Source organism: Halopenitus salinus, from assembly GCF_055397165.1.
In genome coordinates this window covers 1,621,075-1,677,287 of sequence record NZ_AP043853.1, presented here as the reverse complement: position 1 = coordinate 1,677,287, position 56,213 = coordinate 1,621,075, and the positions used below count along the sequence as shown (strand labels likewise).

Below are 56,213 nucleotides of genomic sequence, written 5' to 3'. Positions count from 1 at the left end.
GGAGAACAGCCGGAGGACCCGCTCCGTGTCCGGGGAGAGCCCGTCGCGGTCCTCGAGGTCGATCACGGGCTCGTCCTGGAGGACGGCGTCGGTGAGGAACTCGACGCGCTCCTCCTCGGAGAGTCCCCGGTAGTCGATCCCCTCCCGGTCGAGCGCCTCGGCGATCGCGTTCGTGTGTTTCTCCTGGTGGTCGCGGAGGTCGAGGCTGGCGAGCGAGAAGCCGAAGGTGTCGACCCGCCGTGCGATCGGGTCGACGTGGGCATCGGCGACGCTCTCGGCGTCGTTTCTCCGCAGGCTCTCGGCGAGCACGGAGAGGTCCTCGCGTAGCTCATCGGCGCTCCCGTATCCGCCGGGACGGACGTCCCCGACCCGGTCGAGCCGCTCGCGCATGAGTTCGAGCTTCTGGCGGTAGGGCTCGCCGGGGTAGCGTTGCTCGGCGGTGCGCGCGGTTCCGGGGAGCCGGTCGCGGTCGCGGTCCAGCGACTCGCGGAACGCGGAGCCGACCTCGATCCGGCTGCCGTCCTGGCTCAACACGCCCGTGAGCCGCTCGAGCTGTGAGCGATATCGGTCGAGGACCACGGAGCGCTGTCGCTCGAGCGTGGCGGCGGTCACCTCCGGGGTGACGTAGGGGTTGCCGTCGCGGTCGCTGCCGGCCCACGACCGGAACTCGAAGAGCGTCGGAACGTCGATCGACTTCTCGAGCGTCTCCGCGAGCGCGTCGTCAAGCTCGTCGTAGACCTCGCCGACGACGTCGAACAGCGTGTTCTCGAGGTACCACTGGACGTTTCGCGCCTCGTCCTCCGGCTCCGGCTGGCGGCTGCGGACCTGCGGCGTCTGCCAGAGGCTCGTCACCTCGGCGTCGACGTCGCGCCACACCTGGTCCGCCTCCTTGTCCGTGAGGAGCCGCTCGTCGAGCGTCTCGAGGTGGGTCGCGACCGTCCGGAGCTTCGATTTGACCGTCTTGCGTCTCGCCTCGGTCGGGTGGGCGGTGAACGTCGGCTCGACGAGGACGTCATCGAGCACGCGCCGGACGGTCTCGCGATCACGCTCGCCGAGCTCCTCGGCGACCGCCTCGAGGCCGTCCTCGAGCGTCTCCGCCTGGGAGTCCGATCGAAGCGTTCGGACCCGCTCCCGCTCCTCGGCGAGGTTGACGAGCTCGAAGTAGGTGGTGAACGCGCGGGCGACGACCCGCTGGTGGTGCGGCGAGAGCCCCTCGAGCTCGCTGACGAGCGGCTCACGGGTGTCGATCTCGCCGGAGCGATAGTCGATCGCGTTCGTCCGACAGGATTCGACCGTCTCGAAGGCGCTGTGTGAGGTCTGGTCCTCGAGGACGTCCCCGAGCAACGCGCCGAGCTCGCGGACGTCCTGCTGGACGTTTCTCGTGTGTCTATCCATACCACACCAAGGCGGCTCGGCACGTAAAAGCTCCTTGATGAACGACCGCATATCCATCCGAATCGCCGATGATCGATCGATAATGACCGTTGATGCGGAGTAAACTGGACGGTCATTCATCGATGTCGGATATCGATCCGGACATGAAGGATCGGTGTGCATCCGCGAGTCGGACGGTGCTTCGGGGGGACGTCGGGGGGTGTGGGACCGAGCACGGGGCCGTCCGGAGCGGACTCGAAGCGGCGGGAACGACCGATCGCGAAAAACGGCCAGTGAGGAAAAGCGACCGCTCAGGAGCGGTCGGCGACCGCGAGCGTGCGATCGACCTGTTCGCCGATCGGGGCGTCGTCGGGGGCGGGAACCAGGGGCGGTCGGACGTCGTCGGTCGGAATGACTCCGCGGTGGACGAGTCCGGACTTCGCGGCCGGGGCGAACCCGTAGTCGGTACACGCCTCGAAGAGGGGTGCGATCGCCTCGAGTTGCAGTTCGCGGCCGCGCTCGTCGTCGACGCGGTCGACCGCCTCGCGAAACACCTCGGGGACCGCGTTCGAGAGCGCGTTGACGCCGCCGTCGCCGCCCATCCGCATCGAGGCGACGAGGAGCGCGTCGTACCCCTGCAGACAGAGGAACTCCTCGGGCGTCTCGCGCAGGACCGCGGAGAAGTACTCCAGGTCGCCGCTCGAGTCCTTGAGCCCGAGCGCGCGGTCGTGGTCGGCGACGGCGGCCACCGTCTCCGGTTCGATCCGGCCGCCGGTACACTGCGGGATGTTGTAGAGGAGGACGGGAAGCGACGCGCGATCGAGGACCGACTCGAAGACCCGCCTGTTCCCCTCGGGCGCGTTCGCGGCGATGAAGTACGGCGGGACGATGGCGACGGCGTCGGCGCCCGCGTCCGCCGCCGCGTCGATCGCCTCGACGGTCTCCTCGACGCTGGTCCGGGCCGCGCCGGCGATCACCGGCACGTCGGCGGCCTCGACGGTGAACTCGGTCACCCGGCGCTGTTCGGCGGGCGTCATGCTCGGGAACTCGCCGGTCGTCCCGCACGGGAAGACCGCGTCCACCCCGCCGTCCTGTACGTGGTCGATCAGTCCCTCGAGGGCCGCCTCGTCGATCGCCTCGCCGTCGTAGGGCGTCACAAGCGGGGTGGTGACGCCTCGAAGTGTGGATCGCAGATCCATACCGGGGCCAGGGGGTCGGGTGAGTTAAATATCGGTGATGTCGTGGAACGGGGTCGTTTCCGGGTCGGCGTCCCGAACGATTCCTGTCCCGCGATCGACCACGACCGGCACAGCGGCCCGCCGCGATCGACCACGACCGGCATAGCGGTCGTGGTCGATTATCACGCGTGATGAGCGAACGCGTACATTTATCCGTCGGGTCGGCGAGTTCACGGACGAGTTACCACGAGGATGTCACGAAGGAGCCATCTCGCGGTCCTCGTGGTGGTGGCCGCGCTCGCGGGCGTCGCCGTCGGGGGGGCCGCCGCCACGTCCGCGTCCGCGGGTTCGATGGACGAAGCCACGGACGTCGAGCACGCCGTCGACGGCCCGTGGACGACGGGCGGGATCGCACAGACGACCGGATCGCCCGGCGCGACGATCGACGTGTCGCTCGACGGCACCGCGGTCGAGGACGGCGGCTCGATCACGACCGGGAACGACCCGACGCTCTCCGTTCGAGCCGAAAGCGAGGGGACGATCCGGATCGTCTCCGTCCGGATCGACGGCCGGACGGTCCGGTCGTACGCCCCGAACGACACCGCCCTCGAGACCTCGACGGACCTGGACCTCGAGTCGGGAGCACACGATCTCCGGGTCGTCGTCGAGACCGACGGGTCGACGACGATCTACGACGCGACGGTCACCGAGGACTCGACGCGCCCGCTCATGACCTTCGACTCGCCGTTCTCGACGGGATTCACCGGAGAGAACAACACCTACGAGGGCCCGAAGGACGAGTACACGCTCAACAAATCGAACATTCTGCTCGAGGGGAGCTTCCACGACGAGTCCCACGTCGAGAAGGCGATCATCGAGACGACCTACCACTACAACTACGCCGACAATACCCGGGGCGAACGCGAGCGCATCGTGCTCCGGGATCCGGGCGAGTCGATCTCCCAGCGGCTCCGGCTCGGGCCGAACCAGCCGGAGCTCGGAGCGGGGTTGAACACCCTCGAGATCACGCTCTTCGACGCGTTCGATCACGTGAAGAAGTACCGGATCGAGATACGCGTCGAGGACACCGACCCGCCCGAGATCGAGGTGCTCGACCGCGAGGCCGTCGAGACGCGCTCGGCCGTTCGCCTCCACGTCCGGGCCTCCGACCGCGTCGGGGTCGAGTCGGTCGGGACCCGCCTGGGACCGAAGGACGGCTCCGGACTGCAGTACCAGCTCAGCCCACAGCCGCCCGGCGCGCGGCCGATCGAGCACACGTTCACCCGAACGGTCGAGGTGCCGAGCGGCTCGGAGACGATAACCGTCGTCGCCGAGGACGGGACGAACCCGCCCGCAAAGCGGGAGGTGACGGTCAACTACACCGAGCTCGTCACCCCGCGAGTGCAGTTCGACCGCGAGGCGACCGAGGCGGTCGACGGCCGGCGGATCCGGGTCCGCGGACGGGTCTACGACGGACAGATCTCCCGCGTCCGCGTCGAGACCGTCTCGCCCGGCGGCGACGTCCTCGACCTCAACACGGCGTACACGGGCGGGATCACGGACTCGGTGACGATCGACGAGACGCTCCGGATGGACGTCTACCCCGCGACGATCCGGGTACGAACGATCGACGTCGACGGGACCGAACACGTCGAGACGATCCGGGTGTCACAGTCGGCGGACGCGGTCGGGGACGGCGACGCGGAGCCGATCGTCGTGGACCCATCGAACGGCTCCGCAGGAGACGGGACGGGCGGCGAGTCCGGCGACGGGGCGTCCGACGGCGGAGAGGGAGGCGGAACCGGAGGCGAGAGCGAAGCCGACGGCGACGGAACGGCCGACGAGGACGGCGGCTGGCTGCCGGGATTCGTCGCGGACCGGCTCCCGCTCGGAATGATCCCGACCGGGTGGTTCCCGCTTGCGACCATCCCGACCGGACCGCTCCCGATCGGGCCGATCCCGGTCGAGATCGGGCTCGGCGTCGGCCTCGCGGGCGGCTACCTCGGCGTGCGCTGGCTCACGTGGTGATCGTCAGTCGTCCGCGGACACGGTTCGGGGGAGTCAGTCGTCCGCGGGCGCGGTCGGAACGTGGCGGCGGGTGGTGGCGGGGACGTCGAAGCCCACGAGGACCATCGCGAACAGGACGAGCGGGGAGAGGAACCCGAACAGGTAGAACGGGGCGTACTCGAGGGTCGGGACGCCCGTGACCGTCGCCATGTAGACGCCGCCCGCATGCCAGGGGATCAACGCCCCGGTCGGGGTGCCCGCCGCCTCCACGGCCCGCGAGAGCTGGTCGCTCTCGAGGTCGAACTCCTCGTAGAGGTTCCGCAGCGTGACGCCCGGCAGGACGATGCTCATGTACTGCTGGGCGGTGAGGACGTTGATGACGATCGCCGAGAGGCCGGTGCCGGCCACGAGGCCGCCGGAGCTCCGGAGCGTGCTCACGAGGCCGTGGGCCAACACGGCGAGGACGCCGGTCCGCTCCAGGATCCCGCCGAGCGAGAGCGCCGCGACGACGACGGTGATCGTCCAGGCGGACCCGGTCAGTCCGCCGGCCGCGAGGAGGTCGTCCACCAGTTCGCTTCCGGTCTCGGGGCTGGTGCCGTACATGAAGACCTCCCAGGCGGCGAGGAAGCCGACGTCCTGGAGCAGGACCGTGGCGAACACGCCCGCGAAGACGCCGGCGACGAGCGCCGGGAGGGCGGGGTGGCCCCGCAACGCGAGTCCGAAGGTCACGAGGAGGGGGAGGAACACGAGCGGCGTCAGCTCGTAGGTGCCCGCGAGGGCGGTCTGTATCTCGAGGAGGCGGTCGACCGGGATGTCGCCGGCGGCGCGCACTCCGAGGGCGCCGAAGGCCGCCACGGCGATGCCGAACGCGAGGGCCGTGCCGGTACGCATCCGACGGATGTGCGCATAAAGCGGCGTGTTCGTCACGCCGGCGGCGAGGTTCGTGGTGTCCGAAAGCGGCGACTGCTTGTCGCCGGCGTAGGCGCCCGAGAGGACGGCGCCGACCGTCATGGGCGCCGCGATCCCGAGTCCGGATCCGATCCCGACGAACGCGACGCCGAGGGTGCCGACGGTCGTCCACGAGGAGCCGATCGAGAAGGCGACGACGGCCGAAAGCAGCGCCGCCGCGGGCAGGAAGGTCCGCGGCGAGAGGACCTCGAGACCGTAGTACATGAGCCCCGGGATGGTTCCGGCGCTGACCCAGGTCGCGATGAGCGCGTAGATGACGAAGAGGATCAAAAGCGCCTGAACGCCCATGAGGAGGCCGTTCGAGATGCCCGAAAAGAGGTCCTCCCAGTCGTATCCCAGGTACCGGCCGAGGCCGGCGACGAAGACGATGCTCCACAGGAGCGGCACGTGCGGATCGAGCCCCAGCGCGGCCGAGCCGACGCCGAGGAAGGTGACGACCGCGAGGACCGGTACGAGCGCGAGCCGGAGGGACGGCCGGCGGTCGACCGGGATCTCCTCGTAGGTCGTCGGGGTGAAGTCGGGAGCCATTACGAGCGAATATGTCCTTGGAGAATTAAACTTCGTTGGTTTATTCCCACAAAGCATACAACGTGCTACCAACGAACACGATATCGGCGGGTGGGCGGGCGCAGGGGGACGTCGAGAGGGCGCGGGGGAACGCCAGGAGGACGCAGGGGAACGTGGCGGGGTGCGGATGGGACGTGGAGGCCGCAGGTAGAACGTGTGGATCCGCGAGCGGACCGAGGCGGATCACGGGACGGGCGTGAGGCGGCCCGTCGGCACGGAAGAGTTATTCGGCCGGGGCGACGGATCGCGAACGAATGAGACGGGAACGGGGGGGCGAGAGGGGCCGTGAACCGCGCGTCGATCGACGGGCGGTCCTGAAAGGGGTGGCCGGAGCCGCGAGCGCGTCGCTTTCGGGGTGTGGCGCGCTCGAACGCGAGGACGACGCCGGAACGACGGAGGCGACGGACGACCGAGCGCGGGAGCTGGCCGAGCGGTTCGCGCCGCGGATCTACTTCGACGCGGCCGAGAAGTGGTTCCCGACGGATCCACGCCCCTACGAGAGCGAGCGCGACGGCGAGGCGATCGTCGACGGGTTCGACGCGCTCGACGGCTACCACGAGCGGTTCGACGAGGACGGGGAGCCGCCGAACCCGACGGTCTTCTACCACGTCGTCGAGTACGACGACTCGCCGCTCGCGGCGGTGCAGTTCTGGTACTACTCCGCGTTCGACCAGTTCACGACCAACTTCCACTGGCACGACTGGGAGGTGCTTTCCGTCTTCGTGGACACGGACGACGGGGAGCCGCGTCTCTACGTCGCGAGCTCGCACTCGCGGAGCGTTCCGAACAACGAGTTCCTCGATCCGGACCCGGAGACGACGCCGCGGATCCTCTCCGAGCTCGGCTCCCACTCGAGCGCCCTCTCGGTCAACGAGGTCCCGGACCGCTTCCAGCGAATCTCGACGGAGGGACTGCTCGCGGACATCACGAACACGGCGATAGACGGGATCGAGGACCTCGCGGAGATCCCGCTCGCCTACGGGCTCCCGCGCGACGAGGGGTCCCGACTCCCCTACGTGGTGCCGGAGTACGAGGGGGCGCCGATCTACGAACACGACCGGCTCCCCTCGGTCACCCGCGAGTCCCTGATCGACGAGGAGCTCACGGTTCGCTCGTTCGATGCGATCGAGTCCGTTCCCTCAAGTCTCCCCGAGCGGGAGACGGGACTCGTCTTCGGACACGAGGAGACGGCGGAGACGGAGGGGAGCGAGGCAGGCGGCACGGAAGCGGACGAGGCGGGCGGCACGGAGAACGGAGGGGACGGTGAGACGACGGACGTCGCCTACGAACTGGTTCCGATCGCGGAGATCGAACACATCACTGACTTCACCGGCCCGCAGTTGAGCTTCGAGTTCGCGATCCCGGAGGCGGTCGAGGACGCGATGGCCGGCCACATCACCACGACGGGAACCCCCTGGAGCCAGCCGCGGTTCTCGAACCCGGCGACGGACATCACGGCCGCGAACCATCGACAGTCGCTGGCCGGGGAGTACGCGGCGATCGGCGAGGCGGCCCCGGTCCACACCGTGCTCGCCCGGGTTACGGACGCGGTCGTCGACGAGGAGGCGCCGACGAACGAGGGGATCTCGACCACGGAGTCGTCCGTCGAATCGATCGCGCTCCTGGAGAGCGACCCGGAGGCCGTACCGACCTTCGGCGGCGTCGCCGCCGTGCGGGACGTGGCGGCCGGCGACCACCGGCTCACGGTGAACGGAGCCGGGAGGACGCCCCACAGCGAGCGGGTGAGCGTCACGGAGGACGGCCCGGCGACGACCGCCGGCGTCGACGGGGAGATCCCGCTCGTCGCACGCGAACACGCGAGAAAGCTCGAGGTCACGGACGCGGAGGCCGACGTCGACCTCTCGCGCGTGGCGGTCGAGGACGACTTCGGCGGCCGCATCTACGAGTCGGCGGTCGAGGGATCCGACGCGGTCTACGTCCACGAGGGGGGAGCGTACACGACGGAGGTCCGCGATTCCGACGACGCGGTCGGCGCGTATCGGGTGAATCCGGATCCCGGGAACGAGACGGGGATCCGCATCGATCGCCCCGAGACCGGCAAGGCGTCGCTCGCGAGCTTCGTCGCCGACATCGCCGAGGAGACACACGAGCAGGTGGCGGCACTCGAGGACGGGACGAGCGACGACGGAGGCAGCGAGGACGACGGCGACGACGCTGACGGCGACGGAGGGGACGGTTCCGGGCGAACCGGCACCACGACCGGCGGCGGAAACACGACGTCGGACGGGTCGTCGAACGCGATCACGGGGTTGCGCCGGGCCCTGGAGGCGGTCGCAGAGAGCGCTCGAGCGGCCGCGGAACGGGCGCGGGCCGGCGAGCGCGGGAACGCCGACCGTCGCCTCGAGACGGTCATCGAGCGGCTCGGTCGGGTGAGCGACCGGCTCGCGGCGGCCGAAGGCGACCTGCCGAATCCGATCGCGCGAGCGAGCGAAAACCGGCTCGATCAGGCGGGACGTCGGGCCGAGCAGGCCCGCGAGAGCGACGCGCTGTAGCGGATGCCCGGGGATCAACCGGACGTGGCACCGCCGCTCACGCGTGTTCGATCTCGACGTGCCACTCGTCGTCGGCCACCTGCGTCGTCTCGTAGGTGAACCCGCGGCGATCGAGCACGTCGTAGAGGGGTTCCGGCTCGAAGCCGTTGATCAGCGTCAGTCGCTCGTCGGGGTCGAGGTCCGAAAGGGCCTCCTGGATGCGGTCGAAGGGCGGGTCCTCCGGATCGCGAACGTCGAGTCTGCGTTCGTGAACGCTCATCGAGCGTCGATACGGACGGACCGCAGGTGACGATTCCCTCGAATATGTTCGATCGACGGTCAGGACACGCCGATCCCGTTTCGGCGTCACTCCCGCTTCGGGAACTCCGCGCGGAACTCGTCCGCGGCCTCGCGGGTGACGGCGTACCCCTCCTCGTCGAAAGCCTCGACCTCGGCCGCCATCTCGTAGAACAGCGGCTTCGGCTCGTGGTCGTTGACGATCGTCAGCGTCTCGCCGGGCTCCATCGCGGCGAACGCGTCGTGTATCCTGTCGTGTCGATCGACCGGCGGAACGTCACGGACGTCGAGCGTTGGCATACACTGGCGGATCGGGGGCGGGGACACCTGCGTCTTCAGGCGAACGTATTCGGGGGCGAGACGCGGGTCGGAGCCGGCGCGCTCGGGGGACCCACCGCTCGAGGAGCGGAGCGAACTCGAACCCGACTCAGGCCGGCGTCGAGACGCCCCATCGGACGCGGTCCCACAGGCGCTCGTAGGCGTAGTAGGTCCCGGTCTTCACGACGTTCGCGAGGAGGCCGATGTTCACGGCGTCGTCGAGATCGCCGACGACGAGCCACGCGATACAGACGGTGATCGCCACCATGAGGAGCCGGTAACAGAGGGTCTTGGCGAGCGCTCGACGACGCGAGTGAACGGCGGTTCGCGAGAGTCCCCCGGGCATCGACCGGACGTTTCGGGAGCGAGGACTTATAGATAACCGATAGTGCGAACCTTTCCAACCGTTAGTTACTGTTTTTAGTTACACCGCGGGTGCAGACGGTTTATCACGGCGCTCGACCGATCGGGGATCGATGACTGGACTCACCTGGAAGACGACCGGAGGCGGGATCGACTACACGTGTCCGGGCTTCGACGTCCGGCGCGACGAGGTCCGGTTTCCGGACGGGACGGAGGGCGAGTACCACTACCTTGAGGAGCCCCCGGCGGTGGTGATCCTGCCGTTCACGCCGGCGGGCGAGGTCGTCGTGATAGACGAGTGGCGCCAGGCGGTGGGGCGGGTCAACCGCGGGCTTCCCGCGGGCTCGATGGAGCCGGGCGACGACGGGGACCTCGAGGCGGCCGCGGCCCGCGAGCTGGCCGAGGAGACCGGCTACGCGGCCGACGGCTTCGAGCCGCTTCTCGACGTCGAGCCGTCGAACGGCGTCTCGAACTCGAGACACCAGCACGTCCTCGCGCGGGGGTGCGAGCCGACGGCGGAACGCGACCTCGATCACGACGAGTCGATCGCGGTCGAGGTCGTCGCGTACGACGACCTGCTCTCGGACGTCGTCGACGGCCGGATCGACGACGGGCGCACGGTCACGGCGGTGACGTACCACGAGTTGATCACCCGGTAGCAGCACGTCGACACTCGGCGTACCGGTGTGCCAACAGTTTTCCTCGTCCGCCGCCAACCCGCGTGCATGTCGAGCCACGTCGGTGGACGAACCGCGCTGATCGCCGCCGTCGCGATCGTCGTCGCGATCGGATTGGGTGCCGGCGGCCTCCTCCTCGGGTTCCTCCTCACGCTCGTCGGAGGGGTCGTCTTGACCCTGATCGGGATCGAAGTCACTCCCTCTTTGGGGATCGTCTTGAGCCTCGTGTTCGTCCAGGGGGTCGGCTGTGCGGGCGTGGCGCTCGCGTACGTCCAGGTGCAACCGGAGATTCGGCCGGTCCTCCGCGAGCGTCTCGGGGTCCCGATCGACGCGACCCGCTTTTCGATCGGCGCCTCCGTCCCGAACCTCCGCGAAGCCCTCGTCGTCGCGGGAGGGTACGTGCTGGCGTTCGCGGGGGCGCTCGCCGGCGCGTTCGCGATCACGGCCTACCAAGCGCTCTCCGGAACGAGCCTCGAGACCGGGACGAACCAGGCCGCCCAGATCGGCATGGAGAACCCCGAGGTCCTCCTGCTTCTCATCCCCGCGTCGATCCTCCTCATCGGCCCCGGCGAGGAACTGCTGTTTCGCGGCGTCGTCCAGGGCCGGCTCCGGGAGGTCTTCTCGCCGGTGACGGCCATCGTGGCCACGAGCGTCGTCTTCGCGGGCCTCCACTGGTTCGCGCTCACCGGCGGCTCCGCGACGGGCAACCTCGTGAGCATCGGCGTGTTGATCGTCCCGAGCCTCGTCTTCGGGGCCAGCTACGAGTACACCGGAAACGTCGTGGTCCCCGCGCTCATCCACGGCGTCTACAACGCGACCCTGTTCACGCTATTGTACGTCACGATCGCGTACGCGGACGCGATTCCGGGAGGGATCGCGATGGCCGCCGCGGCGTTTTGAGGCGGCGGCCGTCGACCTCCGCCACCCGCCGAACGGCACGGCGATCGGGGAGAAAACATCCTCGTCGGGCGTCACTCCCGCCGTTTGACCTCGTGTCGGCCGAATCCGTACCGCAGCCGGTTGGCGAGCCGCCGCGAGAACCGTCCCTCGTTTCGCGAGTCGAACCGCTCGGCGAGCGCGTCGTAGATGAGCGGGACCGGAACCTCCTGTTCGAGGGCCTCCTGAACCGTCCAGGTTCCCGTCGAGCCGCCGGCGACGTGGTCGGCGACGTCTCCGAGGTCCGAGCCCTCCTCGCGGAACGCCTCCTCACACAGCTCGAGGAGCCACGAGCGGACGACCGCGCCGTTGTTCCACGTGCGCGCGATGGACTCCATGTCGAGGTCGAAGCGGCCGTCGTGAAGCAGCTCGAAGCCCTCGCCGTAGGCCTGCATCAGCGCGTACTCGACGCCGTTGTGAACCATCTTGACGTAGTGGCCGGAGCCCGACTCGCCCATCCGATCGTGGCCGTCCGGGCCGGTGGCGACGGCGTCGAGGACGGGCGTCATCGCCTCGTAGGCCCACTCGGGGCCGCCGACCATGAGCGAGAAACCCGCCTCGGCGCTGGCGGGGCCGCCGGAGGTGCCACAGTCGAGGTAGGCGGCGTCGGTCGCTCCGGCCCGGCGCATCGACGCCTCGAAGTGTGAGTTGCCGCCGTCGACGACCACGTCGTCGCCGTCGAGGCGGGGCTCGAGGTCCTCGAGCGTGGCGTCAACGGGGTCGCCGGCCGGCACCATGAGCCAGATCCGCTTTCCGTCCTCGCGTCCCGAATCGAGGCGGTCACACAGGTCGTCGACGGAGTCGGCCGGCTCCGCGCCGGCCTCCGCGGCCGCGGCGGTCGCCTCCGCCGAGAGGTCGAAGGCGACCACGTCGTGGCCCGCATCGAGGCAGCGATCGACGACGATCCGTCCCATCCGGCCCAAGCCGATGACGCCAAGGTGCATACGCGTCGAATCACGAGGACGGGCCCTATTGGTTGCGATCGGCGACGAGAGGGGATTCGGCGACGAAAAACGAGCGGGGGCCGTCGGCGACGAGAACGATCGGCGACGAGAGGGGGTATCGCCGGAGAGTCGGGACGGACCGGCCGTCTAGACGTCCCGACGCTGGTACCGGTTGCGAAGCAGGATCGCGGTGGCGTTGAGAAGCAGCATCATCGCGAGCAGCACGACGACGCCGGCGGCGACCACGCCGTAGCGGAACTCGGGTTGGGGCCGCGCACGCCAGTTGTAGATCTGCATCGGCATCGCGCTGACGCTGTCGAAGAGCGTCGTGGGGACGCTGAAGACGCTCGTGGCGGCGCCGATCATGATGAGCGGCGCGGTCTCGCCGATCGCGCGCCCGAGCGCGAGGATCGTCCCGGTGAGAATGCCGGGCAGCGCCTGCGGGAGCGTGACGTTCTTGAGCGTCTGCCACTCGCTCGCGCCCATGCCGCGGCTGGCCTGTCTGTAGGAGTCGGGGACCGCCCGCAGCGCCTCCTGGGAGGAGACGATGACGATGGGCAACACGAGCAGTCCGACCGTGAGCCCGCCCACGAGAACGATCCCGCTCTCGAGGCCGATCCCGCGGACGAAGACGGCCAGTCCGAGCAGTCCGTAGACGACCGAGGGAACGCCGGCGAGGTTCGCGATGTTGATCCGGACGAGCCGGGTGACCCGGTTTTCGGGCGCGTACTCCTCCAAGTAGATCGCCGCGCCGATCCCGATGGGGAAGACGGCGAAGATCATCACGGAGAGGATGAGGAGCGAGCCGACGATGGGCGCGAGGAAGCCGGCCTCCGCGGGGGTCCGCGAGGGCAGGCTCGTGAGGAACTGCCAGTCGACCCACGACCCGTGTTCGGGATCGAGGATCGAGAAGGCGTCGACGGCGACGTACGCGAGGAGGATGGCCATCATCGCGATCCCGGAGATCGCCGCGATCAACAGGATCGCCGCGAACGACCGGTCGCGAAGCGACCGGTAGAGCGGCTCCCAGCCGCTCTCGCGGAAGGGGTTGTCGCCGGGCTCGGAGCCGGAGTCGGAGCCGGCAGCGGGCCCGTTCCCGGCGCCTCCCGCATCGACCTCGGCGCTCATCGGTACTCCTCCCGGAGCCGGTCGCGAATGACCTCGGCGCCGATGTTGAGGCTGAAGGTGAACACGAACAGGACGAGCCCGAGCGCGAACATCGAGTAGTAGGCGGGCGTCCCGCCGCCGCCCTCGGCGTGTGCGACGTTCACCATCGCGGCCGTGATCGTCTCGCTCGACTGCATCAGGTTCTGATCGATCTCGAGGATGCTCAACATCCGCGGCGTCTGGCCGGCCGCGACGGTGACGGCCATGGTCTCGCCGATCGCCCGCGAGAGCGCGAGCACGAACGACGAGAAGATTCCGGAGACGGCCGCGGGGACGACGACGCGAACGGAGGTGTCGAACTTGGTGGATCCGAGCCCGTAGGCGGCCTCTCGGAGGTCGTCGGGGACCGCCGACAGGGCGTCCTCGGAGATCGACGAAACCATCGGGATGATCATCACGCCGACGACGATCGACGCCGAGAGCGCGTTGAACGTGCTCACGGGCAGCCCGATCCGCTCGAGGAAGGGCGTGATGTAGACGAGTGCGAAGTAGCCGTAGACGATGGTCGGGATCCCCGCGAGGATCTCGAGTGCGGGTTTGAGCACCGAGCGCACGCGCTCGCTTGCGAACTCCGAGAGGTAAAGCGCCGCGGCGAGTCCGGTCGGCAGCGCGATGATCGCGGAGACCACGGTGATGAGGATCGTCCCGCTGAGAAGCGGGAGGACGCCGAACTTGTACTCGCCGCCGCCGGTCAACTGCGTCGGCTTCCACTCGGTGCCGGTCAGGAAGTCGACGACGGGAACCTGCGCGAAGAAGGTCGTCGCGTCCTTGAACAGCGTGAGGATGATGCCGAGGGTGATCAACACGGTGGCGACCGCACACACGAGGAAGACCCCCTTGACGGCCCGTCCGATCCGCCGCTCGCGGTCGGAGCGTTCGCCGATCGCGGGACTGGTCGTCATCGGATCACTCGCTTACCGCGTCGTCGATCTTCGCGAGGTTGTTCTCGATCTCGTCGTCGTTCATCGGGACGTAGCCGATGTCGTCGGCGACGATCGACTGGTCGCCGGTCAGTTCGATGGCGAACCGCATGAACGGCTCGAGTGCCGGGTTCTCCGTAAGCTTGTTGCCGTTGACGTACCAGAAGATCGGCCGCGAGAGCGGGTACTCGCCGGTCGAGGCGGCCTCCAAGCTCGGTGCCGTACAGCCGTTTCCGCCGTCGACGTCGAGCGCCTTCACCTGATCCTGATTGTTCGTGTAGTAGGAGAAGGGGAGGTACCCGTGGGCGTACTCGCTCCCCTCGACGCCGGAGGCGATGATGTCGTCCTGTTCGGTCCCCTCGAAGTCGTCGCGGATCCGGCGGAACTTCCCGATGACCTCCTCGGTCCAGTAGTCGAAGGTCCCGCTCGTGGTGGCGGGCCCGTACAGCTCGAAGGGTTCGTCGGGCCAGTCCGAATTGACGTCCGACCACAGCTCGTTTTCGGCCTCGGGGTCCCAGATCTGTCCGAGCTCGTCGATCGTCATGCAGTCGACCCAGTCGGCCTCGTTGTTGACGATGGCCGTCAAGGCGTCGCCGGCACACTGGATCTCGATCGGCTCGAAGCCGTTCTCGCGACACCGCTCGACCTCCTCCTCGAGGATGGGCCGCGAGGCGCCGTTGATGTCGCTGTCGCCGGGGATGAAGAACTGCTCGAAGCCGCCGGTCGATCCGTCCGAGGAGACGGAGATGTTCACGTCGTCGGTCTCGCGCTGGTACTCCTCGGCGACGGCCTCCGAAAGCGGGAACACGGTACTGCTGCCCGTGATCCGGATCTCGCGATCCTCGCCGCCGCCCAGACAACCGGCGAGGCCGAACGTCGCAGCCGCCCCTGCGGTGGTGAGGAATCGTCGACGCGTTCCGGTCGAAACGCGATCGCCGCGGTTGGACACGTCCATCACTCCCATCAACTCGAGTGAAAGGGATGAACGCTACTATTAGCGGTATCTATTCGATATAGAGGTATATAGAGATATATAGTCGCGAAGAGTGTGTGCAGAATCGGCCTACTCGTAGTCCTCGTAGGTCGGCCGGCCCGCCTCTGGCGGGAACTCGTCGACGGGCGCCGTCGTCTGGTCGCCGCTTTCCATGTCCTTGATCGTGACCTCGTCGTTCGCGAGGTCCTGTTCTCCGACGATCACGGTCGTCTCCGCGTTGATCGAGTCGGCGTAACCGAGCTGGCCGCCGAAGCCGCGGTCGGCGACGTCCGCCTCGACGACGTGGCCGAGATCGCGGAGCTCGCGTGCGATCCGCGCGGCCTCAGCGCGCGTGTCGCCGACGGTGAGCACGTAGTAGTCCGTCGACAGCTCCTCCGCGGGCCAGACGCCGGCACGTTGACAAAGCAGCTTGAGCGTCGCGTGTCCGGGAGCGACCCCCACGGCCGGGGTGGGCTGGCCGCCGAAGCTCTCGATCAGGTCGTCGTAGCGTCCGCCGCCGAAGACGGAGCGGGACACCTCGCCGGTCGAGTCGAAACACTCGAAGACGACGCCGGTGTAGTAATCGAGCCCGCGCGCGGTCGTCAACGAGACCTCACAGAACTCGCCCGCGCCGAAGTCGTCGGCGGCCGCGAGGACGTTCCGCAGGTTCTCGACGGCGGCCTCGACGTCCGCGCCGCCCGCCTCGGCCACCGCGTCGAGGTCCTCGACCGCGTCGACGCCAGCGATGAGGTCGTCGAAGTCCCGAGCGGTCCCGCGCTCCAGGCCGGCCTCCGAGAGGAGGGTGAGGTACTCCGCCTCGTCGATCTTCGCGCGCTTGTCGACCGCGCGGATGGCGGCGGCGGCGTCCACCGCGTCGGGGTCGGCCGCGAGCGCGCGGACCAGCCCGCCGAGGATGTCACGGTGGGAGACGCGGAACTCGAAGTCGTCGCCGGTGAGGCCGAGCCCGGTGAGCGCGTCCGCCGCGACCGCGAGCACCTCCGCGTCGGCCTCGGGCTCCGCGGACCCGAAGACGTCGATGTTCGTCTGGTAGAACTCGCGGAACCGGCCCTGTTGGACCTGCTCGTACCGCCAGAACGGGCGCGTCGAGAACCACTTGATCGGCTTCGAGAGCTCCTGGCCGCGCGCGACCACCATGCGCGCGACCGTCGGGGTGAGCTCCGGGGTCATCGCGACCTCGCGGTCGCCCTTGTCGACGAACGAGTAGAGCTCCTCGACGATCTCCTCGCCGGATTTGTCCGTGTACATCCGGGTGCGCTCGAGCGCGGGCGTGGCCACCTCGCGGAAGCCGTAGCTGCGGGCGGCGGCCTCCACCGTGTCCGTCACCTCGCGGCGGGCGGACTGCTCGCCCGGGTAGAAGTCGCGAAACCCCTTCAGTCGGTCGTACATACGCCGCGGTTCGGCGAGCGAGCGCTTGAAAGCATCCCTTCGCGGACGGGAACGAACGCCGGGAGGGAGCCGAGCGGGGAGAACGGGTCGACCGCGGGTCGAAACCCGATCGGGGCCTCGATCGATGGGTCCGCGATCCGCTTTGGCCGATGGGTCGGCGATCGGTCCTCAGTCGGTCCGACCGCGGACGTACGTCTGTTCGTGGTCGGGGAAGACCTCGGCGACGGCGTCGACGTCGTGGGTCTCCGCGAGGAGCGCGCGCAGTTCGTCCTCGTAGTCGGACTTCTCGATCTGCTCGCTGGGGCCGGACTCGACGTCGAAGGTCACCTCCGTCAGCCGGTCGACCGCGTTGCGCCCGAACCCCGAAAGGGGCGCGAGGTAATCGACGTCGTGGCGGTCCTCGAGGCTCTGTGCCTGCGCGCGCGAGACGGTCGGGACGCGATCGTCGCGTCTGGTTCCGTCCGCGACGGCGTCGACGTCGAGCTCGGCGATGGTCTCGAGGGCGTGTTCGTGGACGTGCTGGATGCCGTTTCTGGGGTAGCCGTCCTCGTACATCCGGTCGACGGCCTCGCGAGCGGCGGACTCCTCGAGTTCGATCCGCTCGAACGGGAACCCGAGCTCGGCGGCCGCGCGCTCGGCGTGTCGCCAGTCGTCGGTGATCCCGAAGGTGCCGGTCACACAGCGGACGTCGTAAAACCGGTCGAGGAGCACCGCCGAAAGCGAGGAGTCCTTGCCGCCGCTGTACAGGAGGGCCAGCTCCATCCCTCGAGTCACCGATGGCGGATGTCGAAGCTCTTCTGGTCGGGCTGGAGCTCACGGAGGAGCTCCTTCATCTGGTCCTCGTCGATCCGTCCCTGGACGCGACCGCTCTGGGCGAGCGCCGCGACCTGCTTTTTCACCCGCGCGGCGAAGTCGGGTTTCGACATCTCGACGGCGTTGAGCCGCTGGCGGGCCCCGTCGGTGAGGTGCTGTTTGAGGACGGCCTCCTGTTGTGCCTCCGCGCGCTCGCGGGCGGCGTCCTGGGCCTCCTGGTCGGCGCCGCCCTGCTGGGCCTGGTCCTGCAGTTCCTGCATCTTCTGTTCGCGCAGTTCCTCGAGCCGTTCGTCGTCGGGTGCGTCGCTCATACGGATCCCTTTCGGCTACTCGTGAAAAACCATTTCGGAGGCGCGAACCGATCGCGGGGCTGATCGGGCCCGCGATCGGAAACGGTCATCCCGAAAAGAGGGCGAAACGGTCACCCCGAAAAGAGGCTGGAGTGAACCGGCGCGTGCGTGCGCCCGGACCCGTCGGCCACGGGGTCGTCCGCCTCCGCGACGTCGACGACCGACTTGCCGTCGAGGCCCGCCTCGAGGAAGTCGTGAACCGGCGGGCCGACGCTCTCCGGCTCGACGAGGAAGGCGTCGTGTCCGTGATCGGAGTCGACGACGTGGTGGGCGACGGGGACCTCGGCCTCGCGGAACGCGTCGGAGAGGTCGGCCGCCTGGTCGACGGTGAAGTGCCAGTCCTCCGAAAAGGACATCACGAGCGCCTCGCCCGTGAACGCCGCGAGCGCGTCCGCGTCGGTCGCGTAGCCGGCCGCGAGGTCGTACTCGTCCATCGCGCGGGTGAGATAGAGGTAGCTGTTCGCGTCGAAACGGTCCGCGAAGGACGCGGCGTTGTAATCGAGGTAGGACTCGACCTCCCGGTACGGGAAGAACGTCGCCGCGGGGTTCTCCGCGACGTCGAGCCCCTCGCCGCGCGTCAACGAGTCGCGGCCGGCCGACCGTCGGCCGAACTTCCGGTCCATGGAGGACTTCGAGAGGTACATGATGTGGCCGATCTGCCGGGCGATCCCGAGTCCGGTCTCGGGTTTCGGTCGGTCGCCGTAGTAGTCGCCGCCGTTCCAGTTCGGGTCCGACCGAATCGCCCGCCGGGCGATCGCCTCGAGGGCGAGACACTGCGGATCGAGCCTGGCCGCGGTCGCAATGGCGATCAGCTGGTCGGCGTCGTCGGGATACCGCTTGCCCCAGTCGAGGACGTTCATCCCGCCGACGCTGCCGCCGACGACGGCGTGGAGCCGGCCGACGCCCAGGTGGTCGAGCAGCCGACGCTGGGCGCGCGTCCAGTCGCCGACCTGGACGGGCGGAAACTCCAGGGCCCACCGGTCGTGGTCGACCTCGTGGTCGGGTTCGACGCCGTCCGGACGGGGGCTCGCGGGGCCCGAACTGCCGTAACACGAGCCCGGGACGTTCGCGCAGACGACGTAGTACTCCGTCGTGTCGATCGCCTTGCCCGGCCCGACGACGTCGTCCCACCACGCGCGGGCCTGGCCGGCCTGGGCGGGCGTGTCGGGGGCGTCGCCGGCATCGCCGGTGTCGCCGGTCTCGTCGACGTCGTCCGCGCCGTTGGCGTCCGCGTCGTCCCCGGTTGCGTCGCTTCCCGCCTCCTCGGGCGTGCGAGCGACGTTCTGGCTGCCGGTCAGGGCGTGACACGCGAGCACCGCGTTGTCGCCGGTGAACTCGCCGTAGGTCTCGTAGGCGATCCGCAACTCCGGGATCGAGCGGCCGCACTCGAAGGTGAACTCCCCGAGCGTCGCGACGCCGTGGTCGTGTGGGATCCTGCTCATCGGTCTCGGTCCTCCGTGGGCGAGGCTGGTCCGCCCCGCGTCCCCGAATCGGCGGCTCGCTCGCCGGCCGCGAGCCCGCGATCGAGGTCGGCGGCGACGTCCGCGGGGTCCTCGAGGCCGACGGAGAGCCGGAGCATGTCCGGGCTGACGCCGGCGTTTCGCTGTTCGGTCCGGTCCATCTGTGCGTGTGTGGTCGAGGCGGGGTGGATGATTAACGATTTCGCGTCGCCGACGTTCGCGAGGAAGCTCGTCAGCTCGACGGACTCACAGAGCGTCTTCGCGGCCTCGAAGCCGCCCTCGACGCCGAAGGTGACCATGCCGCCGTATCCATCGAGGTAGCGGTCCGCGTTCGCGTGGGTCTCGTGGTCCGCGAAGCCGGGGTAGCTCACCCACGCCACCCGGTCGTCCTCCCGGAGGAACTCGGCGATCGCCCGGGCGTTCCCGCAGTGGCGCTCCATGCGGATCGGGAGCGTCTCGAGGCCCTGTAGCGTCTGCCAGGCGTCGAAGGGCGACTGCTGGCCGCCGGTGGTCCGGAGGCTCCGCTGGCGGACGACGTTCGCGAGGGGGGCGTCGCCGAACCGCTCGGAGAAGTCGATCCCGTAGGCGGGGTTCTCGCCCGACAGCTCCGGGTAGTCCGCGTCGGGGTGGTCCCACGGGAAGGTCCCGCCGTCGACGACGACGCCGCCGACGGTCGTGCCGTTGCCCGTCATCCACTTCGTCGTGGACTCCCAGACGACGTCGACGCCGTGTTCGAACGGCCGGCAAAGCGCCGGGGTCGCGAAGGTGTTGTCGACGACGAGCGGGACGGCGTTCTCGTGGGCGACGTCCGCGAGTCGTTCGAGATCCGGCGTGGCGAGCGAGGGGTTCGAGATCGTCTCGACGTGCACGAAGGCGGTGTCCTCGTCGATCGCCTCGGCGTAGCGATCGTACGCGAGGGTCTCGACCGTGCGCGCCTCGATCCCGCGGCGGTCGGCGATCGTCGAGAGATACGTCGAGGTCCCGCCGTACATCTCCGCGCTCGCGACGACGTTGTCGCCCGCGGACGCCAGAACCGTGACGATCGCGTCGAAGGCGCCCATCCCCGACCCGGTCGCGACCGCGCCCGTCCCGCCCTCCAGGTCGGCGATCCGATCCTCGAGGGCCGAGGCGGTCGGGTTCGAGATCCGCGAGTAGACGTCGCCGTCCGCCCGAAGCGCGTACCGCTTTGCGGTCGCGTCCGCGTCCTCGAAGGCGTACGACGTGGTCTGGTAGATGGGAACCGAGCGCGCCCCGGTCGCCGGGTCCGGTTCGACGCCGGCGTGGAGACTCCGGGTCCTGAACCCTCTGGTCATGTACTACACGCATATATCTCAATACTCCTATAACTGTCAGTTACGGCAAGCCCTGCCGGACGTCGATCGCGAGTCCACACGGAAGGAACGCGACCACGCCGCCTATTGAGAGAGGCTCTCCGGAGCGGTGGGTCGTCCGGTGAAACGTGGGACGGCCGATAGAACTATGTAGATAACATCACATCTCCGACAGAAGGGAGCACGAACGCGATCGTGGGTGATAGCGGTTGAGTCGTCGGGTCTGCGTCTCCTGAGAGCCGCCGTCTCCGGAACGTCGCCGGACGCGACGTCCCGCTGAACTGCGGTTCGGGAGGGAGGGGAGCCAAACACATGGCAACACCGGAACCAAGCGAGGAGGCGGTTGAGGCGTTACAACAGCTCGGGTTACGCGAGTACGAGTCGGAGTGCTTCGTCGGCCTGACGCACCTGTCGACGGCGACGGCAAAGGAGATAAGCGAGGTCACGGACGTGCCACGGACGCGAGTCTACGACGCGGTCCGCGTGCTGGAGGCGCGCGGGCTCATCGCGGTCCAGCACTCGAGTCCGAAGCGGTTTCGTCCCGTGCGGATCGAGGAGGCCGTCCGGACGTTTCGCGAGCGGTACGAGCGGAACCTCGACCGGCTGGCGAACGCCCTCGAGGCGATCTCGAACGCCGGCGACGAAACCGACGTCGAGGATCGGAAAGTGTGGACGGTCTCGGGACGGGAGGCGATCGACGACCGGATCCGGCGGCTCGTGGACGACGCCTCGGACGAGGTCGTGGTGGGGCTGGGGCGTCGGACGGTCCTCACGGAGGGATGTCTCGAAGCGCTCGAACGCGTCGCCGAGGGAGTGACGTTGATCGTCGCGGCCGCGACCGAGACCGTCCGGTCCCGGATCGAGGAGGCGCTTCCGCGGGCGGAGACCGTCGTGTCCGAACACGAGTGGCTGTGCGAGGTGGACGATGAAGGGCGATCGATCGGCCGGCTGCTGTTGGTCGACCGGTCCGCGGCTCTCCTCACCACGATCCATCCGGAGTCCGACGAGGAGCACGCGATCGTCGGTTCGGGGGGCGAGAACGGGCTGGTCGTCGTCGCCCGCCGTCTGCTCGCACGCGAGAATCGATCGGTGAGGGACACCGGGACGTCGACGACGGACTCCGAGGTCCCGGCGAGCGAATCGGACGGAACGAGCACCGAACCAGGAGGAACGAACGACAAACCGGAGGGAACGGGCACCGAACGGGAACAGTAGGGCGACCATAACTAACCACCGAGGAGCCGACGGGCCGGTATGAAGGCGTCGAGCGAAACGGGGGTCATCTCCCAGCTGAGAGGAGTCATCGCCCAGTTGAGGCGGCCGGAGTATACCGGCGAGAACCGCTGTCTGCCCTGTACGATCCTGAACGTCGCGATCGCGATCGTCCTCTCGATCGGGGCCGGATACGTCGCGATGTCGTTCGATCTGTCGCCGTTCGGGATCGCAGCGGCGACGTTGATCATCGCGGTCGCCGCGATCTACCTCCGCGGCTACCTGATCCCCGGGACGCCCACGCTCACGAAGCGCTACTTTCCCGACCGGGTTCTGGCGTGGTTCGAAAAGGGGGGACAAGGGGCGGAGGGGCTCGGCTGGGACGGGGAGAGCCCCGAGGCGTTGTTGATCGAGATCGGGATCGTCGTCGACGACCCCTCGGAGGAGGACCTGGTTCTCGATCGCGACTTCGAGCGCGCGTGGACCCGATCGATCCACGACCACTGGAACGACGAGGCGACGATCAAACGAAGCCTCGGGACGTTCGTCGACGCGGATCCCGACGTCATCGAGTTCGAGGCACACTCACGGTCGTTCCTCGCGTGGGCCGACGACGCCCACCTGGCGTCGTGGCCGTCGCGTGCCGCCTGCGTCGCGGACGCGGCCGCGGCGACGGAGCTGCCGCGATGGGATCCCGACTGGGAGCGGCGCCCGCTCTCGCTTCGCGCGGAGATCCTCGGCGCGCTCCGGCTGTTCCTCGAGCGGTGTCCGGCCTGTGACGGCGAGGTCGTGTTGTCACAGGACGTCGTGGAGTCCTGCTGTCGCAGCCGCGACGTGGTGACCGCGACGTGTCGATCGTGTGATTCGCGACTGTTCGAACTCGACGTCGATCCCGCCGAGCTACCCGATCAGTAGCGGCCGGGAGGCCGTCGACGGATTCCGAACGGAGTGGCCTGTTTCTCGATGTACGCTCAAGGGAGTTCGAAAGAGGGAGGTGCGAGCCTCTTTCGACTCACGTTCAACCCCTGAATCGCGTTCAAATCAGGATCATCCGAACCCGCTTTCAAAACAGGATCCCCGGAATCCGCCGTCAGATCTGGGTCCGCTCGTCGGTGAGCGCGAAGGCGATCGCCGAGAGGGCGAACACGGAGGCCAGGAGCACGGTCGAGACGTGTCCGTGCGCGGAGAAGTAGGGAAGGAATCCGAGAGCCGACGTCGCCGCGAACGCCACGGAGACGGTCGCAAGCGCCATCCAGTACTCACACCACGACAGGTGGCCCTCGGGAACCGTCTCGAGGTAGACGGTACAGTCGGACGCCGTATCGGCCAGCTCGACGACTCCCGACCGCTTCTCGTAGTCGACGATGCCGTTCTCGTCGAGGGTCGGAAGGTGGATCTGATACAGCGAGGTGTAGACCCGTTTCCGCTGTTTGTAGGTCACCTCCGCCTGGGAGACGTCGTTCTCCTCGGCCGCGATCACCTCCGAGAGGTCCCGGATCGTCATCCGGCGGTCCTCCGCCCGGCTGAGGTGCTCGATGACGCGGCGACGGCGCTGGTTCGACAGCATGCCGAAGACCGTGTCCTTCGAGAGATCACGGTCGGGCTCCCCGTCGTCGCCGTCAGCACCCGCCTCCGCGGTGACGTCGAGGTCGCCGGAGTCCACCGCCTGTGCGCGCTCCGTCGCGAACCCGAGAGACGCGATCATCGTACCACCTCCCCGAGCGGGCCGATCGGGCACATCCCGACGGGAGCGCTCGAGGGGTCCACGGGTGCCGTGACGTCCGCCCGACCGGCGGACGCCGTCGGAACTCCGGGGGACGCAAACCGGACGAGAATCGCGGCGGCTGCCGTGCGATCGGGAGCGTCCAGCCGGGTGCGTGGGAGTCGGTGGTCGGATCGAAAGTCGGGGGTGGTGGGTTGGAACATTGGCCTGTTCGGAGCGAAAGCGTTCGTGGATCCGTTCGATGCGTCGGTCCGGGACGAGTACGCCGAGACGGGGCTGGAACCGGCCCCCGATCGGCGCCGCCATCGACGCCGACGATGGCGAGGTCCTACAACTGGCCTCGAACGAGTCGTCGTGGTATGTATGTTCCACATTTTCATTCGATTCCGAAATCGTGATGAATCGAGTGACAACGATCGACATGGTTGGTGAAGCCCGTCGGAGGACACGTCGGCAGGCGGCGACCGGGCGGCGTGGATCCCCGCGTGTCGGTGGTTCGCGCGTCGGCGGTGAGTGGCCGTGGGGCGCATCGGTCACCGCCACCCCCGTTCGAGCCCGCGCAGGGAACGGATCACGTACCAGCGGTGGGTCCAAAACTGGGCGGCGATGGCGACCGCGAAGACGGCGAGCGAGAGGCTCGACCACAAGAGCGGGTCGACGAGCGCGATCACGGGGGCCTCGAGCAGCGCGGCCACGACGAGGAAAAGCGAGAGGACGCCGAGCGTCCGATACAGCTCCCCCCAGGTGATGCCGTAGGGCGTGATCAGCTCCATGTAGGTGTCCACGTCGCGTGCGCGCTCGCGGAGGCGAATCACGTGTGTGTCCGGGTCGTACTCGACGACGCCGAGATCGTCGAGCATCGGGAGGTGCGTCTGGCGAAGCGAGCTGCGGACGCTGTCATAGGCCGCCTTCGGCGGGGGCGACTGGCCGGTCTCCTCGGCGGCGATCTCCGTCGCGAGCGTGCCGAGGGTGATCGTTCCGTTCGAGGTGGTCAGATGGCGAACCGTCTCGCGACGCCGCGCGTTCGCGAGGACGGTATAGACGTCCGATTCCGGGAGGTCGGTGGTTCGAAACATGGGCATGTGGACATCACCTTCGTCGTCATGGATCGTCGAGAGGCGGTATCGACTCGCAGTTAGGCCGGATCAACCGTCAGGATGGGGACCCTACCGGTCGCGAACGCGGCGTGGGAACGGCCGTAGGGCCGGACTACGGTCGCCGAACGGTCTGTTTGAGACGTGTTGACGAGGAGAATGGATCGTTCAAAACCGCCGATCGTGAGCGAACGAGCCGTTGAAACACCCGAATTCACGCACCATCCTCCCGAAGCGGTCGTTCGGACGTGACGTGTCGACTCGTAACTACGTGGGATCCGCTCACAGGGAACGACAACTGAACGGTCGGGCCGTCGAGGCCACGAGATCCGTTCAGGAGACCACACCATGAGCGATCACACGGACAACAGACACGGACTCTCCCGACGTCGCGTCCTCGGCGGCCTCGGCGCGATCGGCGTCGCCTCGGCCGGCGCGGGAATCGGCACGACCGCCTACTTCAGCGACGAGGAGAGTTTCGAGGAGAACAGCCTCACCGCGGGCGAGCTCGATCTGAAGCTCGACTACAAGGCGACATACTCGGGCGGCCCCGGCCGCTTGGAGGAGATCAACGGCTGGTACAGCGAGGACGGACCCGGCGAGCCCTTCGAGGTCGAGGAGGTCGAGGACGAGGAGGGGACCTATCTGATCGGCGAGGTCCCCGACGTCGACGACGGAGACCTCTGGGAGGACGAGGTCCAGAACACGGATCTCTGTGCTCCGGAACTCGGACTCATCAACGGCGACGAGATCCCGGTGTTCACCCTCGAGGACGTGAAGCCGGGAGACTCCGGCGAGGTCACCGTCAGCCTCCACATCTGTGACAACCCCGCGTGGATGTACATGAACGGCGCGCTGACGGCCAACGACGAGAACACCGTCACGGAGCCCGAGGCCGCCTCTGACGACGAGAACAACGATCTCTCGGACAGCGAGATCGACGGCGATGGCGAGCTCGCCGACGCCATCCAGACGAAGCTGTGGTACGACGAGAACTGTAACAACGTCCACGACGCCGGCGACGGTACGGGGTCGGAGGAAGTGTGCGTCCAACTCGTGATCGACACGTCCGGATCGATGGGCGGGACCCGGATCGAAAACGCGAAGGACGGAGCTCAACAGCTCGCACAGACCATTCTCGATGCCAACTCCGACAACCAGGTCGGCGTATCGGAGTTCGACAACAACGGGAGCGTCGTACAGACACTCACCGATGTGTACGACGACCAGCCCGGCGATCCTGCCGCAGGGAACGGTGTCGGGCCCGCGATCGAGAACCTGAGCGCCAGCGGCGGTACCAACGCACAAGCCGGCGTGGACGCCGCACAGGGTGATCTCGAGAACTGTCCCGAGGGCGTGCGCCGGATCATGGTCGTCTTCGGCGACGGCGACATCAACACCGACGGACAGGCGGCGAAGGACGCCGGAACGGAGATCTTCGCGATCGGCGTCGGCGGGGCAAGCGAGGACGAACTCGATGACCTCGCCAGCGATCCGGACGAGGACCACGTCTTCATCGGCGCGGATGACGCTGCCATCGGGCAGCTCTTCTCGCAGGTCGGAGAGACGATCACCGGCGGCGAGACGGTCATCCTCGAGGACTCGCTCGCCAACACGATGGAGGCCCTCGAGGAGGGGATCGCCCTCGACGGCGACCGCTCCACGGAGGAGGACGACCCGTTCGTCGGCGGAATGACCCACTGTCTCGGCTTCGAGTGGGAGCTGCCTGATGACGTCGGCAACGAGGTCCAAACCGACTCGGTCGGCTTCGATCTCGGCTTCTACGCGCTCCAGAGCCGGCACAACGACGAGCCGCCGGAGAACCCGTTCGACGGCAACTTCACCGACGACAACGGGCTCCCGTCGGGCGCGAACAGCACCAACGGCAGCGGCACCGCCGACTGAACGAGAACCTCCCACAGTGGTACGGGGGTTCTCCCCCGTGATACGGCGGTTCGACTCCGCCGGTGGGATTCCCCCACGAGGGGACGAAGATCATGAGCAAGCAAGATAAACTCGGGCTGTCGCGTCGACGGGTACTCGCGAGCATGGGCGCGATCGGCGTCGCCTCCGCGGGTGCCGGACTCGGCACCACAGCCTATTTCAGCGACGAGGAATCGTTCACCGGAAACACGCTTACCGCCGGCGAACTCGACCTCAAGGTCGACTGGCAGCAAACCTACAACGGACCGATCCCCGGCAGCGACGGGGAAGTGGGCGAACACGCCGTGAACGCCTACCCCGACACCGCGATGGACGACCAGAGCTACGGCGACGGCCTCCAAGACCTCGACGGCGTCCACTACTCCGGCGCCGGCGACGTGGAACCCGTCTTCAACGCGGCGGAGATCCCCGCCTGCTGTGACTGCGAGGACGACGAGTACTACCTCACCTACGGTGGCGAGTCCTACTGCATCGAGCCGGTGACCTCTGCGGACAGCATCGAGGACTTCTACGACTACGTCGAAGCCGGCGGAAGCGTCCAGTACTCCTCCCAGAACGACGACATTCAACGGGAGGACACGAGCGTGATGTTCCTCCACGAGGACGATGCGGGGGATCTCAGTCTCGTGTTCGTACACGACGCGTACACGAACGAGGACGGCGGCGGCGCCGCGTCGGTGACGATCGAAGGCGCCCCGAGCAGCTCGGGATGGTTGGTCGGAAGCGGCGACTGGCAGGTCAAAGACGACATCGAGGGTAACGAGAGCCAGGGATTCGAGCAGTACGAGGAGTGGGAGGTCGACTGGGCCTGGGGAACGGACCGAACGGACGGCGGCGCGATCGGCCACCTCGAGGACGACTTCGCGCTCCGGATCTCGGCCGCGTTCAACCAGGCGGCTGACCGGAATCCGTTAGGGTCGGGACAGATCGAGGAACTCGTCGTTCTGAGCGGCGGATCCGGGTTCGGTAGCTCGGACGAGATCGTCGTAGAGGAGGTCACCCAAGCTGGGGACAACGTCGATCAGATCACCATCCACAGCTCGTGTGGGATCGACAGCGGCGTCGAGCTGGACGTCCCGGCCGTCTTCCAAAGCGAGAACTACCCCGACCAGGAGCACCTCGTCGAGTTCGCCGACGTCAAACCGGGCGACAGCGGCGAGATCACCTTCTCACTCCACCTCTGTGACAACCCCGGCTACGTCTGGATGACCGCCGCCAACTTCTCACAGAATGGCGGCACCCTCACCGAACCTGAACGGGAAACCCTACTCGACGGAGAGTACGGCAACGATGGCGAGGTCGACCTCGAGGCGGGTCGCCTCGCCGACCACGTCGACGTCACCGTCTGGTACGACGACGATTGCGACAACGTCTACGACGATCCCGAAGAGGTCGAGCAAGCCGAGGAGGGCGAGGAAGCGATCTTCGAGGGAACGCTCCAGGAGCTGATGGAGAACACCTTCGAACTCGAGGACGACGAGGACGATGGCATGATCCCCCTCGGCGTCGATGACGGTGATCAGGAGTGTTACCCGGCCCGCGCGGGCTTCTGTATCGGCTTCGAGTGGGAGGTCTCGACCGAGGTCGGCAACGAGATCCAGGGCGACGAGGCGCACTTCGACCTCGGCTTCTACACCGAGCAGTGCCGCCACAACGACGACCCCGGAAACGCGACTGCGGAGAACGACTCGACGGAGAACGGCACCGAACAGACAGCCTGATCGAGAGGCATCGCACCCGAACTTCCGTTCCGATCGCTCGGGACGGTTCCCGCGGATACGGCCGACGTGGCCGGGATCCGAGGCCGGTTCGACTCCGGCCGCGGGGCTCCCCGTAAGGGGGATGTGCAAGCATGAGCAAGCAAGATAAACTCGGGCTGTCGCGTCGACGGGTACTCGCGAGCATGGGCGCGATCGGCGTCGCCTCCGCGGGTGCCGGCCTCGGCACGACCGCCTATTTCAGCGACGAGGAATCGTTCACCGGAAACACGCTCACCGCCGGCGAACTCGACCTCAAGGTCGACTGGCAACAGACCTACAACGGGCCGATCCCCGGCAGCGACGGTGAAGTCGGCGACCACGCCGTGAACGCCTACCCCGACACCGCGATGGACGACCAGAGCTACGGCGACGGTCTCCAAGACCTCGACGGCGTCCACTACTCCGGCGCCGGCGAGACGGAGCCGGTGTTCGACGCCGCCGAGATTCCCGCGTGTTGTGACTGCGAGGACGACGAGTACTACGTCACCTACGGCGACGAGTCCTACTGCATCGAACCGCTGAGTGGAGAGGAGAGCGTGGAGGATTTCTACGACTACAGCAACTTCGCCGCTCAAAACGGCGATATTACGAGGGCGGATACGAGCGTAATCTTCCTCTACGAGAACACGGCAAACGGCGAGCTGAGCCTCGTCGTCGTTAACGACGATCAGGAGGCGAACGGCGGCGGAGTAGCCTCCTACACTCTCGAGGGCGCCCCGAACGGATCCGGTTTCACCGGGACCGGAGATTGGCAGGAACAGGACGACGGGCCGGACCCCTACTCCGAGTGGACGGCCGACTGGGCGTGGCAGGAGGGGTACACCGACGGCGGCGCGCTCGGCCCACTCAACGACGAGTTCGCCATCCGACTTTCAGCGGCATTCAACGGTGCCGCAGCCGAGCAGAGCCGGAGGGAGGACGACGGCATCGTAGAGGAAGTCATGATCCTCAGCGGAGGAAGCGGCCAGGACTCCGACGAGATCGTTCTCGAGAGCGGTCTCGACGAGAGCGAGAACAACGAGGTAGGCCCCGTCACCATCCACAGTTCCTGTGGAATCGACAGCGGTTCCGAACTCGACGTGCCGGCCGTCTTCCAGAGCGAGAACTACCCCGACCAGGAGCACCTCGTCGAGTTCACCGACGTCAAACCGGGCGACAGCGGCGAGATCACCTTCTCGCTCCATCTGTGTGACAACCCCGGCTACGTCTGGATGACCGCCGCCAACTTCTCACAGAACGGCGGCACCCTCACCGAACCCGAGATCGACGCGATACTCGACCAAGCCGGCAATGACGGCCCGACGACGGTCGACGAGGTCGAGGACTCCGGCCATCTCGCCGAGAAGGTCGAGGTCACGGTCTGGTACGACGAGGACTGTAACAACGTCTACGACGAGGATGAGGTAAACGAGCAAGACGAAGTCGTCGAAGAGGGCGAGGAAGCAATCTTCGAGGGGACGCTCCAGGAGCTGATGGAGAACACCTTCGAACTCGAGAACGACGAGGACGAGGGCATGGTCCAGCTCGGCGCGGACTGCTACCCCGCCCGCGCGGGCTTCTGCATCGGTTTCGAGTGGGAGGTCCCGACCTCGGTTGGAAACATCATCCAGGGCGACGAGGCGCACTTCGACCTCGGCTTCTACACCGAGCAGTGCCGCCACAACGACGACCCCGGAAACTCGACCGCGGAGAACGGCACGCCAACTCCCACGCCGACCGGGACTCCGACCCCCGAGTAAAATCCGATCGAGCGGCATCGCACCCGAACTTCCGTTCCGGACGCCCGGAACGGTTCCCGCGGATACGGCCGACGTGGTCGGGATCCGAGGCCGGTTCGACTCCGGCCGCGGGATTCCCCAACGGGGACATCATGAGCAACAACGACGATCGACCCGGACTCTCGCGACGGACGGTACTCGCCGGACTCGGCGCCATGGGCGTCGCCTCGGCCGGCGCCGGGTTCGGGACCACCGCCTACCTGAACGACGAGGAGCGGTTCACGGGGAACACGCTCGTCGCCGGAACGCTCGACCTCAAGCTCGACTGGTCGGAACACTACTTCGACGGCAGCGCGGGCACGGAGTACGGGACGTATCTCGGCGAGGACGAGGACCTCGGCCAGCGGCGAGGATTCCCCAGCTCGGAGCCGGTCTTCGCGGTCCCACAGGGGGACGTCGACGACTTCATGAACGCGACCGCGCTCGAGGCATACCCGGACGACACCGACGACGGGATACAGAGCCCGCCGGAGGGGTGGGACGACCCGGAGTCCGACGCGTACGTCTGCGCGCTCGGCGCCGACGTCCCCGCGGACATGGACCCGCGCGAGGACGGCGACGGGACCGGCCTGCGAACCGAGAACGACGACACCTGGAACGAGGAGGAGGGAACCTACGAGCCCCTCGTCTCGCTTTCGGACGTCAAGCCGTGCGACTTCGGCGAGATCACGTTGAGCTATCACCTGTGTGACAACCCCGGATACGTCTGGCTGACCGGGGAGCTCACGGAGAACGCCCAGAACGGCTACAGCGAACCCGAGCGCGAGCGGCTCGCGGAGCTGTACGACGAGCTTCCCGAGGAGGGCCAACTGGCCGAACACCTGTTCGTTCGGCTGTGGTACGACGACGGCGACAACCTCGTGGAGAACGGCGAGACGGAGATCGTCACGGGTCCGCTGGGATCGGTGCTGGAGCTGCTCGGCGAGGGACGTGGCCTGCCGCTTTCCCCGAGCGGGGGTGCGGAGAACGGCGGAGACACGCCGGTCGGACCGGTCACGCCGGTCGTGCCGGTCGGCGACGACGGCGTCACGCTGACCGAGGACGACTGCCACGTGGAGCCGGGGAACCCGACCTGTGGTGACCACGGACTGCTCCGGGCGATCAAGATCGAGTCCGAGGACCTGCCGAGCGCGGTCGGCGAGTCGCAGACGTACCAGACCGCCGTCGGGACCGTGACGATCACGGTCACGGAGATATCGGGCGGCCAGGATTCCGACGTCCGGGCGTTCGACGTCGAACTCGACGGCTTCGAGGCGAACACGATCATCGTCAAGGGCGGCCCGAACGCGAACATCTGCCGGCGCACGGAGAACGGCGAGGTCCTGACCGCGAGCGCGGGCGAGGGGCTCGGCGCGCCGTTCCGGACCGGCGACCAGCGATACGGCGTGAGTCACGTCAGCATCTGTTACGAGGGCGAGACGCCGGGTCCGGATCCAGATCCCGACCCGGACCCGGATCCCGATCCGAAGTGCTTCGAACCCTCGACGACCCACTACGTGGGCCTCGAGTGGTGGCTCCCGTGTGCGGTCGGCAACGAGGTCCAGACCGACTCGGTCGGCTTCGATCTCGGCTTCTACACCGAGCAGTGCCGCCACAACGACTCGCCAGGGGTCGAGAACGGGAGCGAAGCTGACGACGGCGAGAACGGGAACGAAACCGAGGTGAACGGGAGCGAAACCGAAGGGAGCACGGAGGAGATCGACGGAGGATCCCAGTCGTGATCCGGACTCGCCGGTCGGTTCATGGGCGACAGGATCCGGACGTTTCGGACGGTATGGTGTGCATACCGCCGGAATCGCGACCGGTAGGGGACGCATGCATATGTCTCGAGCGCCCGATCGAATTACTCGAACGGGAACGGCCGCTGCCCGAGGCGACGAGCGGGGGAACGATGGCCGTTCCGACGGGGGATGAACGAAGGACATGACGAACGAAGACCGATCGACGCTGACACGACGACGACTCCTCGCCGGCGCGAGTAGCATCGGCGTCGTCGGATTGACCGCGGGGAGGCGACTCGCGCCGAGCCGGCCCTCCGCGGGTCCGGTCGATCGGTACACGCGGTACACCTACGCGGCGACGCCCGATTCCACCCCCGAGGACGGACCGCAGATCCGCGTCGGCTGGAACAGCACCTACAACGGGGAGCCGACGGACGACGGGTCCAACGGCGACGACGACCCGGAGGAGGGAGAAGACTCGAACGAAACCAACGGCGGCGGAGGCGGCGGAACCGGAACGCCCACCGGACCGAGCGTCGAGAGCGAGGCCTCCGGCGTTCCCGGACCGCTGATCGACGCCTCGAACGTGCTCCCGGGGGACTCCGGAGCGGTCGGGATCGGGCTGGCCATCGAGGAGATGGACGCCCGCGTGCGGCTGTTCGTGACGGACGGAAGCGGCGAGGGGCCGGTCTCCGGAGCCCTCGCCGAGGTGATCGAGGTGGCGCTGTGGTACGACACCGGAATCCTCGGGATCGGCGGCTGTCAGGGCGCGGAGTCGGTTCCCGAGAACCCGGCGATCGAGACGACGCTTCGCGATCTCGGCGACCAGTACGGTCCGGACGGCGACGGGCTCCCCATCACGAGCGGGCTCAAGGGCTGTCTCGAGGAGGGCGACCGCCTCTGTCTGGGGTTCGCCTGGCGGATCGACGAGTCGGTCACCAACGCCTACCAGGGAACCGCGGCGGAGTTCGGGCTCGCGTTCCGGGCCGAACAGTGCGGAGGTGAGCTATGAGCCGAGATCCGCCCGGCGTAAGCCGCCGACAGGTACTTGCCGGCGTGACCGGAATGGGCGCCTTCGGGCTGGCCGGGGGCGCGACGAGCGCCGCCTACCTCTCGGATCGCGAGACCGTCTCGAGCGCCCAGCGCGCCGGCGCGGTCGGACTCGAGGTGGAGTGTGACTCCACGTCCTGTGAGACGCTCGGCGGGAAGACGACGTTCGCCTTCGGGGATCTCGACCCGGGCGACAGCCGGACGGAACGGTTCGGGCTGTCGATCGACGAAAACCCGATCCGGGTCTGGCTTCGGACCGCCTGTCCGCCCGCCATCGACCCGCTCGGCGAGGCCCTCGAGGTTCGGCTGGCCATCGAGGAGACCTGCGGCGACGAGGACACCCGACGGGCCCTCAACTCGAGCGGGACCTGGACGTCGCTTTCGGAGCTTCGCGGGGATCTCGCGGGCGGCGTTCGGGTCGACGATCCGAACGATCCGTGTCTCTCCGCGGCGGACGATCCGTGTCTGGTGTTCGACTACCGGCTCCCGAGCGACGCCGCGTGGGCGGGCAACGCAACGAGCGACCTCGAGTTCGAACTGGTGGCCGAACAGTGTCGCCACGTTCCGGAATCGGAGGCGACGTCGGAGGCGTTCGACGCCGCTACGTGCCCCGATTTCGAGTGTGAGGAGTGCAGCGAACTCGGCACGGTGAAGCTCGACGACACGCTCGTGCCGGGTGCGAGCTACGAGCTCGACGGCGACGACGAACACGAGATCGAGGTCCTCCAGGTCACGAACGCCGTCGACGGCGACGGGACCAGCGAGACCGTCTGTGTCGCGTTCCGTCTGTTGAAGGACGGCGACGAGTCGACGGCGCCGCCGATCTGCGAGGTGGAGCTGGAGTCGGAGGACCAGAGCGTCACTCACGATGTCGATCCGCTCACCCGGACGCGCGGGCGCATCTGTACGCCGAGCGACGAGGGCGACGACACGTCCCGTCCGGGGATCGACTCGATCACCGTCTTCACGTGCGGAGAGGGCGGAAACGGCGACTGCGCCCCCTGTGAGAACGAGGGTGACGAGCGCGTCGCCAGCGCGACCTTCGAGTACGAGGGCCCGGGGACCGTGACCGTCGTGATCGACCAGCAAGAGGACGGCAACGGAAAGCCGCAGCAGTCGGGCGGGGGTGGACCCCAGCAGTCGAACGGGGGCGGCCCGCCGGACGGACAGATGACTGAGGTCGAGGACGTCGAATCGGGCGACAAGTTCACCGTCCCACTCAACGGGGATCATCAGCCGAACTTCGACCTCTCGGTGGTCGACTCGAACGACGACGAGTGGACGCTCGGAACGATCCACACGAGCTGTTCGAAGCCGTTCGGCCCGGGAAAGACGGTCACGGACGATACCCGGACGCTGACCGTGGTCGCCGCGACCAACAAGAACGGCGACGCCATCTGTGAGGTGAGCGAGCGATGAACCGCTCCACGGTGGTTCGCGGGCTCGGCCTGCTGGTGCTGCTCGCGGTCGTGATCCCGTTCGTGATCTACGCGGTCCCGGGCGTGATCGGCGCCGAGCACAGCTTCGTGGTGCTCACCGGGAGCATGGCCCCGGCGATCCAGCCGGGCGACGTCGTGATCGTCGACGAGACCGATCCGGGGGCCGTCGGAACCGGGGACGTGATCACCTTCGTTCGCGAGGGCTCGGAGACGCCGGTGACCCACCGCGTCGTCGGCGTCCAGGGCGAGGGCGCCGACCGGCAGTTCGAGACGAAGGGCGACGCCAACGAGGACGTGGACGCGAGCACGGTGCCGGCGGGGAACGTCCTCGGGACGGTGCTCGTCACTATCCCGTACATCGGCTACGTCATCCAGGCGGTCAACTCGCGGGAGGGGTTCCTGCTTCTCGTTGCGATCCCGATCGGACTGCTGATCGTGACGGAACTCTGGTCGCTTCTGGCGGCGAGTCGCGGCGCCTCGCAGGGCGGTTCGGACGCAGAGGCGGACGGGTCGGCCACGACGGGAGCGTCGACCGCCGCCGCGACCGATTCGGACGCCACCGCGGTCGATTCGGACGCGGCCACCGCGACCGGCGCGGCAGCCGGAGGCGATCGGAATCTGGAGGCGACCACAGCCGTCGAGGAGCCGGACGAGGACGTCGTCCTCACCGAGAACGACCTCCAGCTCTCGACCGGCGTGTTGGTCCTCGTCACGCCCTACTGCGTCTACATCGCGTGGGAGCTGCAGACGTCGCTTTCGATCGCCGTCGCGTTCGCGGCCGTGCTCTCGACGCTCGCGATCGGCGGCGCGATGGTCTCGATGCGGTTGAGCGGCGGTGAGAGCGACGAGGACGACGGGACCGACGTCGATCCGGAGGCGGATTCGGACGGATCCAACGAAACTGACGAGGCACGCGGAGCGGATGGGACGCCGGAAATCGTCGACTCCGGGACCGGCGGAACGGACGGAGCGGGAAGCCTCACGGATGGCGGCGATCCCGCCGGTTCCGACCCCGATCCCGAGTCCGCCGCGTCGATCGATGGAGCGACCCAATCGACGGAAGCGAAAGCGGAGGATCGCGTCGAGATCCCGGTGGAAAACGGCGCCCGGGTCGACGAGTCGGCGATGGGCGCCGCTCGAGACACGACGGGGCGAAACGGGGAGGATCAGAAATGACAACCGAAAGATACGGTCGATTGGCGGTCGGGATCGTCTGTCTGTGCGTCACGCTCGCCGCCTTCGGCGGCGGCGCGGCGACGGTGGCGCTGCTCGGCGATTCGGCGGCGGTGAGCGGCACGATCGAGACCGGAGAGATACCGGACGGGTACACGACGGACGTCGTGGAGCGGAACTACGGCAACGCGGATGCCGAGGTGGAGATCGCGACGCTGAACGAGACCGAAGAGGACGGTGAGGAGGGCGACGAGCAGAAAAAGCCGAACGCGAAGCGAGGCGGGAACGGTGGCGGAAACGGGAACGGCGGCCAACCCATCGGTCTGCTGGGCGGCGTGAACGAGGAAAAATCCCCCGACGACGAGGAAGCTCAGGAGGGCGAGGACGGAGAACTGGGAGAAGACGACGTGCAGGAAGACGACGTGCAGAAAGACGGTGCGGAGGGCGGCGAGCAGGGCGACGAGGCCGGGGAAGTTCCCGACGAGGAGGACGGTGGAGACGACGAGGAGAACGGTGGAGATGGCGAAGCGAAGGAGAACGACGACGCGGAATCGGACGAGAAGGACGAGCAGATGGACGAAGACGAGGATCCGGACGACGAGCAACCGGCGAACCCGGACGAAGGCGATGACAACGATGGCGACGACGAGAACGCCAACGGCGATGAGAACGACGAGAAGGAAACGGACGGCGGCGACGAGGATACCGACGCCGACGCCGACGCCGACGAGAACGATGGCGATACGGACACGGACGCGGACGACGAACAGGATGGCGGAGCCGAAGGCGACACGGATGGTGACGACGACGGATCGTCCGGCGACGGAGACGATGGATCGAACGGCGGCGAAGACGAATCGTCCGGCGACGGGGACGGCGGATCTGACGGCGGATCCGGTACTGGCGGCCAGAATACCGGCGGCAGTTCCGGAGGCGATGGCGAGTCCGGCGACGACGGCAGCGGCAGCGAGGATGCGGACTCCGACACGGAGTGATTGAGGCGGGGCCACTCCAGAGCGAGCGTTTATCCCGGATGGAGCGACTATTCACGGACATGTCCGTCGCCGGTCCACCCGTTCCAGCCCTCGCCGAACGCGCCGAGGCGTGCGCGACCCGCCTGCGTGAGGCCGACCGCGTCCTGCTCGCCTCCCACATCGACGCGGACGGGCTCACGAGCGGCGCGATCGCCACGAGCGCGCTCTCGCGGGCGGGGATCGACCACGAGGTCGTCTTCGAGAAGCAGCTCGACGAGGAGTCGATCGCGGCGATCGCGGAACGCGAGTTCGACACCGTCCTGTTCACCGACTTCGGCTCCGGCCAGCTGGACGCGATCGCCGAACACGAGGCGGCGGGCGCGTTCACCCCGGTGATCGCGGACCACCACCAGCCCGCCGACGCCGAGACGGAGTACCACCTCAATCCGCTGCTCTTCGGACTCGACGGCGCGTCGGAGCTGTCGGGGGCGGGCGCGAGCTACGTGCTCGCACACGCGCTGGACCCCGAGAATCGCGACCTCGCGGCGCTTGCGGTCGTGGGAGCGATCGGCGACATGCAGGGCGGTACCGAGGGACTGACCGGGGCGAACGAGGGGATCGTCGACCACGCCGTCTCGGCCGGTGTGGTCGAGAGCGGAACGGATCTAACCCTCTACGGGAAACAGACCCGGCCCCTGCCGAAGCTTCTCGAGTACGCGAGCGACGTGCGGATCCCCGGCGTCTCGAACGACGAGGCGGGCGCGATCGCGTTCCTGTCGGACCTCGATCTCGAGTTGCGCTCCGAGGACGGCGAGTGGCGTCGGTGGGTCGATCTCACCGACGAGGACCGGCGAACGCTCGCGAGCGCGCTGATGCAGCGGGCGGTCGCGAGCGGCGTGCCCGCGGACCGGATCGAGGAGCTGGTCGGGACCGCCTACACCCTCACCGACGAGGAGCCGGGCACCGAGCTACGCGACGTCAGCGAGTTCTCGACCCTGCTCAACGCGACGGCGCGGTACGAGCGCGCGGACGTCGGACTCGCGGTCTGTCTCGGCGAGCGCGGGGCGGCCCTCGAGCAGGCGCGAACCCTCCTGCGAAACCACCGGCGGAACCTCTCGGAGGGACTGCAGTTCGTGAAGGCCGAGGGAGTGACCCACGAGGATCACCTCCAATGGTTCGACGCCGGGTCGCGGATCCGCGAGACGATCGTCGGGATCGTCGCCGGAATGGCGATCGGCTCGCCCGCGGTCGACGCCTCGAAGCCGATCGTCGCGTTCGCGAGAAAGGACGCCGACCACCTGAAGGTGTCCGCACGCGGGTCACATCGGCTGGTCCGAAAGGGGCTCGACCTCTCGGCCGTCATGGGCGAGGCGTCGCGGGCCGTCGAGGGCGAGGGCGGCGGCCACGACGTCGCCGCGGGGGCGACGATCCCCGACGGAACACGGCGGGAGTTCCTCGAGACCGCGAACGCGATCGTCGGCGATCAGCTCGGGTGAGTGGGCGGCGGTCAACCCGGATGAGCGGGCAGCGAGAACGCCTCCGTCGACGGCTCACTCCTCGTAGATCGACTCGAAGGCGGCGGCGTATCGGTCACGGATCGCGCGACGTTTCTTCTTCATCGTCGGGGTGAGGAGGCCGTTCTCCCGAGTGAAGGGTTCGGGGACGAGCCGAAACCGCTTGATCCGCTCGTGGGATTCGAATCCCTCGTTGACCCGATCGACCGTTTCGGCGATCCGCTCGCGGACACGATCGTCCGCACATATCGCCGCGCGGTCGTCGGGCAGGTCGATCCCGCGGTCGGCGGCCCACGCCGAAAGCGCCTCGACGTCGGGGACGACGAGTGCGCCGACGAACTTCCGAGCGTCCCCGACGACCAGCCCGGTCTCGACGAGGTCGCTCCCGGCGAGCGCGTCCTCGATCGGTTCGGGCGCGACCGTCTTGCCGGTCGAGAGGACGATGAGGCTGTCGGCGCGCCCGCGGAACTCGATATAGCCGTCGGGGCGCAACTCGACGACGTCGCCGGTCCGGAACCGGCCGTCGTCGGTGAACGCCTCCCGGTTCGCCTCGGGAGCGTCGAGGTAACCGTTCGTCACCTGCGGTCCCTCGACCAGGAGCTCGCCGATCTCGCCGCCGCGATCGGGTTCCAGATCCCCTCCCACCGAGCGATCGAGGCTGACGTCGGTGTCGATCACGGGCGGGCCGATGGTACCGACTTCGGGCGCGTCCGGCGGGTTGAGCGAGACGACTGGCGAGGTCTCCGTGAGGCCGTATCCCTCGAGGATCGGGACGCCCATCGCGTGATAGCGGTCACAGAGATCCGAGGAGAGCGGGCCGCCGCCGGAGATGAGGAAGTCGATCTCGCCGCCGAACGCCTCCCGAGCGGACGAGAGCACGAGCGAGTCGGCGACGGAACGTTTGAGCGAGGAGAGCGGACCATCGGGTGCGGTTCGGCGGAGGTCGGACGACGAGCCGACGTCGATCGCCCACTCGAGGAGCCGCGCTTTGATCGATGACTCGGCGACGTTCCTGCGGATCGCGGCGTCGAGCTTCTCGTAGACGCGAGGCACGCCGGTCGCGACGGTCGGGGAGACGAGCGAGAGGTCCTCCGCGAGCGTGTCGGGGCTCTCGGCGTAGGCGACGGTGGCGCCGGAGGCGAACATGAGGTAGTGGCCGACCAGCCGCTCGAAGACGTGGGCGAGCGGGAGGTAGGAGAGCGCCGTCGAGTGGGAACCGAGGTGCGGCGTTCCGGACGTGTCGTCCAGCGTTTCCGAGCCACGATCCGACGATCCGGCGTGCCGGCGCGGCCCGAGCCGGGTGTAACACTGCGCGATGTTCGCCCGGAGGTTTCGGTGGGTGAGCATGACGCCCTTGGGTCGGCCGGTCGTCCCCGAGGTGTAGATGAGGCTCGCGAGGTCGTCCGCCCGCCGGTCCACGAGCCAGGAGTCGTAGGCGGCCCGATCGAAGGACGCCGATCCGCGCTCGTACAGGTCGCCGAGAGAGAGGGTCGGACACTCGGAGCCGGACGGCGCGTCGGAAGCCTCCGCACCGGCGACACCGTCCGAGACTGCATCCATCGTGACGACGGCTCGAAGGTCGTGACCCAGCTCGTCTTCGATCTCGCGGACCCGTTGGACGTGGTCGGCGTGTTCGCCCACGACGACGGTCGCCGTGGCGTCGTCGAGGAGGTGGCGAAGCCGGGAGGGGGACGCCGACGGATAGACGGTGGTGACGACGCCGCCGGCCGCGAGAACGGCGAAGTCGACGTGGGCCCACTCCATGCGCGTCCGAGCGTAGATCGCGACCCGCGTTCCCGGTCCGACGCCGACCTCGCGAAACCCCGCGGCCAGGCGTTCCACGATCGATCGCATCCGGTCGTAATCGATCCCGGCGTACGAGCCGTCCGGCGCCTCCGGGATCACGCCTGCCTCGACCAGCGAGCGATCGTGGACGCCGCCCTTGTAGCGTTGGGCGGTCCGGTCGCCGTAGCGCTCGGCACAGCGGTCGAACGTCCGCGGGATCGTCCCGGGCAGCGACAGTCGCTCCGAGAACTGCGACTCGGCCTCGCGGTAGCTCATCGCGGCTCCTCCTCGGGAGAGTCCTCCCGATCGAGGTGGGATAACACGCCGCGTGCGTTGAGTGCGGCGTTCGCACGCACGCGCTCTTCGGTCCAGACGCCCTCCGAGTCGGCCGTCTCCCGGAAGTGCCGAACGACCGTCTCGTCGTCGCCGAGTTCGGCGCGTTTCTCTCTCACGGCCTGTACCCACTCGACGTAGGTCCGCTTTATGCGCGGAACGATCTCGGAGTCGTACTTTCGGGGGCCGAAGTGGGAGAAACAGAGCACTTCGGGGTCGAGACCCGCGATCGTGGAGGCGTCGGACAGCGACGCGTCGAGGTCGAACTGCGGCGGCGGGGCGGTCGGCCGGATCGCGTCGATCCGGGGGACGTAGATGCCGGCCGCGTCGGCCGTGAAGACGACGCCGTCGTCCGGCTCGTGGAAGATCGTCTGGTGTGGGGCGTGGCCCGGGGCCCCGTAGACGTCGAGTCGACGGTCGCCGAGGTCGATCGGATCGCCGTCGGCGAGGCCGTCGATGCGGTCGTCGGGGACGGGTTCGGGTTCGACGTAGTGGCGCCACTGGTCGCCGACGGCTGCCTTCGTCCCCTCGACGAGCCGGGTCGGATCGACCAGGTGGCGGACGCCGCGTTCGTGGATCCGGACCGCGGCGTTCGGGTACCGTTCCGCGAGGAACCCCGCACCGCCCGCGTGATCGAGGTGGGCGTGGGTCGGGAGGATCCACGCGAGGTCGGCGGCGTCGATGCCGAGCTCGGAGAGCGTCTCGAAGAGCAGCTCGCGGTTCGTTCCGATCCCCGTGTCGATCACGGCCGGATCGGGGGTATCGTAGACGTAGACCGACCCGTATCCGGTCGTCCCGTACATCCCGGTCTCGTGGTAATACAGGTCCTCGACGCCGCGGACCGCCTCGAACGCCCCCGGTTCGAGTCCGCTTCCGTCGGCGGCGCGTGGATGGTGGCGTCTCACACGCGAACGTGTCTCGGGTGGTCGGTTAAGCGTTGTCGGTCGGACGTCTCACTCCGGTGAGACGCCAAAGCGGTCGGACGTCTCACTCCGGTGAGACACCAAAGCGGTCGGACGTCTCACTCCGGTGAGACGCCAAAGCGGTCGGACGTCTCACTCCGGTGAGACGCCGACGGTAAGAAGCGTTCCCCACGTCCGATACCGGTCGACCATCGCCTCGCGCGTCTCCCAGTCCTCGGTGGGGAACTCCTCGGCCGGCGGGATCTCCGTCTCGCGGTCGGGGATCGCGTCCTGTGCGGCGACGAACAGCCCCGCCTCGCGGAACGCCTCGCGATACTGCGCGCGGTTCCACAGGGTCATGTCCACGGAGATCTTCTCCTGCCACTCGTGGGTGTGCTCGCTCTCGGCGAAGAAGTTGACGGCACAGTAGAACGTCCCGCCGGGTTTGAGGACGCGTCGAACCTCCGAGAGCGTCGAGTGGGGGTCGCTCGCGTAGTAGAACGCCTCCATCGAGAAGACGTGATCGACGGCGTCGTCGCGAAACGGGAGCGCGTCGAAGTCGCCGACCAGAAACTCGATCGCCGCGTCGTCCGTGTACTCGCGGGCGTTCCGAACCATCTCCGGAGCGCCGTCGAGACCGTATCCGGATCCGATGTCCCGTTCGCGAAGGGCGCGAAGCGCGTATCCCGATCCGGTGCCGAGATCGACGACGGCGTCGCCCGGTTCGACCGGCATCCGGGCCAGAACGTGTTTCGCGGTGTGCCAGTGTCGCCGCTCCATGCCCCGGTCGCGTCCCTCCGCCGCCCAGTCGTCGAACTCCTCGCGAACGCTCATACTCAACGTGCGTGCGGCGAGGTGAAAACCGGTTCGGACGCTCGGACTCGGAGCGCTCGGTCGCGTCCAACGGGACCGACCGCGTTTCCAACGGCGGATTTTTGACCCAGGGGAACCGACGCGGCGTATGAAACGACCGCGGGCGCTCCGCCGGCCGAACTTCCGGATCGCGGACTCGGCCCAGCAGACCGTCGGCGGGTTCCTGCTTGCGGGACCCTTCGTCGTGACCGAGGAGGTGTGGGTCCTCGCGAGGGGGATGAACGCGATCCAGGCCGTCCTGACGGCCGGCGTCGTCGCGGCGATCGGATACGCGGCGCTCTACCGGGCCGACACCGGCCGCGAGCCCGAGGAGGAACAGGCGGTCGCCGGGATCCCGATCCGGTTTCTGTCGCTGATGACGGTGTCGTTCGGATCGGTGTTAGTTCTCGCGCTGCTTTTCGACGCGCCGGAGACCTTCCTGATCGACCAAGGGATGACCGGACGGGCGGTGTGGATCACGACCGCGAAGGCGGTCACCGTCGGCGCCGTCTTCAGCGTCGTCGGGGCGGCGACGGCCGACAGCGTGTTCTGATCGTTGCTGGATGCGGTTGCGGAATCAAAGGGTGCCTCCCGGGATCGATCTCGCGCCTGCAAACCAGTTAAGTCCGTTCGGGGGTAGCGGCGTGTATGGAGTACACGTTGGCCATCGAGAACGGCCCCGAAACGATCCCCGGCGGCACCGGACTGCTTTTGATACACCCGAGCATCGGCGAGACCGACCGCATCGACACCGACTTCCTGAAGGCCGATACCGACGCGTTTCTCGTGGTCTCGACGCGGACGACGGCCCGCGAGGTCGAACAGAAGCTCGAGTACTACGACGTCGACGAGTCGACGGCGACGATCCTCGATACGATCTCGGTCGAACGGGGATACTCGCGACGGTCCGGCGACGACGTCCACTACGTCGCCTCGCCGGACGACCTCGACGGCGTGGTCGACTCGATAGAGCGCTTCCTCGCGGAACACGACGGGAAGCTCCGCGTCTCGATCGACTCGCTGACGGAGATGGCCTACTACGCGGACGAGGAGGCGGCACAGGAGGCGGCCGCCTCGATCCTCGAGCTGCTCGACGAACACGACGCAGTCGGGCTGTTTCACCTCTCGAAGGAGGTCCACGACGACGCGCACATCGATCGGTTTCGGGAGCTCTTCGACGGCGTCGTCGACCTGCAGGCGGACGGCAGCGTGACGGTCGAGATGCGGTAGCGATCAGCGATCGTTCATCACGATCCGCCCACCACCCACCACTAATCGCCGTCCAGCGCCTCGAGCGTGCGTTCGGTCCAAGCCACCGCGTAGTCGGGCCCGTGTTCGAGGTAGACCGAGGCGTCGAGGGCCGCGAACGGCGCCGGGAGGTCGAGGTCGTGGCGGACCGCGGAGCAGGCGTACTCGGTCGCGGCGGCGAAGTCGGTCTCCCCGCGGGCGATCCGTCCGGGGAGCGCCTCGAGGCGATCGGTCAGTCGATCGCCGGCGTCAACCCACGCGTCGTGGAGCCGGTCGTGTTCGCCCGCCCACCCGGCGAAGGTCTCGCGGGTCACGAGGCCGATCCAGGCGTCGAAGAGCGCGTTGGCGATCTGATAGACGTCCGCCGGCCCGGGATCGCCGAGGGCGTCGGTGCCGCGTATCGCGGCGTCGAGATCGCGGTATCGCTCGCCGAAGAAGGGGAGAAAGTGGTCCGGGATCGCGGTTCCGTTCGGGGCTTCCGCGCCGATCTCGACGAGGGCGCGCGCGATCAGGAACGCGAGGAAGTCGTCGGGCGTGTGCTCGCCGCGGCGCTTGCAGATCACCGTCTCCGGAACCGTCTGATCGGTCCAAACGACGGTCCCGTCGCCGGGCATTCCGACGGTGAAATCCCCGCCGCAGTAGCGGTACAGAACCTGTGGCGCGTCCTCGGGGAGCCAGTCGGTCGGGTGGCTCGCCGGATCGAGTCGATCGACGAGGAGCCCGAGGTCCTCGGCCGCGGCCGGCGGGATCGTCTCGAAGTCGGCGTCCGCATCGAGGACCGGAGTCCCCGGCGCGTGCGTCGACCGAACCGCCTCGAGGTCCGCCGGAAGCTCGCGCGTCGAGAACATTCAGCCGAACGCGTACATCAGGACGATGAGGATCGAAAGAACAGCCGAGGCGCCGACCGTTCCGAGGACGACCTTCGTTGGGGTGCTCATACCGTGGCTCGGATCGCCGGTCGCTTAAATCCATCCGGTTCGTCCCGAGACGGGAAGCTCCGGTGGATGTTTTTAAGTGTAGTTCGACCGATCACCGACCGTGCGCGTACGAGACGCCGTCGAGAACGACGCGGAGGCGATCGCGGCGCTGTCGGGACGGCCCGTCGACGCCGCTCGCGAGATGGTTCACGACCGCTCGGTCCGCGTGGCGGTCGCGAACGACGAGCCCGGATCGACTCGCGAGGCCGCCGAGGCGTCGGACGAACCGATCGGATACGTCGCCTTCGACGCCCGCAGGGGTACCGTCCACGTGACCGGATTGGACGGCGATCGGACGGCGTTGAAACGCCTGTTGGAGGAGCCGAAACGCTTCGCGTCCGGCGAGGGACTGGCGATCGAGGCGATCGTGGACCGGGAGGAGACGGAGCGTCGAGAGCTGTTGGAGGATGCCGGATTCGATCGGGCGGGCGCTGGTCCACGATTCGAGGGGACGCCGACGGTTCGCTATCGGATCGAGGTCGACGACCGACGGTGATGCTGGACGGGAGAACAGCCCCGTTCGAGGAGATCCGATCACGAGAACTTGTGGACGGTCATCTCGAGCGTGTCGAGATCGAGGACGGGAGCGAAGCCGGCGTCGGGATCGATGTTGACGGACCGCTGGAAGTCGGTCTGAGCCTGCCAGCACCCGGAGTTGACCGCGAGCACGTTGTGGTACTTCCCCCAGCCGAGCTTGTGGACGTGGCCGGTGTGAAACACCTCGGGGACGTTCTCGATCACCAGGTGGTCGCGCTCCTCCGGGGCCACCCGCGTGTGGCCGCCGAACTGCGGGGCGACGTGGCGCTTCTTGAGGAGCTGGTACATCGCCCGGTGGGGCTCGTCGTAGCTCGCCTTCTCGGCGGGGAGCTCCGCGATGACCTCGTCGAGCGAGACGCCGTGGTACATCAACACCGAGACGTTCTCGACGGTGACCATGGCCGGGTTCGAGACGATCCGCGAGTCGTGAGCGGACATGATGCCCCGGAGCTCCTCGTCGAAGGCGGGTTGGGGTTCCGCGAGCCGGACGGCGTCGTGGTTGCCGGGGATCATGACGACCTCGAGGTCGGCGGGAACCTCCTTGAGGTGCTCGGAGAACCGCTCGTACTGCTCGTAGATGTCGACGATGTCGAGCTCCTCGTCCTGGTCGGGATAGACGCCGACGCCCTCGACCATGTCGCCGGCGATGAGCAGGTACTCGATCGCCTCGGCCTCCTCGGTGTGGAGCCAGCTGGAAAACGACTGCCAGGCGTCCCGCATGAACTCCTGGGAGCCGACGTGAACGTCCGAGATGAGCGCGGCCTGGACCTGCCGGTCCGCGAAGCTCGGCTGGAACGTCCGGGGGACGTCCGGGAAGTGGACCGAATCCGCAAAGAGGATCCCGGCGTCGTCCGAGAGCGTCCCGTCGATCGCGAGACACTCGTCCAGGAGGATCTCGTCGACGAGGTCCGCGATCCCCTTATCCTTCATGATCAACGCCGGAAACGTCCCCGTGGTGTCCTCGAGTTCGACGAGCCAGTGGCCGGACTTCGTCGATCGCACGTCGTTGACGAGGCCGATCATCGCCGCGTCGCTGCCGCCCGGCATGTCCGCGATCGCGCTGGCCGGCCGGTGGTTGACGCGGCCGCCGAGCAGCCTCGAGAGCCGCTCGTACCGGTCACGGAAGGTTCTGACGAAGTCGGCGTATTCCCCCGTACCGGTGCTTCGCCCGGTCATGTCGTCCGCGATCTCGATCGCCCGTTCCACGGGAGCCGATCGTTCCGTGGACGTCGATCGCTCCGTGGGGGTGTTCGGGGCCTCCGTGGAGGCGTTCGGGCCCTCCGTGGCGGTATCCGGACCGTCCGTGGTCGGGCCGGGACCGTCCGTGGATGACGCAGGTGATTCCGCGGACACGGTCCGGCCGCCAGGGGGCGCGGAATCTCGATCGGAAGCGGTGTCGGTCGTCCTCCCCTCCCCAGGCGAACCGATCGATGTTCCCTCGCGTCCGCGATCGAATTCGTCCGTCTCCCGATCGGCTTCCGGGTCGACTTTGTCCCCGTGTGTAGACCCCTTCGTTTCAACTGGAGATCGGCGTTCCGATTCGCCGGATGGATCGGCGGTGGTTCGAGTCGAAACGGAGGGGTCCGACGACGTGACGGAGCGGACGTGGTCGGCGGTGATCCGGAGTGCGTCCTCGGGAGCCGTCTCGACGACGTCCTCGAGCGTGGCGTCCGGGTCGCCCGCGTTCGCGATCAGCGTGACGGCCTCGCGCTCGGCGTTGTAGCCGCGGTCCGCGAGCTCGGCCACGATCCGGGAGGTCGTCTCGAGTGGCACGTCAGACCGCAGGGGAAGCGGGGCCAAAAGAATGCCGAACGGGGAAGCTTCCGAACGGGGGAACGCGGATCGACTCGAAAGCGAAGTCGAACGGAAGAACGCCTCGCTCGACCCAGAACCTTCAAACCGGAACACGACGAACGGACGGGTAATGGGTTCGGGAGGAGGTCGATCGGACGAGCCGTCGGGCGATCGAACGGGGACGGAGAACGTCCGATCCGACCGCTCCACCGAGGAAGCGGCGAACGGTGAAGACGGGAGCGGAGAAGCGGGAAACCACGACGTCGATTCCGGGGTTGGAGCCGAACCGGATCCAAGAGTCAGTTCCGATCCGGACCGCAGTCCCGAGAGACGAAGTCTCGAGAGCGAATCGGCCGACCCGATCGACGGCTTCGAGTGGAGCCGAAACGAAACTCGAGAATCGATCGAAAACGAGAATTCGGGCGCGACGGGCGCCATCCGACGGTTCCTCTCGGCCGACCGGGGGCCGGCGATGTGGATCCGCGAGATGGCGACGAGCGTGTTGATCGTGCTTCTCGTCGGGTTGCTCCTGTTCGGAGTGAGCGGGGTGTGGCCGCCGATGGTGGCCGTCGAGTCGGGAAGCATGGATCCGAACATGGTGAAAGGCGACCTGATCGTGGTCACGGATCCGGGACGGTTCGCCCCCGAGGCGGCGACGAACGATCGGGGGATAGTGTCCTACGAGCGCGGGGAGGACGCCGGATATCGTTCGTTCGGGACCTACGGGTCCGTAGTGGTGTTCTCCCACCCGGGACGGATCGGGTCGCCGATCATTCACCGCGCCAGGTTCCACGTCGAGGGGGGAGAAAACTGGGTCGATCGGGCGGACGAGCGATACCTCGGGAGCCAGGATTGTTCGGATATCACCCACTGTCCCGCCCCGCATTCGGGATACATCACGAAGGGGGATGCGAACTCGCGGTACGACCAGGTGAACGGGGTCGCGCCGCCGGTTCGATCCGAATGGATAACCGGCGTTGCTCGCGTTCGGATCCCCTACCTCGGCTGGCTCCGACTGATCGCGACCGGAGAGGCGACGACCGAGGAGTTCTTCGACACGGTGATCCGAGGACAGGGGACGGTCGCGTCCGTTCCGGACCCCGGAGGATTCGAGGATTTCGATCCGATCGACGGGATCGATCCCGTCACCGTCACGGTCGGCGGGGCCACGGCGATCACGTACGGACGGGTCCGGGGGACGTAAGCGGCCGAGAACTGACCCGACGGATTTCGACCGATCGGCCGATCGGACGGATCAGTCGTGGATCAGTTGTCGAATCGAGCCTGAACGAACGGCTGGGCGTTCTCGATGTCGCCGAGCCGCGAGTCCGACAGGAGGACGGCCTCGGTCTCCTCGAGCGGGACGGAGAGGCTCATCTCCTTGGTCCGGCCGTATCGGCCCTTCGAGACGACGACGGCGTTGACGATGCCGAGCATGTCGAGTTCCGAGATGAGGTCGGTCACGCGACGCTGGGTCAACACGTCGGCGTCGATCTCCTCACAGAGGCGTTTGTAGATGTTGAACACCTCTCCCGTGTTGATGTTGTGGACGCCGTTCTTCTCGAGGAGGATGATCGAAAAGAGGACGATCTTGCTCTGGGTCGGAAGCGTTCTGACCACCTCGACGACGCGGTCGAGTTCGATCTTGTCCTGTGCCTGTCGGACGTGTTCCTCGCCGACGATCTCGGCCTGTGACCGCTCGGCCAGCTCGCCGGCTGTCCGGAGGAGATCGAGGGCGCGTCGGGCGTCACCGTGCTCCTGGGCGGCGAAGGCCGCACAAAGCGGGATCACGTCGTCGGTGAGCGCGTCGGGTTTGAACGCCACGTCGGCGCGGTGCTGGAGGATGTCACGGAGCTGGTTGGCGTCGTAGGGCGGAAAGACGATCTCCTCCTCGCCGAGGCTCGATTTGACCCGGGGATCGAGGAAGTCGGTGAACTTCAGGTCGTTCGAGATCCCCATGATCGAGATCCGGGAGTTGTCGAGCTCCGAGTTCATCCGCGAGAGGTTATACAGCGTGTCGTCGCCGGACTTCTCGACGAGCTTGTCGATCTCGTCGAGCATGATGACGACCACGCGCTCGCGATAGTCGACCGCCTCGAAGAAGGTCGAGTAGACGCGGTCGGTGGGCCATCCGGTCATGGGCACCTCCTCCATGTCCGCCGCGTCGTCCTCGAGTTCGGCGATCCGGTCCTCGATCGCCTCGACGTCGTCGAACTCGGAGCCGGCGATCGGGCCGGATGGATCGGCGGCATCGCTTGAGGCGGAATCGGTGGAGACGGAATCAACGGGAGTGGAATCGGTGGAGGTGGAATCGCCGGAGGTCACGCCGTCGTCCGGAGCGGAGTCGGAGGCGGAAGCGGCGTCGGCAGTGGAGTCGAAACGGTCGTCGACGGGGTCGGAGTCGTCCTCGAGACGTGATCGGAGCTCCCGAAGTTCCTCGATCCGGTCGTCGATGACCGCCTCGTTCTGCTCGATGAACTCGTTGGCGAGCTGCGCGAGCACGCGGTACTGTGTATCGGTCACCTCGCAGTTGATGTACTGAACGTCGCAGGGAACCTCGTACTTCGTCGAGGTGGACTCGAGCTCGTTGGAGACGAACTTGGCGGAGGCGGTCTTTCCGGTGCCGGTCTTTCCGTAGATCAGGATGTTGGAGGGGGTCTCCCCGCGAAGCGCGGAGACGAGAATCGTGGCCATCCGGTTGATCTGGTCGTTCCGGTGTGGAAGCTCACGGGGGGTGTAGGAGGGTCGAAGCACCTCCTTGTTCTCGAATATCGGCTCCCCGGAGAGCAGGTCGTCGAAGAGGCCCTGCGTCTGTTCGTCGCCGTCCTCGTCGTCGAGAACCACGCCGTCGAGGTCGACGTCCGGCGAGGAGCGATCGCGACTCGAGGGATCGGGTGAATCGACGTCGGCCCCGATCGATCGGCCGGTTTCGGATGGCTTCGGGTTCCCCGCGGAGTCCGGGATCACGTTCGTCTCCGCGTTCGGATTCGTGTTCGTCTCCGCGTCGTCATTCACCCCGGTGTTCGGAATCGTCTTCGTGTGGACATCGGTCAGTACATCGTCGTCACCGGGTACATCGTCGTCAGCGTCGGTCGTGGCGTCGTCTATGACGCCTGACGTCACATCGCCATCGTCGTCACGTTCGTCGTCATCCCCGTCACGAGCGTCGGCTTCTCCATCACGTTCGTCGTCCTGTTCCTCGTCCTGTTCGTCGAGATCCTCGACGGGATCGGATCCCGACTGGGCCGTGGATGGATCCTTTCGCGTCGAACTATTCGAACCGGTTTCGTCGATCGCCTCCCCCTGTGTCGTGTCGTTTTGACCCATTTCCAACCCCTCTGTTTCATGTGGAGAACACCCCGAAGGGAGCGGAGATATCGGCGTTGGGCGGCATGAACCCGATGGATACGTGAGATCGCTCGAGACGGGGCGTCCAGATGATGCAAGCGAAACAGATGTGCACATACGGTAAAAGTATTGTCCTCTCCAATTGAAAGGAAGGTGGGTGTGACGAATGGATCGAAGGTGTGGTGAACGGATCGATCCCACAGGCTCATGTCGCGAGAACGCTGCTAGTCAACGATCGGGACGGATTATCAGCGATTCATAAACCGTCGATAGTTTCGATAGTCAACGTGTGCCTTGGTCTGCAAGGAATCCTCCGAAGCGGACAACGAGTACTGTCCGATCAAATATCGATCGACGTGGCCTGATCCTCTGCACTCGGTCGATCACGCCTTTTTCCCTTCGTCTTCTTCCATCCATCCACCGACCCCCCACCCCTTCGTTTCGAGTGGAACCAGAAGGGAAGACGTTGGACGTGAGCTCGAAGTGGATTCCGGAATATAATTCTCTGTAGAATAGATAAAATAAATATATATTGGGTGTGAATAATACCTCTTTCTGCAGTACGGGTCCGTTACTCTACAACACATAATAAAACCACCGTTATTTGATCGCCCTCTCTCCGACCCCCACCCCTCCAGATCGAGTTCCACCCGAAACGAAGGGGTTGGGGGGTGGTCGTCTCACCGACCCAACGTTGGACCGATCCAACGTGCAACTTACCCGCCGCCGGACTCACCCAACGTCGGACCTATCACCAATCCAACGTCGGACCTCGGCGATCGACGAGAACTCGACGGATCCGTCATCGTTACTGCAAGACCGTAGGGCATGGTATGCGACATCTCGGATCGCGATATTCAATAGATACTGGTATACAATATCACGGATCGTGACGCACAATATCACGGATCGTGACGCACGGTATTGTGAACCGTGCCACACAATATCTGCCGATGTCGCGTCCTCAACCACGGTCCGGGGAATCGCCGGCCTCGCCGCGTCTGACGCAGTTCTTAAGTGAGAGCGGCGTGGAAACTGCGGTATACTCCCCGCGCGGTCGCAGGGACGGAGGCCAGGATGGGACTGCTCACGAATCTCAAAGACAGCATCTCGCGAGCCACTGACCGGCTGTTTGCGGAGGACGAGCCGAAGCGGATCGGCATCTACGGACCGCCAAACGCCGGAAAGACGACGCTTGCGAACCGTATCGCCCGAGACTGGACCGGCGACGCCGTCGGTCCGGAAAGCCACATACCCCACGAGACGAGACGAGCTCGTCGCAAGGAGGACGTCGAGATCGAACGGAACGGACGGACCGTGACGATCGACATCGTCGACACCCCCGGGGTCACGACCAAGGTCGACTACACCGAGTTCCTCGACCACGAGATGGAAAAGGACGACGCGGTCCGTCGCTCGCGCGAGGCCACGGAGGGCGTCGCGGAGGCGATGCACTGGCTCCGCGAGGACGTCGACGGCGTCATCTATGTCCTCGACTCCTCAAGCGATCCGTTCACGCAGGTCAACACGATGCTCATCGGGATCATCGAGTCGCAGGACCTCCCCGTGTTGATCCTCGCGAACAAGACCGACCTCCCGGAATCGAACGTCCAGCGCGTCGCGAACGCCTTCCCCCAACACGAGACGATCCCGCTTTCGGCCCTGGAGGGCGACAACATGGACGAGGTATACGACAAGATCGCGGAGTACTTCGGATAATGCCCGAGGCAACACCCGACGAGTCCCCCGATGGAGTCCCGGGGGGATCGAATCCCGACGGCGACGATGGCGTACCCGGCGACGACGGCGTGCCCGGCGACGACGACGGCGTACGCATCGATCTGATAAGCGGCGCCCGAATGGAGGGGCTCACGAGCATGGAGAAGATCCGGCTCATTCTCGACGGCGTCCGCGACGGCAACATCGTCATCCTCGAGGAGGGGCTCTCGCCCGACGAGGAGTCGAAGCTCATCGAGGTCACGATGACGGAGATCAGCCCCGACGACTTCAGCGGCATCGAGATCGAGACGTATCCCCGATCCGACGCCGGCGACAAGACGCTCCTCGATCGGATCATGGGCCGTGAGTCGACCCAGAAGCTCACCGTCATCGGCCCCGCCAACCAGCTCAAAACGCTGCACAAAGACGAGACGCTCATCAGCGCGCTCGTCTCCCGCCGGTAGATGCCACACCAGTGTACGGAGTGCGGCCGAACCTTCGCCGACGGCTCGAAGCAGATGCTCTCCGGCTGTCCCGACTGCGGCGGCAACAAGTTCCAGTTCAGACCCGGATCCGCGATCGATCCCGACGAACGAGGGGGCGGGCCCGCCGATGCGTCCGATGCCTCCGGTGGGGTCGGAGCGTCCGATGGCCCCGGTGGAGTCGGAGACGAGGAATCCGCGCGAACCGCAAACGTCGGCGGCTCCGCTTCCCGATCCGGATCTGGATCGGAATCCGGATCGGGACCGAGATCCGACCCCGATGACGCAACGGAGATCGACGACGACGCTTCCGGCATGGAGGATCACGCCCAGGCCGACGCTCGCTCCGCGGTCGTAAGCTCCGACGAGCTGTCGGTCACCAAGGAGTCGGATTCGTTCGGGTCGCCGGAGGGGTCCGCCGCCGACTCCGACCCCGACGTCGATCCCGGTCGCGGCGAGAACGCCTCGGACGCTCCCGCCGACCACCCGGACACGGACCCCGCTCCGGATCACGATCCGAGCCCGGAACTCGCGGAACTCCGCGAGGAACTCAACGACCAGTTCGAGAGCATCCGGATCGTCAGTCCGGGCCAGTACGAACTCAACCTGATGGAGCTGTACGACAGACAGGAGTACATCATCTCCTTACAGGAGGACGGCCGCTACGTCATCGAGATGCCGGGCGATTGGGGCCCCGACGAGGACTGACTTCCCGATTCTCGCCGCACGTCCCCCTTTCGACACTCAGAATTCGATCGTCGCCGCCGGCTCGCGAAAGTCGGGATCGTAGACTTCGAGCGATCCCGCGCGCCACTCGATCGGATCCACCTCGAGGTTCGTGAGGCGTTCAGCCGCCTCGATATCTCCACCCCGCGCGAGCGTCACGTGCGGGGTGTACTCCTCGCCCTCCATTCCTTCGACCGGATCGAAGACGCCACAGAGGCGTCGATGTACCCGTCGGAGATCGCCGCTCTCGACGCGCAGGTAGACGACCGGTCCCGGTCCGCGTGTCGGCCGTCGGAAGTACTCGATCCCGGTGATTCGGAGGTCGATCGGATCGGTTCCGTCGAGCACCGGCCGGACACGCTCGCGGATCTCGGCCACGGCGCGATCGCGTTCCGCGGTCGGGTCCCGTCCGGGGGCAACTCCGACGTCCTCGGCACCGATCCGCTTGCAGACCAGCGTGCGGCGCTCGCGAAGCCGATCGAACGCGACGAGTTGCGGGTGGAGATCGTCGGCGAGTCGGTCGACGGCCGGGGGAAGCGGAACGTTGAGGCTGAACATGATCGAGTAGTGAGGACCGATCGAAACTACCGGTGCACGTGGTCCGTGAAACTAACAGAGCACGTGGTCCGTACTAAAGATGGGTGTGGTCCGTTCCCGTCGCGATCAGATCCTGTCTGTCAACCAGAGGACGATCACGACGACGAGGACGATCCCGATGAGCGTCGGGAGCATCCGAAACACCGCGAAGGTGATGTCCAACAGCAGGTCGAGTATCTCGAGGATCAACCAGACGATCGCGAGTCCGAGCACGATCTTCAACAGATCCTCGACCTCCAGGCTCGCCCGGTCGGTGCCCGTTCGCCCTCGGGAGTCCATGGACGTTCTCGTTTTCGTACGTCGATAAGGATTGTGGCTCTCGCTCCGACGCCCCCGTCTCCGTCCGAACGTATCATCCATTCGTCACCACACCGACGCATGAGTAACCGATATAGGGTGTGGGCGCACATCGTCCTCCATGGGGGGACACGCGACGGTTCGTACCGATCGGTCACGACGTACCCTTCTCGTCACGTTCGCAGCCGTTCTCGTCGTCTCGGTTGCGGCCCTCGTGGTCGTCGGAGCGTCCGGGACCGCGACCGGCCTCGAACTCGGCGGCGGATCGGTCGCCGCACAGGAGATCGACGCCGACCGGGTGACCCTTCGTGCGACGGTGACGGAGTCCGGGGACGCCGCCTGGCGGATCGAGTACCGGACGCGGCTCGATACGGACGAGCGCGAGGCGGCCTTCGAGAACCTCAGTTCGGACGTCGCGGCGAACGAGTCGGCCTACGCCGATCGATTCCGGTCGCGGATGCAGTCGTCGGCCGACGCCGCCGCCGCGGCGACCGGCCGGTCGATGGCGGTCCAAAACGTCACCGTCGAGGCCGAACGCCGCGAGCTGCCGGAGGCCTATGGGGTGTTGGTCTACGAGTTCGAGTGGACGAACTTCGCGGCCGTCTCCGACGAGCGGATGGCGGCCGGCGACGCGCTCGCCGGGCTCTTCCTCGATGAGGGACAGCGTCTCACGCTCGCGTGGCCGGAATCCTACGAGCTCGAGACCGTTCGACCGTCGCCCGACGAGACGAGTTCGACCTCGGTCACCTGGGCGGGTCCCGTCGACTTCGCCGCCGACGAGCCGCACGTCGAGGCGGTCCCCGCGGGCGTGTTGGGAACCGGAATCGGTCCGCTTCCGTTGGCGCTCGCCGTAATCGCCGTCCTCGCCGTCGCCGTCCTTCTGGTGGCGTATCGTCGTCGAACGGACCAGGACGGATCGTCGACGCCGACCGCGGGGGCGAATCCCGATGCGGGCGAGGAATCCGTCGAGCCCGAGGAGGAGGAGGAGGCGGCATCGACGTCGGGAGTTGGTGCCGCGTCGAAGACCGGTGACGCGTCGAAAACCGATACGACCTCGGACGCGGGGACCGAGGGATCGCAGGCGGGAACCGGATCCGATCCCGAGGAGCTGTTGAGCAACGAGGAGCGGGTCCTTCGCCTGCTTCGCGAGAACGGCGGCCGGATGAAACAGCAGGACGTCGTTCAGACGCTCGGGTGGACCGACGCCCGGACGAGCCAGATCGTCTCCGGGCTTCGCGAGGAGGAAAAACTCGAGAGCTTCAGGTTGGGGCGCGAGAACGTGCTTCGGCTACCCGAGGCCGACGCGACCGATTCCGTGGACGACCGATCCGACGACGGCGGCTCCGACGAGGACGAGTCCGGAGACCCCGATGCGGCTACCGGATCCGGTCCGGATTCCTGACGGCTGGCGGCGTTCGTCGTGATCGGTCAACTCGTCGAGATACGTAGCGACTACTAATTCACTCGAGACCGTGTAGTCCGCTCGAGACGTCCCGGTGGTCACCCTCGTCGCGCGTGCCCGTTCACGTCTCGTTCAGTTCGTGGAACTGATCGAGGAGATCGTCCGCGGATTCGCCCGATTCGTACGTGATCGAACCGCGGTAGTCCGTCCGCTCGTCGTCGAAATCGGCGTCGACGACCCCCGTCTTCTGCTCGCGACGTTCGTGTTCGTCCTCGTCATAGGCACCCATTGACATGGTATGTCTTCCATTAGCAATATCTATACAAATATGTAACGGTCATTCACGGTACGGCTCCCGATTCTCACGAACGGGACCTCCAACTGCCAACGCCGCCGATTGACGCTCGAATGCACGCTCCGACGTCGAGGTTCGAACGCGCGCTCCGACGTCGACCATGATCGAACGAACGTCGTCGATCTCGGATGAACGTCGTCGATCCGTGGAGATACGCCGTCGATCCCCGGAGACACGTCGTCGATCGTCGGATACATCGGAACCCATTACCGTTCCCGCAGTCTACGCCGGTCGTGGCACGACCGCTTCGATTTCGCCGCGCTCCCGGCCGATGGAGCGAGAACTCCGTTCGCGACCGGATCGAACGCCCCCTCGACGAGAACCTCGGCGCACGTGCGCGTCCCCCCTGGTTCGTCTCGCCGGCGGGGTTCGACGCGCGACGCTTCGAGATGGACGACGGATCGATGGCGCTCTTCTGCTGGACCGACGAGGACCCCGACCCGCCGTCCGGGACGGGCTCGGGGCCGGTCGGCTACTGGATCGGAAACACGGAAACCCCGAGTTCGCTCTGGAAGACGGACAAATACGGCTTCGAGGAGGTCCCCTACCCGGTTCGACGATGGGTCGAACGCGAGCTGCTCGCCGAGTTGCGGACGGAGGAGCCCTGGATCGAGGCGTATCCGCACCTCGCGTGGTTCTTCCTCCCCGTCCTCTGTTCGAAGGACGGCGCCGACTCGACTCGGGCGTTCTTTCGCGACCACGCCGCCGGGTTCCCCGACGCCGAACGCGAGGAGGCATTGGAGTTCCTGGAGGAGGCCTTGAGTCGGGGGGTCCTCGACTCCCACCGCGAGGTGATGGCGGGCAAACTCGGTACCTCCCCGCACGTCGATCTCGTCCGGATGAGCGCCGCCGTCGCCGAGTACGTCGCCGCCGACGTGCTCGATCGCGCCGGCTACGCGGTCACCCCGGAGATCGAGGTCACCACCGGCCACTC

The 56,213-nt window shown here is 67.2% G+C and carries 51 protein-coding genes (2 of these 51 only partly in view); 24 read left to right on the top strand and 27 right to left on the bottom strand.

Annotation, left to right across the window (positions count from 1 at the left end; translation table 11 throughout):
* Both ppc and ACZ5YD_RS10170 read right to left on the bottom strand, forming a co-directional pair.
* Positions 1–1,395, bottom strand: partial view of a phosphoenolpyruvate carboxylase gene (gene ppc / locus ACZ5YD_RS10175; RefSeq protein WP_379743559.1) — the 5' portion only. It extends 1,293 nt beyond the left edge of the window; only the first 1,395 of its 2,688 coding nucleotides appear in the window; its start codon is at positions 1,393–1,395; its stop codon lies off the left edge, out of view.
* Positions 1,396–1,685: 290 nt separating this feature from the next.
* Complete coding sequence (locus ACZ5YD_RS10170; RefSeq protein ID WP_379743562.1) at positions 1,686–2,573, bottom strand: dihydrodipicolinate synthase family protein; 888 nt, start codon at positions 2,571–2,573, stop codon at positions 1,686–1,688.
* A 231-nt stretch (positions 2,574–2,804) separates the two neighbouring features.
* On the opposite strand from ACZ5YD_RS10170, the gene ACZ5YD_RS10165 reads away from it, so the two are divergent.
* A complete protein-coding gene (locus tag ACZ5YD_RS10165; RefSeq protein ID WP_379743564.1) occupies positions 2,805–4,580 on the top strand; it encodes a hypothetical protein in 1,776 nt (591 codons plus the stop codon).
* Between the two features lie 33 nt (positions 4,581–4,613).
* On the opposite strand, the gene arcD is transcribed toward ACZ5YD_RS10165, so the two are convergent.
* Positions 4,614–6,056, bottom strand: a complete 1,443-nt coding sequence (arcD, locus tag ACZ5YD_RS10160; RefSeq protein ID WP_379743567.1) for an arginine/ornithine antiporter ArcD — start codon at positions 6,054–6,056, stop codon at positions 4,614–4,616.
* Positions 6,057–6,349: 293 nt separating this feature from the next.
* Here arcD and ACZ5YD_RS10155 point away from each other — a divergent pair, with 293 nt between their 5' ends.
* On the top strand, positions 6,350–8,608 hold the full coding sequence (locus tag ACZ5YD_RS10155) for a hypothetical protein (RefSeq protein ID WP_379743570.1): 2,259 nt from the start codon (positions 6,350–6,352) through the stop codon (positions 8,606–8,608).
* A gap of 37 nt (positions 8,609–8,645) precedes the next feature.
* Here ACZ5YD_RS10155 and ACZ5YD_RS10150 read toward each other — a convergent pair whose 3' ends face one another.
* The 3 genes from ACZ5YD_RS10150 to ACZ5YD_RS10140 form a co-directional block, all read right to left on the bottom strand.
* Complete coding sequence (locus ACZ5YD_RS10150) at positions 8,646–8,867, bottom strand: DUF2249 domain-containing protein (RefSeq protein WP_379743573.1); 222 nt, start codon at positions 8,865–8,867, stop codon at positions 8,646–8,648.
* Positions 8,868–8,953: 86 nt separating this feature from the next.
* Positions 8,954–9,184, bottom strand: coding sequence for a DUF2249 domain-containing protein (locus ACZ5YD_RS10145; RefSeq protein WP_379743576.1), 231 nt, complete (start codon positions 9,182–9,184; stop codon positions 8,954–8,956).
* A 127-nt stretch (positions 9,185–9,311) separates the two neighbouring features.
* The gene (locus ACZ5YD_RS10140; RefSeq protein WP_379743579.1) at positions 9,312–9,548 is read right to left on the bottom strand and encodes a DUF2061 domain-containing protein; all 237 of its coding nucleotides are present in this window, start codon (positions 9,546–9,548) and stop codon (positions 9,312–9,314) included.
* 130 nt (positions 9,549–9,678) lie between these two features.
* On the opposite strand from ACZ5YD_RS10140, the gene ACZ5YD_RS10135 reads away from it, so the two are divergent.
* Positions 9,679–10,224 carry an NUDIX hydrolase gene (locus ACZ5YD_RS10135; RefSeq protein ID WP_379743582.1) on the top strand — a complete coding sequence of 182 codons (546 nt, stop codon included), beginning with the start codon at positions 9,679–9,681 and terminating at the stop codon, positions 10,222–10,224.
* Between the two features lie 66 nt (positions 10,225–10,290).
* A complete protein-coding gene (locus ACZ5YD_RS10130) occupies positions 10,291–11,142 on the top strand; it encodes a CPBP family intramembrane glutamic endopeptidase (protein WP_379743585.1) in 852 nt (283 codons plus the stop codon).
* 71 nt (positions 11,143–11,213) lie between these two features.
* Here ACZ5YD_RS10130 and ACZ5YD_RS10125 read toward each other — a convergent pair whose 3' ends face one another.
* The 9 genes from ACZ5YD_RS10125 to ACZ5YD_RS10085 form a co-directional block, all read right to left on the bottom strand.
* Complete coding sequence (locus tag ACZ5YD_RS10125; protein ID WP_379743588.1) at positions 11,214–12,122, bottom strand: NADP-dependent phosphogluconate dehydrogenase; 909 nt, start codon at positions 12,120–12,122, stop codon at positions 11,214–11,216.
* Positions 12,123–12,269: 147 nt separating this feature from the next.
* A complete protein-coding gene (gene pstA / locus ACZ5YD_RS10120; RefSeq protein ID WP_379743591.1) occupies positions 12,270–13,250 on the bottom strand; it encodes a phosphate ABC transporter permease PstA in 981 nt (326 codons plus the stop codon).
* Positions 13,247–14,191, bottom strand: coding sequence for a phosphate ABC transporter permease subunit PstC (gene pstC, locus ACZ5YD_RS10115; RefSeq protein WP_379743594.1), 945 nt, complete (start codon positions 14,189–14,191; stop codon positions 13,247–13,249). The genes pstA and pstC overlap by 4 nt, the downstream gene beginning before the upstream one ends.
* 4 nt (positions 14,192–14,195) lie before the next feature.
* Positions 14,196–15,164: a PstS family phosphate ABC transporter substrate-binding protein gene (locus ACZ5YD_RS10110; RefSeq protein WP_379743597.1), complete on the bottom strand. Its 969-nt coding sequence runs from the start codon at positions 15,162–15,164 to the stop codon at positions 14,196–14,198.
* 108 nt (positions 15,165–15,272) lie between these two features.
* Complete coding sequence (gene hisS, locus ACZ5YD_RS10105) at positions 15,273–16,589, bottom strand: histidine--tRNA ligase (protein ID WP_379743600.1); 1,317 nt, start codon at positions 16,587–16,589, stop codon at positions 15,273–15,275.
* A gap of 168 nt (positions 16,590–16,757) precedes the next feature.
* Entirely contained in the window at positions 16,758–17,351 is a 594-nt protein-coding gene (locus ACZ5YD_RS10100) for a DUF7411 family protein (RefSeq protein WP_379743603.1), read from the bottom strand.
* 8 nt (positions 17,352–17,359) lie between these two features.
* The gene (locus ACZ5YD_RS10095; RefSeq protein ID WP_379743606.1) at positions 17,360–17,713 is read right to left on the bottom strand and encodes a DNA-binding protein; all 354 of its coding nucleotides are present in this window, start codon (positions 17,711–17,713) and stop codon (positions 17,360–17,362) included.
* Between the two features lie 110 nt (positions 17,714–17,823).
* The gene (metX, locus tag ACZ5YD_RS10090; protein ID WP_379743609.1) at positions 17,824–19,194 is read right to left on the bottom strand and encodes a homoserine O-acetyltransferase MetX; all 1,371 of its coding nucleotides are present in this window, start codon (positions 19,192–19,194) and stop codon (positions 17,824–17,826) included.
* Positions 19,191–20,525 carry an O-acetylhomoserine aminocarboxypropyltransferase/cysteine synthase family protein gene (locus ACZ5YD_RS10085; protein WP_379743612.1) on the bottom strand — a complete coding sequence of 445 codons (1,335 nt, stop codon included), beginning with the start codon at positions 20,523–20,525 and terminating at the stop codon, positions 19,191–19,193. Before ACZ5YD_RS10085 ends, metX begins: the two co-directional genes overlap by 4 nt.
* A gap of 330 nt (positions 20,526–20,855) precedes the next feature.
* On the opposite strand from ACZ5YD_RS10085, the gene ACZ5YD_RS10080 reads away from it, so the two are divergent.
* A complete protein-coding gene (locus ACZ5YD_RS10080; protein WP_379743615.1) occupies positions 20,856–21,758 on the top strand; it encodes a TrmB family transcriptional regulator in 903 nt (300 codons plus the stop codon).
* 39 nt (positions 21,759–21,797) lie between these two features.
* Entirely contained in the window at positions 21,798–22,670 is an 873-nt protein-coding gene (locus tag ACZ5YD_RS10075; protein WP_379743618.1) for a DUF8054 domain-containing protein, read from the top strand.
* Between the two features lie 175 nt (positions 22,671–22,845).
* On the opposite strand, the gene ACZ5YD_RS10070 is transcribed toward ACZ5YD_RS10075, so the two are convergent.
* Positions 22,846–23,460: a DUF7344 domain-containing protein gene (locus ACZ5YD_RS10070; protein WP_379743621.1), complete on the bottom strand. Its 615-nt coding sequence runs from the start codon at positions 23,458–23,460 to the stop codon at positions 22,846–22,848.
* A 551-nt stretch (positions 23,461–24,011) separates the two neighbouring features.
* Positions 24,012–24,560 (bottom strand): DUF7344 domain-containing protein, encoded by a 549-nt coding sequence (locus ACZ5YD_RS10065; protein ID WP_379743624.1) that lies wholly within the window; start codon positions 24,558–24,560, stop codon positions 24,012–24,014.
* A 360-nt stretch (positions 24,561–24,920) separates the two neighbouring features.
* Between ACZ5YD_RS10065 and ACZ5YD_RS10060 the strand changes: the two genes are divergently transcribed.
* The 9 genes from ACZ5YD_RS10060 (at position 24,921) to ACZ5YD_RS10020 (ending at position 37,907) form a co-directional block, all read left to right on the top strand.
* Entirely contained in the window at positions 24,921–26,477 is a 1,557-nt protein-coding gene (locus tag ACZ5YD_RS10060; RefSeq protein ID WP_379743627.1) for a vWA domain-containing protein, read from the top strand.
* Between the two features lie 92 nt (positions 26,478–26,569).
* Positions 26,570–28,237 carry a SipW-dependent-type signal peptide-containing protein gene (locus ACZ5YD_RS10055; protein ID WP_379743630.1) on the top strand — a complete coding sequence of 556 codons (1,668 nt, stop codon included), beginning with the start codon at positions 26,570–26,572 and terminating at the stop codon, positions 28,235–28,237.
* A 131-nt stretch (positions 28,238–28,368) separates the two neighbouring features.
* The gene (locus ACZ5YD_RS10050; protein ID WP_379743633.1) at positions 28,369–30,015 is read left to right on the top strand and encodes a SipW-dependent-type signal peptide-containing protein; all 1,647 of its coding nucleotides are present in this window, start codon (positions 28,369–28,371) and stop codon (positions 30,013–30,015) included.
* Positions 30,016–30,146: 131 nt separating this feature from the next.
* Positions 30,147–31,775, top strand: a complete 1,629-nt coding sequence (locus tag ACZ5YD_RS10045) for a hypothetical protein (protein ID WP_379743636.1) — start codon at positions 30,147–30,149, stop codon at positions 31,773–31,775.
* 202 nt (positions 31,776–31,977) lie between these two features.
* Positions 31,978–32,787, top strand: a complete 810-nt coding sequence (locus ACZ5YD_RS10040) for a hypothetical protein (protein WP_379743639.1) — start codon at positions 31,978–31,980, stop codon at positions 32,785–32,787.
* Positions 32,784–34,244 (top strand): hypothetical protein, encoded by a 1,461-nt coding sequence (locus ACZ5YD_RS10035; protein ID WP_379743642.1) that lies wholly within the window; start codon positions 32,784–32,786, stop codon positions 34,242–34,244. Before ACZ5YD_RS10040 ends, ACZ5YD_RS10035 begins: the two co-directional genes overlap by 4 nt.
* A complete protein-coding gene (locus ACZ5YD_RS10030; protein WP_379743645.1) occupies positions 34,241–35,440 on the top strand; it encodes a signal peptidase I in 1,200 nt (399 codons plus the stop codon). Before ACZ5YD_RS10035 ends, ACZ5YD_RS10030 begins: the two co-directional genes overlap by 4 nt.
* Positions 35,437–36,432: a hypothetical protein gene (locus ACZ5YD_RS10025; protein WP_379743648.1), complete on the top strand. Its 996-nt coding sequence runs from the start codon at positions 35,437–35,439 to the stop codon at positions 36,430–36,432. Before ACZ5YD_RS10030 ends, ACZ5YD_RS10025 begins: the two co-directional genes overlap by 4 nt.
* Positions 36,433–36,491: 59 nt before the next feature.
* Complete coding sequence (locus ACZ5YD_RS10020) at positions 36,492–37,907, top strand: DHHA1 domain-containing protein (RefSeq protein ID WP_379743651.1); 1,416 nt, start codon at positions 36,492–36,494, stop codon at positions 37,905–37,907.
* A gap of 54 nt (positions 37,908–37,961) precedes the next feature.
* Here the strand turns inward: ACZ5YD_RS10020 and ACZ5YD_RS10015 are convergent, their stop codons facing one another.
* The 3 genes from ACZ5YD_RS10015 to ACZ5YD_RS10005 form a co-directional block, all read right to left on the bottom strand.
* Positions 37,962–39,986 carry an AMP-dependent synthetase/ligase gene (locus tag ACZ5YD_RS10015; RefSeq protein WP_379743654.1) on the bottom strand — a complete coding sequence of 675 codons (2,025 nt, stop codon included), beginning with the start codon at positions 39,984–39,986 and terminating at the stop codon, positions 37,962–37,964.
* Positions 39,983–40,948 carry an MBL fold metallo-hydrolase gene (locus ACZ5YD_RS10010; RefSeq protein ID WP_379743656.1) on the bottom strand — a complete coding sequence of 322 codons (966 nt, stop codon included), beginning with the start codon at positions 40,946–40,948 and terminating at the stop codon, positions 39,983–39,985. The genes ACZ5YD_RS10015 and ACZ5YD_RS10010 overlap by 4 nt, the downstream gene beginning before the upstream one ends.
* A 150-nt stretch (positions 40,949–41,098) precedes the next feature.
* A complete protein-coding gene (locus tag ACZ5YD_RS10005; RefSeq protein ID WP_379743659.1) occupies positions 41,099–41,779 on the bottom strand; it encodes a class I SAM-dependent methyltransferase in 681 nt (226 codons plus the stop codon).
* A 127-nt stretch (positions 41,780–41,906) separates the two neighbouring features.
* On the opposite strand from ACZ5YD_RS10005, the gene ACZ5YD_RS10000 reads away from it, so the two are divergent.
* Positions 41,907–42,350 (top strand): DUF2391 domain-containing protein, encoded by a 444-nt coding sequence (locus ACZ5YD_RS10000; RefSeq protein WP_379743662.1) that lies wholly within the window; start codon positions 41,907–41,909, stop codon positions 42,348–42,350.
* 95 nt (positions 42,351–42,445) lie between these two features.
* On the top strand, positions 42,446–43,027 hold the full coding sequence (locus tag ACZ5YD_RS09995) for a DUF7090 family protein (protein WP_379743665.1): 582 nt from the start codon (positions 42,446–42,448) through the stop codon (positions 43,025–43,027).
* A 41-nt stretch (positions 43,028–43,068) separates the two neighbouring features.
* Here ACZ5YD_RS09995 and ACZ5YD_RS09990 read toward each other — a convergent pair whose 3' ends face one another.
* Positions 43,069–43,893, bottom strand: a complete 825-nt coding sequence (locus ACZ5YD_RS09990) for a DUF7089 family protein (RefSeq protein ID WP_379743668.1) — start codon at positions 43,891–43,893, stop codon at positions 43,069–43,071.
* Positions 43,894–43,983, bottom strand: coding sequence for a hypothetical protein (locus tag ACZ5YD_RS09985; protein ID WP_464384449.1), 90 nt, complete (start codon positions 43,981–43,983; stop codon positions 43,894–43,896).
* A 100-nt stretch (positions 43,984–44,083) separates the two neighbouring features.
* Between ACZ5YD_RS09985 and ACZ5YD_RS09980 the strand changes: the two genes are divergently transcribed.
* Positions 44,084–44,518 (top strand): hypothetical protein, encoded by a 435-nt coding sequence (locus ACZ5YD_RS09980; protein WP_379743671.1) that lies wholly within the window; start codon positions 44,084–44,086, stop codon positions 44,516–44,518.
* A 38-nt stretch (positions 44,519–44,556) separates the two neighbouring features.
* Here ACZ5YD_RS09980 and ACZ5YD_RS09975 read toward each other — a convergent pair whose 3' ends face one another.
* Positions 44,557–46,332 (bottom strand): DNA-directed DNA polymerase II small subunit, encoded by a 1,776-nt coding sequence (locus tag ACZ5YD_RS09975; RefSeq protein ID WP_379743674.1) that lies wholly within the window; start codon positions 46,330–46,332, stop codon positions 44,557–44,559.
* Positions 46,333–46,483: 151 nt separating this feature from the next.
* Here ACZ5YD_RS09975 and ACZ5YD_RS09970 point away from each other — a divergent pair, with 151 nt between their 5' ends.
* Positions 46,484–47,557 carry a S26 family signal peptidase gene (locus ACZ5YD_RS09970; RefSeq protein ID WP_379743677.1) on the top strand — a complete coding sequence of 358 codons (1,074 nt, stop codon included), beginning with the start codon at positions 46,484–46,486 and terminating at the stop codon, positions 47,555–47,557.
* A gap of 62 nt (positions 47,558–47,619) precedes the next feature.
* Here the strand turns inward: ACZ5YD_RS09970 and ACZ5YD_RS09965 are convergent, their stop codons facing one another.
* On the bottom strand, positions 47,620–49,680 hold the full coding sequence (locus ACZ5YD_RS09965; protein ID WP_379743680.1) for a Cdc6/Cdc18 family protein: 2,061 nt from the start codon (positions 49,678–49,680) through the stop codon (positions 47,620–47,622).
* A gap of 1,098 nt (positions 49,681–50,778) precedes the next feature.
* Between ACZ5YD_RS09965 and ACZ5YD_RS09960 the strand changes: the two genes are divergently transcribed.
* The 3 genes from ACZ5YD_RS09960 (at position 50,779) to ACZ5YD_RS09950 (ending at position 52,610) form a co-directional block, all read left to right on the top strand.
* Positions 50,779–51,420 (top strand): Era-like GTP-binding protein, encoded by a 642-nt coding sequence (locus ACZ5YD_RS09960; RefSeq protein ID WP_379743683.1) that lies wholly within the window; start codon positions 50,779–50,781, stop codon positions 51,418–51,420.
* A gap of 140 nt (positions 51,421–51,560) precedes the next feature.
* Positions 51,561–51,884 carry a DUF2073 domain-containing protein gene (locus tag ACZ5YD_RS09955; RefSeq protein ID WP_379743749.1) on the top strand — a complete coding sequence of 108 codons (324 nt, stop codon included), beginning with the start codon at positions 51,561–51,563 and terminating at the stop codon, positions 51,882–51,884.
* Positions 51,885–52,610, top strand: coding sequence for a Zn-ribbon domain-containing protein (locus ACZ5YD_RS09950; RefSeq protein ID WP_379743686.1), 726 nt, complete (start codon positions 51,885–51,887; stop codon positions 52,608–52,610).
* Between the two features lie 36 nt (positions 52,611–52,646).
* Here the strand turns inward: ACZ5YD_RS09950 and ACZ5YD_RS09945 are convergent, their stop codons facing one another.
* Together ACZ5YD_RS09945 and ACZ5YD_RS09940 are read right to left on the bottom strand one after the other, a co-directional pair.
* Positions 52,647–53,186, bottom strand: coding sequence for a 2'-5' RNA ligase family protein (locus tag ACZ5YD_RS09945; protein ID WP_379743689.1), 540 nt, complete (start codon positions 53,184–53,186; stop codon positions 52,647–52,649).
* Positions 53,187–53,291: 105 nt separating this feature from the next.
* On the bottom strand, positions 53,292–53,504 hold the full coding sequence (locus ACZ5YD_RS09940; RefSeq protein ID WP_379743692.1) for a DUF7554 family protein: 213 nt from the start codon (positions 53,502–53,504) through the stop codon (positions 53,292–53,294).
* A gap of 139 nt (positions 53,505–53,643) precedes the next feature.
* Here ACZ5YD_RS09940 and ACZ5YD_RS09935 point away from each other — a divergent pair, with 139 nt between their 5' ends.
* Positions 53,644–54,924, top strand: a complete 1,281-nt coding sequence (locus ACZ5YD_RS09935; RefSeq protein WP_379743695.1) for a helix-turn-helix transcriptional regulator — start codon at positions 53,644–53,646, stop codon at positions 54,922–54,924.
* Between the two features lie 121 nt (positions 54,925–55,045).
* Here ACZ5YD_RS09935 and ACZ5YD_RS09930 read toward each other — a convergent pair whose 3' ends face one another.
* Entirely contained in the window at positions 55,046–55,219 is a 174-nt protein-coding gene (locus ACZ5YD_RS09930; protein ID WP_379743698.1) for a DUF5786 family protein, read from the bottom strand.
* Between the two features lie 293 nt (positions 55,220–55,512).
* On the opposite strand from ACZ5YD_RS09930, the gene ACZ5YD_RS09925 reads away from it, so the two are divergent.
* A protein-coding gene (locus tag ACZ5YD_RS09925; RefSeq protein ID WP_379743701.1) for a DUF5784 family protein crosses the window boundary here: on the top strand, positions 55,513–56,213 show its 5' portion. The gene runs 349 nt beyond the window's last position; 701 of the gene's 1,050 nt are visible here — the first part of the coding sequence; its start codon is at positions 55,513–55,515; its stop codon lies beyond the right edge, outside the window.

What these genes read in the sequence shown, in the direction of transcription:
- ACZ5YD_RS10170 (WP_379743562.1), bottom strand. Translation starts at nt 2,573, where the DNA reads ATGGATCTGCGATCCACACTTCGAGGCGTCACCACCCCGCTTGTGACG.
- ACZ5YD_RS10165 (WP_379743564.1), top strand. Translation starts at nt 2,805, where the DNA reads ATGTCACGAAGGAGCCATCTCGCGGTCCTCGTGGTGGTGGCCGCGCTC.
- arcD (WP_379743567.1), bottom strand. Translation starts at nt 6,056, where the DNA reads ATGGCTCCCGACTTCACCCCGACGACCTACGAGGAGATCCCGGTCGAC.
- ACZ5YD_RS10155 (WP_379743570.1), top strand. Translation starts at nt 6,350, where the DNA reads ATGAGACGGGAACGGGGGGGCGAGAGGGGCCGTGAACCGCGCGTCGAT.
- ACZ5YD_RS10150 (WP_379743573.1), bottom strand. Translation starts at nt 8,867, where the DNA reads ATGAGCGTTCACGAACGCAGACTCGACGTTCGCGATCCGGAGGACCCG.
- ACZ5YD_RS10145 (WP_379743576.1), bottom strand. Translation starts at nt 9,184, where the DNA reads ATGCCAACGCTCGACGTCCGTGACGTTCCGCCGGTCGATCGACACGAC.
- ACZ5YD_RS10140 (WP_379743579.1), bottom strand. Translation starts at nt 9,548, where the DNA reads ATGCCCGGGGGACTCTCGCGAACCGCCGTTCACTCGCGTCGTCGAGCG.
- ACZ5YD_RS10135 (WP_379743582.1), top strand. Translation starts at nt 9,679, where the DNA reads ATGACTGGACTCACCTGGAAGACGACCGGAGGCGGGATCGACTACACG.
- ACZ5YD_RS10130 (WP_379743585.1), top strand. Translation starts at nt 10,291, where the DNA reads ATGTCGAGCCACGTCGGTGGACGAACCGCGCTGATCGCCGCCGTCGCG.
- ACZ5YD_RS10125 (WP_379743588.1), bottom strand. Translation starts at nt 12,122, where the DNA reads ATGCACCTTGGCGTCATCGGCTTGGGCCGGATGGGACGGATCGTCGTC.
- pstA (WP_379743591.1), bottom strand. Translation starts at nt 13,250, where the DNA reads ATGAGCGCCGAGGTCGATGCGGGAGGCGCCGGGAACGGGCCCGCTGCC.
- pstC (WP_379743594.1), bottom strand. Translation starts at nt 14,191, where the DNA reads ATGACGACCAGTCCCGCGATCGGCGAACGCTCCGACCGCGAGCGGCGG.
- ACZ5YD_RS10110 (WP_379743597.1), bottom strand. Translation starts at nt 15,164, where the DNA reads ATGGACGTGTCCAACCGCGGCGATCGCGTTTCGACCGGAACGCGTCGA.
- hisS (WP_379743600.1), bottom strand. Translation starts at nt 16,589, where the DNA reads ATGTACGACCGACTGAAGGGGTTTCGCGACTTCTACCCGGGCGAGCAG.
- ACZ5YD_RS10100 (WP_379743603.1), bottom strand. Translation starts at nt 17,351, where the DNA reads ATGGAGCTGGCCCTCCTGTACAGCGGCGGCAAGGACTCCTCGCTTTCG.
- ACZ5YD_RS10095 (WP_379743606.1), bottom strand. Translation starts at nt 17,713, where the DNA reads ATGAGCGACGCACCCGACGACGAACGGCTCGAGGAACTGCGCGAACAG.
- metX (WP_379743609.1), bottom strand. Translation starts at nt 19,194, where the DNA reads ATGAGCAGGATCCCACACGACCACGGCGTCGCGACGCTCGGGGAGTTC.
- ACZ5YD_RS10085 (WP_379743612.1), bottom strand. Translation starts at nt 20,525, where the DNA reads ATGACCAGAGGGTTCAGGACCCGGAGTCTCCACGCCGGCGTCGAACCG.
- ACZ5YD_RS10080 (WP_379743615.1), top strand. Translation starts at nt 20,856, where the DNA reads ATGGCAACACCGGAACCAAGCGAGGAGGCGGTTGAGGCGTTACAACAG.
- ACZ5YD_RS10075 (WP_379743618.1), top strand. Translation starts at nt 21,798, where the DNA reads ATGAAGGCGTCGAGCGAAACGGGGGTCATCTCCCAGCTGAGAGGAGTC.
- ACZ5YD_RS10070 (WP_379743621.1), bottom strand. Translation starts at nt 23,460, where the DNA reads ATGATCGCGTCTCTCGGGTTCGCGACGGAGCGCGCACAGGCGGTGGAC.
- ACZ5YD_RS10065 (WP_379743624.1), bottom strand. Translation starts at nt 24,560, where the DNA reads ATGCCCATGTTTCGAACCACCGACCTCCCGGAATCGGACGTCTATACC.
- ACZ5YD_RS10060 (WP_379743627.1), top strand. Translation starts at nt 24,921, where the DNA reads ATGAGCGATCACACGGACAACAGACACGGACTCTCCCGACGTCGCGTC.
- ACZ5YD_RS10055 (WP_379743630.1), top strand. Translation starts at nt 26,570, where the DNA reads ATGAGCAAGCAAGATAAACTCGGGCTGTCGCGTCGACGGGTACTCGCG.
- ACZ5YD_RS10050 (WP_379743633.1), top strand. Translation starts at nt 28,369, where the DNA reads ATGAGCAAGCAAGATAAACTCGGGCTGTCGCGTCGACGGGTACTCGCG.
- ACZ5YD_RS10045 (WP_379743636.1), top strand. Translation starts at nt 30,147, where the DNA reads ATGAGCAACAACGACGATCGACCCGGACTCTCGCGACGGACGGTACTC.
- ACZ5YD_RS10040 (WP_379743639.1), top strand. Translation starts at nt 31,978, where the DNA reads ATGACGAACGAAGACCGATCGACGCTGACACGACGACGACTCCTCGCC.
- ACZ5YD_RS10035 (WP_379743642.1), top strand. Translation starts at nt 32,784, where the DNA reads ATGAGCCGAGATCCGCCCGGCGTAAGCCGCCGACAGGTACTTGCCGGC.
- ACZ5YD_RS10030 (WP_379743645.1), top strand. Translation starts at nt 34,241, where the DNA reads ATGAACCGCTCCACGGTGGTTCGCGGGCTCGGCCTGCTGGTGCTGCTC.
- ACZ5YD_RS10025 (WP_379743648.1), top strand. Translation starts at nt 35,437, where the DNA reads ATGACAACCGAAAGATACGGTCGATTGGCGGTCGGGATCGTCTGTCTG.
- ACZ5YD_RS10020 (WP_379743651.1), top strand. Translation starts at nt 36,492, where the DNA reads ATGTCCGTCGCCGGTCCACCCGTTCCAGCCCTCGCCGAACGCGCCGAG.
- ACZ5YD_RS10015 (WP_379743654.1), bottom strand. Translation starts at nt 39,986, where the DNA reads ATGAGCTACCGCGAGGCCGAGTCGCAGTTCTCGGAGCGACTGTCGCTG.
- ACZ5YD_RS10005 (WP_379743659.1), bottom strand. Translation starts at nt 41,779, where the DNA reads ATGAGCGTTCGCGAGGAGTTCGACGACTGGGCGGCGGAGGGACGCGAC.
- ACZ5YD_RS10000 (WP_379743662.1), top strand. Translation starts at nt 41,907, where the DNA reads ATGAAACGACCGCGGGCGCTCCGCCGGCCGAACTTCCGGATCGCGGAC.
- ACZ5YD_RS09995 (WP_379743665.1), top strand. Translation starts at nt 42,446, where the DNA reads ATGGAGTACACGTTGGCCATCGAGAACGGCCCCGAAACGATCCCCGGC.
- ACZ5YD_RS09990 (WP_379743668.1), bottom strand. Translation starts at nt 43,893, where the DNA reads ATGTTCTCGACGCGCGAGCTTCCGGCGGACCTCGAGGCGGTTCGGTCG.
- ACZ5YD_RS09985 (WP_464384449.1), bottom strand. Translation starts at nt 43,983, where the DNA reads ATGAGCACCCCAACGAAGGTCGTCCTCGGAACGGTCGGCGCCTCGGCT.
- ACZ5YD_RS09970 (WP_379743677.1), top strand. Translation starts at nt 46,484, where the DNA reads ATGGGTTCGGGAGGAGGTCGATCGGACGAGCCGTCGGGCGATCGAACG.
- ACZ5YD_RS09965 (WP_379743680.1), bottom strand. Translation starts at nt 49,680, where the DNA reads ATGGGTCAAAACGACACGACACAGGGGGAGGCGATCGACGAAACCGGT.
- ACZ5YD_RS09960 (WP_379743683.1), top strand. Translation starts at nt 50,779, where the DNA reads ATGGGACTGCTCACGAATCTCAAAGACAGCATCTCGCGAGCCACTGAC.
- ACZ5YD_RS09955 (WP_379743749.1), top strand. Translation starts at nt 51,561, where the DNA reads ATGGAGGGGCTCACGAGCATGGAGAAGATCCGGCTCATTCTCGACGGC.
- ACZ5YD_RS09950 (WP_379743686.1), top strand. Translation starts at nt 51,885, where the DNA reads ATGCCACACCAGTGTACGGAGTGCGGCCGAACCTTCGCCGACGGCTCG.
- ACZ5YD_RS09945 (WP_379743689.1), bottom strand. Translation starts at nt 53,186, where the DNA reads ATGTTCAGCCTCAACGTTCCGCTTCCCCCGGCCGTCGACCGACTCGCC.
- ACZ5YD_RS09940 (WP_379743692.1), bottom strand. Translation starts at nt 53,504, where the DNA reads ATGGACTCCCGAGGGCGAACGGGCACCGACCGGGCGAGCCTGGAGGTC.
- ACZ5YD_RS09935 (WP_379743695.1), top strand. Translation starts at nt 53,644, where the DNA reads ATGGGGGGACACGCGACGGTTCGTACCGATCGGTCACGACGTACCCTT.
- ACZ5YD_RS09930 (WP_379743698.1), bottom strand. Translation starts at nt 55,219, where the DNA reads ATGTCAATGGGTGCCTATGACGAGGACGAACACGAACGTCGCGAGCAG.